The organism is Geodermatophilus sp. SYSU D00708 (assembly GCF_054050115.1).
The window spans coordinates 53,599-109,345 of sequence record NZ_JBJGYS010000016.1 but is presented as its reverse complement, the minus strand read 5'-3'; the positions used below and the strand labels follow the sequence as shown (position 1 = coordinate 109,345).

Sequence of the window (55,747 nt, the reverse complement as noted above, 5' to 3'; positions counted from 1 at the left end):
GACGGCGTCGCCGGGACCCACCTCCACCGGCACGGACTCGCCGGTGAGCATCGAGGCGTCGACCGCGGAGGCGCCCTCGGTCACCTCGCCGTCCGTGGCGATCTTCTCCCCGGGCCGGACGACGAACAGGTCGCCCACGGCCAGCTGGTCCACCGGCACCCGGCGCTCGACGCCCCCGCGCAGCACCGAGACCTCCTTGGCGCCCAGCTCGAGCAGCGCCCGCAGCGCGGCCCCGGCCCGCCGCTTGGACCGCGCCTCGGCGTAGCGCCCGGCGAGCAGGAAGGTGGTCACCCCGGCGGCGGCCTCCAGGTAGATGTTCGCGCCGCCGTCGCCGCGGGCCACGGTCAGCTCGAACGGGTGGGTCATCCCGGGCTCGCCGGCGCTGCCCAGGAACAGCGCGTAGAGCGACCAGAGGAACGCCGCGCCGGTGCCCAGCGAGACGAGGGTGTCCATGGTCGCGGCGCCGTGGCGCAGGTTGGTCCAGGCGGCGCGGTGGAACGGCAGCCCGCCCCAGACCACCACGGGGGCGGCCAGGGTGAGCGAGAGCCACTGCCAGTACTCGAACTGCAGCGCCGGGACCATCGCCATGGCCACCACCGGCACGGTGAGCAGCGTGGAGACCGCGAGACGTCGGCGGAGCGGGCCGACCCCGTCCTCCTCGGCGACCTGCACCGGAGCGGCCGGGGGCTGAGGGAGCGTCGCGGTGTAGCCGGTCTTCTCCACGGTGGCGACGAGGTCCTCGGGCGTGACGTCCCCGCCGTAGGTGACCCGCGCCTTCTCGGTGGCGTAGTTGACCGTCGCGGTCACGCCGTCGAGCTTGTTCAGCTTCTTCTCGATGCGGGCGGCGCACGAGGCGCAGGTCATGCCGCCGATCGCGAGCTCGATCTCGCCGGCCGGGGCGTGCGTGGTGCTCATCAGGGATCTCCTCAGTCGCCGTGCCCGTGGGGGCCGGGCTCGGCGGGGGCCGCGCCGCCGGGGCCGACCCGGACGGTGAAGGCGGCGGTGTGCACGGCGTCGCCGTGCCGGAAGTCGAGGAACAGCCGGTAGGTGCCCGCGGACGGCGCCGTCGTGGCGAACTCGACGTGCGGGCCGGGAGCCGGGGTGGTGCCGTCGTCGGGCTCGACCGGGTGCACGTGCAGGTAGGCCAGGTCGCCGTCGCGCAGCGCCACCAGGTGGCCGTAGGCGCCCAGGTAGGGCTGCAGGTCGGTGACCGGCCGGCCGTCCCGGCTGACGCTCAGGGTCAGCTCGGACTCCTGGCCGGCCCGCGGCTCCCCGGTCAGGACGACGGTGTAGCCGTCGACGTCGGTGACCGCGGCCGGCTCGGGCAGTGCGGTCGGGGCGTAGTCGCCGGCCACCTCGACGTCGGCGCCGAGGACCAGGTCCTCGCCCAGCGCCGCCGGGGTGGTGTCGGCGAACACCCGCCAGCTGCCGGGGGTCAGGGTCAGCGGCGCCCGCCACGTCCCGTCGGCGTCGCGCTCGGGGTGCACGTGCTGGTACCCGCTGAGGTCGCGTCGGACGGCGACCAGGTGCAGGTCCTCCTCGTGCTCCTCGGTGTAGTCGAGCACCGGGGCGCCGTCCGGTCCGAGGACGCGGAAGGCGAGGGTCGTCGTCCCCGCGGGCGGCTGGGCGTCCAGCACGTCGAGGGTGTACCCGGAGCCGGCCACGGCGAGCCCGCCGGCGGCTTCGTCGGCCGCGGGGGTGTCGGGGGTCGCCGGCGTCGCGGTGTGCGGCACCGGGGCGCCGATCGGGCCCACCGCGGCGCCGACGCCGACGGCCGCGGCGAAGACGGCACCGAGGCCGACGGCGACGGCGGCCAGCTTGGCGGGCGTGTCCACGGGCTCGTCAGCCGGCGATCTCGTAGCCGGCCTCCTCGACGGCGGCGCGGACCGCGCCCTCGTCGACCGGCTCGGTGCTGGTGACGGTCAGGCCGCCGCTGGCCAGGTCGACGTCGACCGTGGTGACGCCCGGGACGGCGGAGACCTCCTCGGTGACGGCGGTGACGCAGTGGCTGCAGGTCATGCCGACGACGGTGTAGGTGGCGGTGCTCATGGGGGTGTCCTCGCAGGGGGGGTGGGTTCAGGAGCGGACGAGGCGGGCGATCGCCTCGGAGGCCTCGCGGACCTTCTCGTCGGCCTCGCGGCCGCCGGCCTGGGCGGCCTGGACGACGCAGTGCGACATGTGCTCCTCGAGCAGGCCGAGAGCGACCGACTGCAGCGCCTTCGTCATGGCCGAGACCTGCGTGAGGATGTCGATGCAGTACTTCTCGTCCTCGACCATGCGCTGCAGCCCGCGGGCCTGGCCCTCGATGCGGCGCAGCCGCTTGAGGTAGTCGTCCTTGCGGTGGATGTAGCCGTGCGGCGCGCTGTCCACGCTGTTCCTCCAGGCGGCTCGGGAGCTCTCGCCGAGGAACTATACCCCCCTAGGGTTCCCTGTGCGGGTGGCGCCGCTCACGCCTCCGGGTCGGCACGGTCGCCGTCGCGGGCGCGCAACCGGTCGACGGTCTGCTGCAGCCGCTCGCTGTCGGCCCGGGCGTCGGCCAGCTCGTCCTGCAGGCCGAGGATGACCTCGGCGGAGGCGAGGGTGTGGCCCTCGTCGAGCAGGCCGCGCAGGCGGGCGGCCAGGCCGAGCTGGTGCCGGGAGTAGCGCCGGTGCCCGCCGGGGGAGCGGTGCGGCTGGACCACCCCGGAGGCGTCGAGGCTGCGCAGGAAGGCCGCCTGCACACCGAGCAGCGCGGCGGCCTGGCTCATGGTCAGCGCGGGGAAGTCCGGGTCGTCGAGGCGCCGCAGCGCGTCGTCCCCCGGCGTCCCGCCGGCTCGCCCGGCATCGGCCATGGCAGGTCCTCCTGGTCCGGGATGTGCGCAGGGGCCGGGTCCGTGCGGACCCGGCCCCTGCCGGCGCGAGCCGACGGTCAGCTCTCGACGGCCTTCTGCTCGGACGCCTCGTGCTCGATGGTGCGCCCCTCGACGGAGGTCGGCGTGTCGGCCCGGGTCACCGTGATCTTGCGGGCCCGTGCCTTCTCGGCGACCGGGATGCTGAGGGTCAGGACGCCGTCGTGGTAGCTGGCCTCGAGCCGGTCGGTGTCCAGACTCCGGCCCAGCACCAGCTGGCGGGTGTAGCTGCCGTAGGGCCGCTCGGCCACCGCCCACTCGGCGTTCTCCAGCTGCGGCACCGACCGCTCGGCGGTCACCGTGAGGGTGGTGCCCTCGACCGACAGGTCGATCGAGCCGGGGTCGACGCCGGGCAGGTCGAAGTGGGCGACGAAGTTGTCGCCGACCCGGTAGGCGTCCATCGGCATGCCCGACAGCGGGCGGGCGGTCGAGCCCGTCCGGCCGGTCAGCTGGTCCAGCGCGCGGAAGGCGGCGTTGGTGGCGGCGAACGGGTCGTAGGCGGTCAGCATCGCCATGGCTGTGCAACCTCCTGTGTCGTACTGGCGGGTTCGCTGCCTGAGGTGAACCTCAAGTGGCGACTAGAGATTACCTCTAGCGTGCATCCATGTAAACCTGTGGCGCGGGAAATCGTCCCGACCGCACAGCAGCGACCGGAGCCGCGCGTGAACACCTGCCCTGCGGGGCAGTGCCCCGGTGTGGACGACACGACCGACCCCCGAGCGCAGGGGGAACAGGAGCGCGGAGGCGACGAGGCGGGTGCGGAGGTGAGCACCGCCCTGGACGGCGACGTCGCCACGGTCACCGTGACCGGCGAGCTGACCGAGGGCGCGCGGCGACCGCTGGTCCGCACCATGACCGACCTGCTGCTGGCCGAGGCGGCGCTGCGCCGCGTGCGCCTGGACACCCGCGGGGTCACCTACCTCAACTCCGCCGGCATGGCGGTGCTCGTGCAGCTGCAGAAGCTCGGCCGGCCACGCGGGGTGGACCTGGTGCTCGTGGCGCCGCCGACGGCGGTGGCCCGTCCGCTGCAGCTGTCCGGGCTGTGGCTGCGCTTCCCCGTGGAGGACGACGGCACCGCCGAGGGCGCCGTCGCGGAGGGCGGCTCGGCCACCTGACGCCCGGGTGCCGTGGGCGGGCCTCCGGCGGCGACTCCTAGCCTGGCCGGGTGCCGCCCAGCCATGCCCATGACCACGGGGCCCACAGCCACGGTCCCGACCCGGACGCGCCACCGCCCACCCCGGAGGTCCTGACCCGCCGGCGGCGGGCCGTGTGGCTGATGCTGCTGCTCCTCGTGCCGGTCGGACTGGCCACCGTCATCGGCCTGGTCGCGCTGTGGCCCTCCGGCGAGCCGACCCGCGCCCAGCAGGCGGCCGAGCTGTACCTGCCGCCTGGGACCACCTATCCGCAGGCCCGCGTCTCCTCCGTCGAGCCGGTCGACTGCTCGCTGCCCGGCGGGGGGAACCAGCCGGCCCAGCAGCTGACCTGCGCCACCCTCGTCGTCGAGGTGCTCGACGGCGACGGGGCCGGGGAGTTCGTGCAGGTCGACGTCCCCGCCGAGGTGTACGCCGCGGGGATCGAGGAGGGCGACGGCATCGTCCTGACCCGGGACGCCGCGGCCGAGGGCGGTGCGCAGTACGCGTTCTTCGACTACGACCGCGACGTGCCCATCGTCGTCCTCACGCTGGCCTTCGCCGTCGTGGTCGTGGCCGTGGCCCGGCTGCGCGGGCTGGCCGCGCTGGTCGGGCTGGCGTTCGCCTTCTTCGTGCTGCTGGAGTTCGTCCTCCCGGGCCTGCTGTCCGACCAGTCCCCGACGCTGACCAGCCTGGTCGGCTCGGCGGCGATCATGTTCGTCGTCCTGTACCTCGCGCACGGCTTCTCCGCCCGGACGACGACCGCGCTGGTCGGCACCCTCTTCGGCCTCGCCCTGGTGGCGGTGCTGGGCTCGGTCGCGGTGGAGACGGCGAAGCTGACCGGGCTGACCAGCGAGGAGACCACCACGCTGCTGCAGTACGACCCCACGCTGGACTTCTCGGGGCTGGTCCTCGCCGGCGTGGTCGTCGCCGGGCTCGGCGTGCTCAACGACGTCACGATCACCCAGGCCTCGGCGCTCTGGCAGCTGCACGAGGTGGACCCGGAGATGAGCTGGCGGCAGCTCTACCGCCGGGGCATGGCGGTCGGCCGCGACCACATCGCCTCCACCGTCTACACGATCGTGTTCGCCTACGCCGGCGCCTCGCTGCCGCTGCTCATGCTCTTCGAGCTCTACGCCCAGCCGTGGGACGTCGTCCTGACCAGCTCCGCGCTGGCCGAGGAGGTGATCCGCACGCTGGTCGGCTCGATCGCGCTCGTGCTCGCCGTCCCGGTGACGACGGCGGCCGGCGCGTTCTTCGCCAAGGCGGCCGGCACCGAGGCGGGCGCGGCGACCGAGCGGCGGATCACCGCCCTGCGCGCCCGGTTCGCCCGGTGAGCGCGGTGCCGGAGCTCCTGACCGCCGCCCGCGCCGCGCCCGGGTTCATGCCCGACGACGAGGGGACGGCGCTGTACGAGGCCGCCCGCGCCGTCGCCGTCCCCGGCCCGCTGCTGGAGATCGGCAGCTGGATGGGGAAGTCGGCGCTCTACCTGGCCGCCGCCGCCCGGGAGACCGGCCGCCAGGTGGTCACCGTCGACCACCACCGCGGCTCGGAGGAGCACCAGCCGGGCTGGGAGTACCACGACCCGTCGCTGGTCGACCCGGCCGTCGGGCGCGTCGACACCCTGCCGCGGTTCCGGCGGACGATCGCCGACGCCGGCGCCGAGGACGTCGTGGTCGCCGTCGTCGCCCGCTCGGAGACCCTCGCCGCGCTGTGGTCGACCCCGCTGGCCCTGCTGTTCCTCGACGGCAGCCACACCGAGGAGTCCGCCCGCCGCGACCAGGACGCGTGGGTGGCCAAGCTCGCCGTCGGCGGCACCCTGGCCATCCACGACGTCTTCCCCGACCCGGCCGACGGCGGCCAGGCCCCCTACGGCGTCTACCGCCGGGTGCTGGCCTCCGGGGAGTTCACGGAGCTGCCGGGCACCGGCTCGCTTCGGCTGCTGCGGCGCGCGCGGTGAGCGATCCACTGGCCACCGAGCGGGCCGCCGTGCTGGCCCAGATCGCCGCGCTGACCGGGGAGTTCGACGCGGTCGTCGCGGCGTCGCAGGCGTCCAACGCCGACGACGAGCACGACCCGGAGGGCGCGACGATCGCGTTCGAGCGGCAGCAGGTGGCCGCGCTGCTGGCCGCGGCGCGGCGACGGCTGGCCGACGTCGACGCCGCCCTGGCCCGCCGGGACGCCGGGACCTACGGCGTCTGCGAGCGCTGCGGGCGGCCGATCGCCCGCGAGCGGCTGGCCGCCCGCCCGGCCGCGCGCACCTGCATCGACTGCGCCCGCTGAACCCTCCCGCGCCGGCGGTCCCGATGGGATCGTGGCGCCACGGGGCCGTGGGAGGAGGGGCGATGACCGACCAGGTCCTGGACCGCACCACGGAGGAGACGCTCGCCGTGGTGCAGCGCCTGCTCGACGGGTTCGGCCGGGGGGACGTCGACGCGATCATGGCCGAGATGTCCGACGACGTCCTCTTCGAGTCGACCGAGCCGCCCGACGGGGGCCGCTACCGCGGCCGGGCCGAGGTGCGCCGCGTGTGGGAGCAGCTGTTCGCCACCCCGGGGGCCCGCTTCGCGACCGAGGCGGTCCTGCCGCACGGGGACCGGGCCGTGGCGCTGTGGCGCTACGCGTGGGGCACCGACGAGGCCACCGCCGGGCACGTGCGCGGCGTGGACGTGATGACCGTCCGGGGCGGCAAGGTCGTGGAGAAGCTCTCCTACGTCAAGGGCTGAGCGCGGCGACCGTCGAGGGCAGACCCGGCGGCCGCCATCAGCGCGGCCCGGCCTCAGCTCACGTAGCGGCGGGCGGTGGAGGTCCGCTGCGCGTGCTCGAGCGCGGCGAAGCGGGCCTCGGCGTGCGCGGGCAGCACGCGGCGCTCGCGCAGCACCCAGGGCAGGCCGCGCACCGCGTCGAGGACCCCGAACAGGCTGAGCCGGTCCCGCGGGACGGTGCGCAGCAGGTGGGCGGTGCGGCGCAGCGCCGGGCGCAGCGGGCGGCGCAGCCACGTCGTCCAGAGGGTGTTGCGGATGCCGTCGCGGCGGCGCTTGTGCGGGTCCCGGGCGGTGCTGGCCTGGTGGTGCACGGTCAGCTCGGGCAGGTAGCACAGCTCCCAGCCGGCCGCGGCCAGGTCGCCGGCCATGAGCTCCTCCTCACCGCCCAGCCACAGCCGCTCGGAGAACCCGCCGACCTCGTCGAACGCCTCCCGCCGCAGCACCGAGGCCCCGGCCAGGAAGGAGCCCAGCGCCGGGCCGGGCAGCCAGCCGGCGCCGCGCACGGGGGAGTCGCGCAGCTCCGGCACGATCGGGTCCTCCCGGCCGCCGGGCTCGACGAGGATCCGCGCGGTCACCACGGCCAGCCGCGGGTGGGCGTCGAGCACGTCGGCGGCGGTACGCAGCGAGCCCGGCTCCCACCACGTGTCGTCGTCGCAGAAGGCCACGTAGGGGGTGTCGACCCGGGCCACGCCGACGTTGCGGCCGATCGCGCCGAGGTTCTCCGGGCTGGCGACCAGTTCCACCGCGGGGAACCGCTCGGCGACCGCCGCCGCCGTCCCGTCGGTGGAGCCGTTGTCGACCACCACGACGTGCGGCTGCTCGGGCAGGGCGGTCAGCCGCTCCAGGGCGAGCAGCACCTCGTCGCGGCGCTGGTGGGTGATGACGACGACGGCGACCCGCGGGTCCGGGCCGGAGTCGGTCCTCGACAGCGCGGCCTGGGTCGCCGTCACCGGGCGCCCGCCAGCACGCGGAGGTCGGCACGGACGGTCGCCGGGACCGGCCGGCGCTGACGCAGCGCGGCGGGGACGTCGGGCAGTGCGCGCACCAGCCCCCGCCGCTCGGGCCCGCCGGCGCGCACCGCGCGACCCACGACCCGGGCGAGCTCGGGTGCCGGCTGGCGCATCACGGCGGTCAGGACCCGGCTCCGCCAGATCGCCGCCCGCCGCTGCTCGGGGGCGTGCCGCCGCGTCGACGGGTGGTGGTGCACGACCACCGAGTCGACGTAGGCCATGCCCCAGCCGGCCGCCGCGAGGTCGAGGGCCAGGCGCTCCTCCTCGCCGGGGAACCGGACCACCGGGTCGAACCCGCCGACCGCCAGGAACGCCTCCGTGCGCACCATGGCCGCGCACGCGACGAAGCCCAGCAGCGCCGGGCCGGGGAGGTCCGCAGGTGTGCCCAGGGGGCTCTCGGCCATCTCGGTGCACACCGGGTCGAGCCGCTCCTCCGGGCCGACGAGGATGCGCGCGTTGAGCACCGCCAGCCTCGGGTGGGCGCGCATGACCGCCGCTGCGCGGGCCAGGTCGCCGGGCGCCCACCACGAGTCGTCGTCGGCGAAGGCCACGAACGGGGTGGTCGCGTGCTGCACGCCGACGGTCCGGGCGTAGGAGCCCACGTTGCGCTCCATCGGCAGCACGGTGACCTCGGGCAGGGCCGCGCGCACGGCCGCCACCGTGCCGTCGGTCGAGGCGTTGTCCACGAGGACGACGGGGGCCTCGTGGCGGGGGAGGGTGGCGAGGAGGTCCTCGCGCCGGTCGCGGCTCATGACGACGACGGTCACGTCGGGGTCGGGGGAGGTCACGCCCTCCCTCTGCCCGCACCGTCCGGCAGCCAATCGGCGGTCTCCTGTGATCCGCCCGTCCCGGCGGCCGGCAGCGCCGCCGGGTCGAGGAACAGGCCGGACGCGGGGCTGGCTCGGGAGAGCGCGTCCGCGGCGAGCACCACCGCGGCCGCCGTCCACGTGGTGCGCTCGACCGGCCAGCGGGCGTCGTCGGGGTAGACGAAGCCGGTCCAGTAGGAGCCGTCGTCGTGCCGCAGGTGCTGCATGGCCGCGACCTGTTCCAGGGCGGCGTCGGGCTGACCCGCGGCGGCGAGGGCCAGCGCCAGCTCGCAGGTCTCCGCGCCGGTCACCCACGGGCGGTCGGCGACGCACCGGGCGCCGAGCCCGGGGACGACGAACCGGTCCCAGCCGGCGGCCAGCCGCTCGGTGGCCGCCGTCCCGGTGACCGCGCCGGTCAGCACCGGGTAGTACCAGTCCATGGAGTAGCGCGAGCGGTCGGCGAAGGCCTCCGGCCGGGTGCGCAGGGCGGCGCCGAGGTCGTCGGCGGCCAGCTCCCAGTCCGGCTGGGGCTGCCCGGTCAGGGCGGCCAGCGCCACGCCGCAGCGCAGGGACTGGAACAGGCTGGCGCCGCCGGTGAGCAGGGCGATGTCGTCGGGCGTGCCGTCGGGACGCAGCGCCCAGCTGACCGCGCCGCCGGGCAGCTGCATGCGGGTGACCAGGTCCAGTCCCCGCCGCACGACCGGCCACAGCCCGGCGACCAGCTCCTCGTCGCCACTGCACAGCCAGCTGTGCCAGAGCCCGACGGCCAGGTAGCCGGCGTGGTTGCTCTCCGCCGCGGGCAGCGTCTCGACGCCGGCGCGGTACTCCGCCGCCCAGGACCCGTCCGGCCGCTGCCGCGCGGCCAGCCAGCGGTACGCGGCGCGGGCGCGGTCGTGGGCGCCGCCGACGTCGAGCGCCATCGCGGCCTCGACGGAGTCCCAGGGGTCCAGCTGCCCGCCGCGGAACCAGGGCAGCGCGCCGTCGCCGTCCTGCTCGGCGGCGATCGACGCCACCGTCGCGCGCACCTGATCCCCGCTGAGCACCCCCGGCAGCTCGGGCAGCAGCTCAGACAGCGGTCCGCTCCCGCTCCGGCTCGACCTCCGGCAGCGCGACCCCCGGCTTGTCGGCGTAGACGACCAGGCTCTTGCCGAGCACCGGGTCCAGCAGCCGCTCGGCGGTCCGGGTCAGCCACGGGCGGTGGGTGAGGTCCCAGACGAGCAGCCGGTGGTAGGCGCGGACGGCGGCCGGGTCGCGCTCCACGCCGACGGCGCACTTCAGCCACCAGAACGGCGCGTGCAGCGCGTGCGCGTGGTGCTGCTGCCCCGGCACCAGGCCCGCCGCGGCGAGCCGGGTGCGCAGGACGTCCCCGCGGTAGATGCGGACGTGCCCGCCCTCGTTGGCGTGGTAGGCGTCCGAGAGCGCCCAGCAGATGCGCTCGGGGCCGTACCGGGGCACCGTGACCGCCACCCGGCCGCCCGGTCGGAGCACGCGGGCTATCTCGGCCAGCGCGGTCGCGTCGTCGGGGATGTGCTCGAGCACCTCGGCGGCGATGACCCGGTCGACGCTCGCGTCGGGCACCGGCAGGGCGCGCAGGTCGCCGCGCACCACCTCGTAGCGGGCCCCCGCCGGTGCCTCGCCGGCCGCCGCGATCGCGCCCAGCCAGCGCTTCGTCGTCGTCACCTCGGGGACGCCCCAGTCGACCGCCACCACCCGCGCGCCCCGCCGGTAGGCCTCGAAGGCGTGCCGGCCCTCGCCGCAGCCCAGGTCGAGCACGGTCATCCCCGGCCGGACGTCGAGCCGGTCGTAGTCGACGGTCAGCACGGTGTTCCCCGTTCGACTCCGGGCTCGATCCGCTCCTCGGTCGCTGTCCCCCGCAAGCGGGAGGTGCCCCCAGCCTGGGGCGATGCTCCCTCGCCCGTCGTCTTCACGAGCGCCGGCCCTTCCGCTCGAGCACGCGCGCGTACCACTCCGCCGTCCGCTCGGCGGTGGACCGCCACGTGTACGAGGCCAGCACCCGGCGGCGGCCGGCCCGGCCCAGCTGCTCGCCGAGGGACGGCGAGTCGAGGACCAGCTGCAGGGCGGCGGTGAGCTCCTCGACGTCCCCCGCGGGCACCCGCAGCCCGGCCTTGCTGCCCACGACCTCCGGCAGCGCGCCGGCGTCGGTGGTCACCAGCGGCGTGCCGCAGGCCATGGCCTCGATCGCCGGCAGGGAGAAGCCCTCGTACAGCGACGGGATGGCGACCACGGCCGCGCGCTGCAGCAGCGCGACGAGGTCGGCCTCGGGCAGGGGGCCGGTGAACCGGACGGCGTCCCGCAGCGCGAGCCGGTCCAGCGCCGCCTCGGCCGGCCCGCCGGGCCGCGCCGAACCGACCACGGTCAGCCGCACCGCGCGCTCGGTGCGCAGCTTGGCCACCGCCTCCAGCAGGTGGACCAGGCCCTTCAGCGGGACGTCGGCGCTCGTGGTGACGACGATCGAGTCGCGGTCGCGCGGGCGGCCGGGCGGGGGAGGGGTGAAGACGGCGGGGTCGATGCCCACCGGGATGACCTCCACCCCGGTCGCGGGGACGCCGAGGTGGGTCTCGATGTCGCGGCGAGAGCTCTCCGACACCGTGGTGACCGCGTCCAGCCGCGGTGCCACGCGGGCCTGCATGCCGGTGAAGGCGTACCAGCGGCGCAGCGTCAGCCGGCGACGCGCGGTCGGCGCGGCGGCGAGCTCCAGGTCGCGGTCGATGGCCACCGGGTGGTGCACGGTGGCCACCGTCGGCACCCCGGCGCGGACCAGGCGCAGCAGGCCCAGGCCCAGGCTCTGGTTGTCGTGGACGACGTCGAACTCGGAGGCGCGGGGGAGGAGCAGCGTGGCCGCGCGCAGGCTGAAGGTCAGCGGCTCGGGGAAGCCCGCGGTGCACATCAGCGCCCACTCGGCGAGGTCGACCCAGTCGCGGAACTCGCCCGGCCGCGGGGTGCGGAACGGGTCCGGCTCGCGGTAGAGGTCGAGGCTGGGCACCCGGGTCAGCGGCACGCCGTCGTCGAGCTCGGGATAGGGCTGGCCGCTGAAGACGGTGACGTCGTGGCCGAGCTCGGTCAGCTCGCGGGACAGGGCGCGGACGTAGACGCCCTGGCCGCCGCTGTGCGGCTTGCTCCGGTAGGACAGCAGTGCGATGCGCAGCGACCGTCCCATGGTCGGCGACTCTATCCGGCGTCCGTCACCGCCCAGTTCCGCAAGCCCGGGCTGCGGACGGCGGCGCCGGGCTGACAGGGTGACCGTCATGCTGCGCCACGTCGTGCTCTTCACCTGGTCCGACGACGCCGACGAGGAGCGCCGGGCGGCCACGCTCGCCGCCCTCCGCCGGCTGCCCGAGGACGTCGGCGGGATGACCTCCTTCGCCGTCGGAGCGGACGCCGGGCTGCGCGAGGGCAACGCGCACACCGCGCTGGTCGCCGACTTCCCCGACGCCGAGGCCTGGCGGCGCTACGCCGAGCACCCGGTGCACCTGCAGGTGATCGCCGAGCACGTCGCGCCGTACCTGGCCGCGCGGACCGCCGCCCAGTACGAGGTCTGACCGCCGGCCCGGGCCGGCGCCCTGCCGCGGACGACCTCGAGCCGCCCGGCCGGTCCCACCGGCACGGCCTGCCGACGGTCGGGTGGCGGGTGTCCACAGGGGCCCGGCCCGTCCACAGACGGCCCGGACCGGCCCCGGCGGCCCCGCCACACGGCGAGGGTCGGGCGCATGGACGACCGCCTGCGCGCCGAGGTGCGCCTCTCCGACCCCGGCGACATCGCCGCCGCACTGCCCGCGCTCGTCGGGTTCCACCCGCACGAGTCGGTCCTGCTCGTTGCCCTGGGTGGTCCCAGCGGGGGCCGGCTCGGGCTGACCGTCCGCGCCGACCTGCCCGGGCGGCGGGCGTCGCCCGCCGTCGCCCGGGCCCTGGCGCGCAGCGTGGCCACCGACGAGCCGGCGGGGGTCGTCGTCGCGGTGGTCTCCGAGGCGCCCGACGACGAGGAACCGCTGCCGGGGCAGCCGGCCGACGAGGTCGTGGCCGGCCTGCCGCACCGGGACGTCGTGCACGAGCTCGTCCTCGCCCTGGCCGGCCTCGACATCCCGGTCCGGGACGCGCTCCTGGTGCGCCGCGGGCGGTGGTTCTCCTACGACTGCCCCGAGACGTGCTGCGCCCCCGACGGCGGCACGCCGCTGCCGGCGGGGGTGACCGAGCTCGAGGTGGCCTCGGTGGCCAGCGGCGTGGTCGTGGAGCGCGACCGGGCCGCGCTGGAGGCGCGGATCGCCCGCCTCGACGGGCCGGCCCTCGCGGCGATGGAGGAGCTCACCTGGCGGGTCGGCGACCGGTACGCCCGGGCGGCACGCACGGACGCCGAGGCGGCGGTCCGCCGCTCCTGGGACACCGTCGTCCGGGTGCTGGGCCGCTGCCGCCCCGGCGCCGGCGACCGTCTCGGCGACCGGGACGTCGCCGGGGTGCTGTGGGCGCTGGCCGACGTCCGGGTCCGCGACCGCGCCCTCACCTTCGCGCTGGGGGACGACGCCGCCGCAGCCGAGGCGCTGTGGACGGAGTGCACCCGGCGAGCACCCGCTCCGCTCGACGCCGCGCCGGCCACGCTGCTCGCGGTCAGCGCGTGGCTGCGCGGCGACGGGGCGCTGGCCAACGTCGCGCTCGACCGGGCGCTGACCAGCCGCCCCACCTACACGTTCGCGCAGCTGCTGGCCCAGGGGTTGGCCGCCTGCCTCCCGCCCGGCGACCTGCGCGCGCTGATCACCACCGCGGCCGCCGACCTCGACCAGGCCTGGGCGGCGTCGTGACCGGGCGCGCGAGGCCGCGGGCGGTCAGAGCAGCTCGGGCCGCTGCCACTCCTCGCCGAGCACGTGCTCCCCGAGGAAGCCGAGCACGGTCTGGTACCAGACCTGCGCGTTGCCCGGCGTCAGCACCCAGTGGTTCTCGTCCGGGAAGTACAGGAACTTCGACGGCACGCCCCGCTTCTGCAGGTCGTACCAGAGCCGCAGGGCCTCGCCGATCGGCACGCGGTAGTCGCGGTCGCCGTGGATGACCAGCATCGGGGTGCGGATCGCATCGGCGTAGCGGTGCGGCGAGTTCTGCTCGTACCGCTTGGGCCGCTGCAGCGGGTCGCCCCACTCCTTCTCCCAGTAGTACGCCACGTCGGTCGTGCCGGTGAACGTGTCGATGTCCCACAGGCTGGCGTGGGTGACGATCGCCCGGAAGCGGTCGGTCTGCGTGGCGATCCAGTTGGCCATGTAGCCACCGAAGGAGCCGCCCATGGCCGCGGTGCGGGTCTCGTCGACGTCGGGTCGCTGGACCGCGGCGTCGACGGCGGCCATGAGGTCGGTGTACGGGGCCTCACCCCACGCGCCCCAGCCGCGCCGGACGAAGTCCTGCCCGAAGCCCTGCGACAGCGCCGGGTTGGGCAGCAGGACGGCGTAGCCGCGGGCCGCCATGACCCACGGACACCACCGCCACGACCACGAGTTCCAGCTCATCAGCGGCCCGCCGTGGACCCACAGCAGCAGGGGAGCGGGGGCACTGGCCGAGGCGCCCTCGGGCAGCACCAGCCAGGACTGCACCCGGGTGCCGTCGGCCGCGGTGGCCTCGACCTCGTGCAGGGTGCCGGGCAGGGACTCGAGGGCGCCGGGAGCGGGCAGCGGGTCCGGGTGCTGGCCGGGCGCCTCCGGGTCCAGCCGCACCGGCGCGGGCGGCTCGTCGTAGGCCGAGCGCAGCGCGTACAGGGCGCTGCCGTCACGGGCCACCTGCAGGTCGCTGTACGCGCCGTCGGCGGTGAGCCGCACCGGCGTCCCGCCCTCGACGGGGACGCGGAACAGCGCGTGCCGGCCGTCGTCGTCGGCCAGGAAGTAGACCGCCCGGCCGTCGGCGCTGAACTGCGGGGCGCTGGGCCAGCGGTCGAAGTCCGGCGTGAGGTCCCGCGCCGCGCCGGTGGCGAGGTCGACGTGCAGCAGCGTGTAGTCCGGGGGCTCCTCGTAGGTCGGCATCGCCTCGCGCACGCACACCAGCGCCGAGCCGTCGGGGGAGAAGCGCGCCGAGTGCACCTCGGCCAGCGGGTCGTCGACCAGGACGCGGGAGGTGCCGGTCGCCGTCTCGAGCACCACCAGGCGGTCGCGTTCCCCGGCCGGTCCGTCGGGCACCGTCTCGACCCGGGCGAGCAGCCGGCTGTCGGGGGAGAGGGTGACCGCGTCCCCGGCACCCTTCGGCGGCACGGCGTCCGGCGTGAGGTCGCGCAGCTCGACCGGGTGGGCGGCCGTGCCGGCGGCGGCCTCGGCCGGCAGCCGGCCGGCCCAGAACACGTGCGGCGCGGCGGGCCCGAGGTCGCTGTCCCAGTACCGCACCGGGTAGACCTCGTGGAGGATCGCGGTGACCCCCGCCTCCTTGCGCTGCTTGCGGCGCTCGGCGTCGGCCTCGGCGTCCCCGGCGCCGGACATCGCCGAGGCCACCACGACGACCTCGCCGGTGTCCGCGGCGACGCGCACGCCCCCGATCCCGCCCGGGTGGGTCAGCACCGGCCGGGCCTCCCCGCCGTCGGCCGGCAGGCTCCACAGCGCCGGCTTGGGGTCCTCGCCGTTCGGCTTGGCCTCCGGGTCGGGGCGGGCCGAGGTGAACAGCAGCGAGCCGTCGGGCGCCCACACCGGCGCCGACTCGCCGGGCGCGCTCCGGGTCAGCCGGCGGGCCGGGCGCTGCCCGTCCGGGTCGACCTCCCACAGGGCCGTCTGCCACTTGGTGCGCTCCGGGTCGAGCGTCTGGACCGCGACCGCCAGCCGCCGGCCGTCGTGCGACAGCGCCAGGCCCGCGACCCGGGGGATCGCGACGAACGCGGCGAGGTCGGTGAAGGGGGACGCCGGCCCGGCGGAGCCGGCCTCCGGCGCGGGGTGGGACTCGGCGGACGCAGCGGGGGGCTGGCTCACGCGGGGCCTTCTCTCTTCTCCGGCGGGCAGCGGGCAGGACCCACGCTAGTGAGCCGGGCCGTCCTCCCGCCCGCGCCCCGGGCCGTCCTCCCGCCCGCGCCCCGGGCCGAGCGATCCGGCCCGGGCGGAGGCTCGGATGGCCTCCGGCCCTCAGACCAGCGGGACGACGCGGCGCACCTTCCCGGTCCGCGGATCCCGCGGCAGGTCCGCCACGGTGCACACGGTCACCTCCGCGTCCGGGAGGCCGGCGCGGGTGAGCGCCGCGGTCAGGTCGGCACGCAGCGCCGCTCGCAGTGCGGGGTGGTCCGCAGCGTTGCACGTCAGCGCCTCGACCACGATGCCGCGGCACGTCTGGCGGACCCGGTGGTCCACGACCTCCGGCCGGTGGACGAGCACCGAGCGCACCACCAGCGGGTGCAGCGGAACGCCGCCGAACGCCAGGACGTCGTCGGACCGCCCCTGGACCCGGGCGCGGAGGTGCCCCGGCCCCGGCACGGGTGGCAGCTCGGTGAAGGAGTCGGCGAGCCGGTACCGGATGAGCGGCTGCAGGCGGTTCTCCAGGGTGGTGACCAGCACCGCGGCCGAGGGCGTGCCCGGCGGCACGGGCCGGTCGCGCTCGTCGACCAGCTCGACGATGCAGCCGTCCTCGGCGAAGACGAGGACGTCGTCGTCGGGCGCGCTGGTCCCCACGAGACCCTCGGTGGAGCCGAAGGTGTCGGCCACGGGGACGCCGAACCCGGCCCGGATGGTGGCCCGCAGTTCCGGGGTGAGGGTCTCGCTGGTGCAGGTCACCACGGACGGCGCGATCCGCAGCCGGCCGCTGCGCTGCTCCTGCGCGAGGCGGGCCAGCACCGTCGGGTAGCCGTACAGGGCGTCGGGACGCAGTGCGGTGAGCTGGTCGACGACGTCGGCCAGGGGCTGGGTGACCGGGACCGACAGGAGGTGGAACGGCAGCTCGCCCCCTGCGGTCAGCCAGCACGCCGCCCCGGTGGCGTGCACCGGCGAGCGGGCCCCCACCATCGCGATGCGCAGGCCGCCCGGGGGAGCGCCGTCGGCGCGCAGCCGGGCGACCAGCCCGCGGGACAGCGCCCCGAAGAACTGCCGGGACGCCGGGAGGTCCTGGACGAACACGCCGCGCGGCCCCGAACTGCCGCCCGAGGTCATCGCGAGCACCGAGCCGGGCAGGGCCGCCACCGCGTCCTCCGCTCGCGCGAGAGCGGCCTCGACGCGCTCGCGGGTCACCGCGGGGTCGGTGACCGCGTCGTCGAAGTGCTCCATCAGGTCGCACTTGGACATCACCGGCAGGGCGGAGAGGTCGTCGGGGTCCAGGCGGTCGATGTCCACGCCGGCGAGCCGATCGGCGTGGAAGGGCGAGCGCCGGACGGTGTGGTGCAGCAGGGCCCGCAACCGGGTGCGCTGGTGATCGCGGATGCGGTCGCGCCCCCAGGACGTCCGTGGGATGAGCTCGTCGTAGCCGGTGAGGAGCTCCCGCTGCAGGTCCTCGCGCAGCCGGGTCGCGGGGGAGGTCGGTGTCGGCTGCATGGCTGTTCCTTCCCGATGGGATCCCCGGCCTCAGCGGGGTCTCACGAGCCGGGTGAGCAGGTCGACGGCGAGGTCGTCCGGCAGCGCCGCCGGGTCCGTGGCGCGTTCCAGCACGGCGCCGCTGTCGAGGGCGAAGTAGAGCTGGGCGAAGGTGCGCGGGGGGTAGACGGGGGCGAGCCCGTCCCGGGCCAGCGCATCGTCGACCGTCTCGGCGAGCAGCTCCACCGCCCGGGCGTGGAGCGCGGCGTAGCGCGCGTTGACCGCGGGGTCGCGGGCCGCCGCGGTGCGGAACTCGATCAGCAGCCGGGCCCAGTCCGCGCCCTCCCGGGAGCGCCGCGCGTTGACCCGCAGCAGCGCGCACAGGGCGTCGATGCCCGAGTGCTCCGCGGCCACCCGGGTGTTCTGCTCCGCACGCTCGGCGATGCGCCGTTCCAGCAGGGCCAGGAACAGGTCGGCCTTCCCCCGGAACTGGGAGTACACGACCCCCTTGGAGAAGCCGGCCTCCTCGGCGATCGCGTCCAGCGTCGCGCCGCCGTAGCCGCGGGCGAGGAAGACGCGGCGGGCGGCGTCCAGGACGAGCCCGCGGTTGCGCTCCACCTGCTCCACCCGGCTCAGTCGCGTCGCCACGAGCCCAGTAGATACCGACGGTATCTGGATTCCCAGGGTATTTGGGCCTGCCCGCAGCGGCCGTCAGCGGTCCCTCGCCGGCCGGCGGCGGGGCCGCACCGAGCGGGCGGCCGGTCCGGAACGGCAGGAGGCCGTGGACCCGTTCGGGTCCACGGCCTCCTGGAGCGGTCCGCCTCAGAGGCGGGGTGCCGCCTCGACGGGGCTCAGGTCCTCGTCGAACGCGCTCACGAACACGTGCTGGGCCACCCCGGCCGGCAGCACGTGCCCGTCGATGCTGACCGAGCCCGAGACGAGCTGCGCGACCACCGAGGCGCCCGGCCGGACGCCCTGGTCGGCGAGCGTGCGCAGCAGGTCGGAGTGCTCCTGAAGCTGCTCGCTGATCCGCTTGATCTCCACCCGGCGCCCCTCGGGCGTGGCGGTCGTCGACAGCAGCGTCAGCGAGTCCAGCACCGCGGAGGTCTCGCCGCCGAGCGCGTCGAGGCCGGGGATGGGATTGCCGAACGGCGACACGCTGGGGTTGCCGAGCAGGGTGAGCAGCTTGCGCTCCACCGCCTCGCTCATGACGTGCTCCCAGCGGCACGCCTCCTCGTGGACGTCGGCGTAGTCCAGCCCGATGACGTCGACGAGCAGGCACTCCGCGAGGCGGTGCTTGCGCATGACCGCCGTGGCCAGCTGCCGGCCCTCGTCGGACAGCTGCAGGTGGCGGTCGCCCTCGACGGTCAGCAGCCCGTCGCGCTCCATCCGGGCGACCGTCTGGCTGACCGTCGGGCCGCTCTGGTGCAGCCGCTCCGCGATGCGGGCGCGGAGGGGGACGATCCCCTCCTCCTCCAGCTCGAAGATCGTCCGGAGGTACATCTCGGTGGTGTCGATGAGGTCGTTCACAGGTCTCCTCCGTGTCTTCTCTCGATGGTACGGGGAGCGACGCCGTGCGCCGGGTCACGCGGCGCGGCCGTACGGGCACGTCGGGCCGGGTCCGGCGGTAGCGTCGGGCTGGACGCGTCCCGGGGCCGTCCACCCTCGGCCGGTCCCGCGCACGCAGCGAGGAGAGCTGTGAGTGACTCGGTCACGGTCGTCTGGGACGACGCGCTGCTCGGCTACACGATGGGCGGGGACCACCCCCTCCACCCGGTCCGGCTGGACCTCACCATGCGGCTGGCCGACTCGCTGGGCGTCCTGTCCACCGACCGGCTGCAGATCCTGCGCCCGACACCGGCCGAGGTCGACCAGCTCACCCTCGTGCACGACCCCGCCTACCTCGAGGCGGTCAAGCGCGCCCCGGCCGACCCCGACATCGGCTTCGGCCTCGGGACGCCGGACAACCCGATCTTCGAGGGGATGTACGACGCCGCGGCACTGATCACCGGCGGCAGCGTGCTCGCCGCCGAGCAGCTGCACACCGGCCGGGCGCAGCACGCGGTGAACATCTCCGGGGGGCTGCACCACGCGATGCGGGACCGAGCCTCGGGGTTCTGCGTGTTCAACGACGCGGCGGTGGCCATCGCCTGGCTCCTGGCCCAGGGCCACCAGCGGATCGCCTATGTCGACATCGACGTCCACCACGGCGACGGTGTCCAGGCCGCCTTCTACGACGACCCGCGGGTGCTCACCGTCAGCGTCCACCAGACGCCGCTGACCCTGTTCCCGGGCACCGGGTACCCGGAGGAGACCGGCGACGCCGACAAGGCCCTCGGCAGCGCGGTCAACCTCGCCCTGCCCAACGGCACCGACGACTCCGGCTGGCTGCGGGCCTTCCACGCGGTCGTGCCCAGCGTGGTCCGGGCGTTCCAGCCGGAGATCCTGGTGACCCAGTGCGGCTGCGACGCCCACCACGAGGACCCGCTCGCCGATCTCGCGCTCACCGTCGACGGGCAGCGGGCCAGCTACCGCGCGCTGCACGACCTGGCCCACGAGGTCTGCGACGGCCGCTGGCTGGCGCTCGGCGGCGGCGGGTACGGCCTGGTGCGCTGCGTGCCGCGCGCCTGGACCCACCTCATCGCCGAGGCCAGCGGGCACCGGCTGGACCCGATGACCGAGATCCCGGAGTCCTGGCGGGAGGACGTCGTCCGGCGCGGCCTGCGGGCCCGGCCGCCCACGCACATGACCGAGGGCGGCTACACCGGCTTCGCGCACTGGGACCCGTTCACCGAGTCCCGCGTCGACCGGGCCATCTCCCGCACCCGCCACGCCTCCTTCCCCTACGTCGGTCTGGACCCGGACGACCCCCGTGACTGAGCAGCACCCCCCGACCCAGCAGCTCGCCGTCGAGGACCTCCCGCCCGAGCCGGCGGCGGCCGAGAGCGCGCCCCCCGCCGCGCCGGCGCACTGGGAGGCCGACGTCATCGCCGCCGACGGCGGCACCGTGCACCTGCGGCCGATCCGGCCCAGCGACGCCGACGGGCTGGTCGGCCTCATGGAGCGCAGCTCGGACCAGACGCGCTACTACCGGTTCTTCGGCCCGATGAAGCGGCTGTCGGACAAGGACCTGCACCGGTTCACCCACGTCGACCACGACTCGCGGGTGGCGTTCGTGCTCGTCCTCGGCGACCAGGTGATCGGCGTCGGCCGCTACGACCGCTACCCCGGCACCGACGACGCCGAGGTCGCCTTCCTCATCGAGGACGCCCACCAGGGCCGCGGCCTGGGCTCGGTGCTCCTCGAGCACCTGGGCGCCGCGGCGCGGGAGCGCGGCATCCAGCGGTTCGTCGCCGAGGTGCTGGCCCAGAACAACCGGATGGTCCGGGTCTTCCTCGACGCCGGCTACACGCCGGAGCGCACCTACGAGGAGGGCGTCGTCCACCTCACCTTCCCGATCGCGCCGACCGAGACGGCGTTGCAGGTGCTCTACGAGCGGGAGCAGCGCAGCGAGTCCCGCTCGATCGCCCGGCTGCTCACGCCCTCGTCGGTGGCGGTGGTCGGTGCCAGCAACGACGAGAGCAAGATCGGGCACGCCGTCCTGCGGCACCTGCTCGACTACGGCTTCCGCGGCCCCGTCTACCCGGTCAACCCGGGCACGCGGCACGTGCGCGGGGTGCCTGCCTACGCCGGCATCGAGGCGATCCCCGACGTCGTCGACCTCGCCGTGCTCGCCGTGCCGGCCGACGAGGTGGCCGGGGTCGTGGAGGCGTGCCGGCGCAAGGGCGTCCGGGGGCTGGTCGTGATCTCCGGCGGGTTCGGCGAGTCCGGCCCCGAGGGGCGACTCGCCGAGCGGCAGCTGGTGGCCGCGGCCCGCGCCTCGGGCATGCGCGTCGTCGGCCCCAACTGCCTGGGGATCGTCAACACCGACCCGGCGGTGCGGCTCAACGCCAGCCTGGCCCCGCGGGTCCCCGGGCGGGGGCGGGTGGGCTTCTTCGCGCAGTCCGGCGCGCTGGGCTCGGCGCTGCTCGAGCAGGCGCGCAGCCGCAACATCGGGTTGTCCAGCTTCGTGTCGGCCGGCAACCGCGCCGACGTCAGCGGCAACGACCTGCTGCAGTACTGGTCCACCGACCCCGGCACCGAGGTGGTGCTGCTGCACCTGGAGAGCTTCGGCAACCCGCGGAAGTTCGCCCGCCTGGCCCGCCAGGTCGGCCGCGACAAGCCGGTCGTGGCGGTCAAGAGCGGCCGGCACGTGCGGATGACCGAGGGCCTGGCCGGCACGTCGGTCTCGGTGCCCGAGGAGTCGGTGGCCGCGCTGTTCGCCTCGGCCGGGGTGATCCGGGTGCAGACGCTGGCCCAGCTGTTCGACGTCGGCACGCTGCTGGCCCACCAGCCGCTGCCGGCCGGCGACCGCGTCGCCGTCGTCGGCAACTCCACCGCGATGGGGGTACTGGTCACCGACGCCGTCCTGGAGGAGGGGCTGCGACTGGCCCGCGAGGCGCCCATCGACATCGGCGCCGGCGGCTCGGCCGAGGAGTTCCGGGCGGCGCTGCAGGAGGCGGTGGACGACGAGGGCGTGGACGCCGTCATCGCGGTGTTCCTGCCGCCGGTCAGCCGGGGCTCGGCCGAGTTCGGCCGCGCGCTGCGGGAGGTGGCCGAGGGCGCCGACAAGCCGATCGCGGCGACCTTCCTGTCGACCGAGGGGATCCCACCGGAGCTCGCCGTCCCCGGCGAGGACGGGACGCCGGCCCGCTGTTCGGTGCCGTCGTACTCCACCCCGGAGCGGGCGGTGATCTCGCTGGCCAAGGTGGTCGAGTACGCGCGCTGGCGCAGCCGTCCGGTGGGGGAGGTGCCGGAGCTGCCCGGCGTCGACGAGGCGGTCGCCCGCGCCCTCGTGCAGGGGGTGCTCGGCGACACCGCCGGAGGCCGCGCGCTCGCCGACGAGGAGATCATCGCGCTGCTGGCGGCCTACGGCGTCCCGCTGCTGGCGACCCACACGGTCACCGACGCCGAGGCCGCCGTCGCCGCGGCCGAGCAGATCGGCTACCCGGTCGTGCTCAAGTCGACGGCGCCGTGGCTGCGACACCGCTCCGACCTCGGGGGTGTCCGGCTGGACCTGGGCAGCGCCGAGGCGGTGCGCACCGCGTTCGCCGCCATCCCCTCCGGGGATCCGGTGATCGTGCAGGAGATGGCCGCGCCCGGGGTGGCCACGGTCGTGGAGATCGTCGACGACCCGTCCTTCGGCGCGCTGGTCAGCTTCGGCCTGGGCGGGGTCGCCACGGACCTGCTCGGCGACCGCGCCTACCGCACCCTGCCGCTGACCGACCTGGACGCCGCCGAGCTGGTCCGGGCGCCGCGGGCCTGGCCGCTGCTCAACGGGTACCGCGGCTCGGAGCCGGTCGACGTCGCCGCACTGGAGGACCTGCTGCTCCGGGTGGCGCGGCTGGCCGACGACCTGCCCGAGGTGCTGGGCCTGCGCCTGGAGCCGGTGATCGTCGGCCCGGCCAACCCCTGGCACGGCGGCCGGTCGCTGGTGGTCGCCGGCGCGAGCGTGCGGGTCGGCCCGCCGACGGCCCGGGTCGAGCCCGGCCCCCGGCGGATGCGGGTCCCCGGCGTCTGAGACGCCGAGAGCCGGCCACCCGTGGGTGACCGGCTCTCGTGAGTCCGCCGCTACCGGCCCCGTCCAGAGGCTCGCCCCGAGCGTGCGAGGGGTGAGGAGGACGGGGTCCTTCGTCAGGCGAGGTAGTCGCGCAGCGCGTCGGCGCGCTCCGGGTCGCGGAGCTTGGCCATCGTCTCGCGCTCGATCTGGCGCACCCGCTCGCGGGAGAGGCCGAACTGCTTGCCGATCTGCTCCAGCGTCCGGGGCTGGCCGCCGTCCAGGCCGAAGCGCAGGACGACGACGTCGCGCTCCCGGTCCTCGAGGGTCGACAGCACGTTGCGGACGTCGCCCTTCATCATCTGGAAGGCGACCGCGTCCTCGGCGACCGCGGCGTCGGCGTCCTCGATGAAGTCACCGAGGCGCGACTCCTCGTCGGCGCCGACCGTCTGGTCGAGGCTGACCAGGTCGCGGGAGTACTCGAGCAGCTCCGTGATCCGCTCCGGGGTCATGTCCAGCTCGAGACCGAGCTCCTCGGCGGTGGGCTCGCGCTCCAGCTCCTGGTGGATCCGGCGGCGGGTGCGCACCACCTTGTTGACCTGCTCGGCCAGGTGCACGGGCAGCCGGATGGTGCGGCCGGAGTCGGCCATCGCGCGGGTGATGGCCTGGCGGATCCACCACGTGGCGTACGTGGAGAACTTGAAGCCCTTGGTGTAGTCGAACTTCTCCACCGCGCGGATCAGGCCGACGTTGCCCTCCTGGATGAGGTCCAGGAACGTCATGCCGTGGCCGGTGTAGCGCTTGGCCACGGACACGACCAGCCGCAGGTTGGCCTCGAGCAGGTGCCGCTTGGCGGCCTTGCCGTCGATGGCCAGCGCCTTGTAGTCGCGCTGGAGGGCGGGGGTCAGCTGCCGCTCGGCCAGCAGCCGCTCGGCGTAGAGGCCGGCCTCGATCCGCTTGGCCAGCTCGACCTCCTGCTCGGCGGTGAGCAGCGCGGTCTTGCCGATGGTGTTGAGGTACACCCGGACCAGGTCGGTGGAGACCAGGCCGCTGGTGTCGGGTTCGCGGCGCGCGGTCCGGGAGCGCACCTCGAGGGTGTCGGTGGGGGAAGACTGCAGCAGCGTCACGATCTGTCTTCGTCCTTGCCTTCGGTTCGGATGCGTCCGTCGGTCGGCGGTGGCGACGGTGCGTCCGGCGTCGTGGGTGGGGCTCCGGTCGGCCGGCTCGGTCGGCCGAGGAGCCTCGCTCGTGTGTCCGTTGTGGTACGCCCTGTCCAACGGCCCCGACCCACTCGGGTGTTCCACGCATGCCCACTTCACAGCAAACGCACAGGGCGTGTGTTCCGTCACCCCGCACTACCCACGGTCGTCGGGGCTCAGACCTCCAGCAGCAAGGTCATCGGTCCCTCGTTCACCGAGGAGACGAGCATGCGGGCACCGAACACGCCGGTCGCCACCTCGCTCCCGCGCCGGCGCAGTTCGGCGACGACCTCGTCCACCAGCGGCTCGGCGACCTCACCGGGGGCGGCCGCGTCCCAGGAGGGACGGCGGCCCTTGCGGGTGTCGGCGTAGAGCGTGAACTGGCTGACGACCAGCACCGGCAGGCTCAGGTCGCCGACCGAGCGGGCACCGGCCTCGGTCGGGAAGACGCGCAGCTCGTGCACCTTGCGGGCCAGCGTGCGGGCGCGGTCGGCGTCGTCGTCCCGACCGACGCCGACCAGGGCCAGCAGCCCGCGCCCGATCTCGCCGACGACCTCGCCGTCGACGGTCACCGCCGCCGTGCCGACCCTGCTCACCACCGCGCGCACCGGGCCATCCTCTGCCACACCGGGAGCGGCGACCGCGCGCGGTGGGCAGAGGACGGCCGGCGGTCAGCGGCCGTTCGAGCGGTCGCTGCGGGTGGTGCGAGCCGCCTCGGTGTCGGTGTCGGTGTCGGCGTCGGCCTCGGCGTCGGTCCCGGCGTCGGCGTCGGTGCCCGTGTCCGCGTCGGCGTCGGCGTCGGTCGCGGCGTCGGCGTCCTCGGTGCCCTCCGCGGTCTCGCCGCGCTCGCGGGCCTCGGTGGACTCCTGCGAGCGGGTGGCCGGGCGCTCGTCGGTGTCCGCCGGGGCCTCGGTCTCCTCGGCGGCGTCGGCGTCCTCCGCCGCCGCGTCGTCGGCCGGAGCGGCCGCCGCGTCGCCCTCCTCGACCCGGATGCGGACGGAGTCGACCGCCGGCATCTGGTTGGCGAACACCATCATCGGGATGCGGTGCGACCCGTCGCCGGCCCACGACATGCACTGGGCCTCACCGGCGGCGGGCAGCCCCGGGATCTCGACGGAGACGCTGTCGGGCGCGGCGCCGCCCTCGCCGTCCTCGGTCGCGACGAAGACGTCCTGACGCACCGGCTCGGGCGCCACGTCGGCGTCGCCGACCACGCGGCAGGCGGTGTGGAAGTGGCCGCGGACGATGCCGTTGTCGTCGAGGGTCGAGGACTCGAGGTAGTAGCCACCCTGCGCGGCGGGCAGGAAGCGGTCCCGGACGAGGTTGCGCGTCGACACGGTGAGCGTGAACGGCTGGCCGACCGTCACCGAGTCGGGGGCGTCGGTGATCAGCAGCTGCGGGTTGTCCTCGGCCGCGCCGACCTCGCCGAACGGGGTCGAGACGCACGCGGGCCCGATCTGGTTGCCGTCGTGCGGCGGCAGGTCGGAGTCCTCGCAGCCCACCGCCAGCGGCACCAGCGGCGCCGCGTCGGCGGACGCCGGGGCGTCGTGGTCGTGGCCCGCGGCGGCGGCGGACTCCTCGCTCGCTGCCGCGGAGGACCCAGCGGCCGGCGTGCTGGTGTTGGCGGACGCCGTCGCGAGGCCGCCCGTGCCGGCCACCGCGACCCCGCCGAGCACCGCCCCCACGGCCATCGCCGCGGCGATGGGGAACGCTCGGTTGGTGGTGGACCTGCTCATGCTCTGCTCCTTGCGTGGTGACCACGGGCTCGTGCCCGCGTGGTGGTGGCTCGGGTCTCCCTCGGTCCGCTGAGGGCCTTCACGGTCCGGCCCAGCGTTCGGCCGAAGAGGACGAGGAGGACGGCGAAGAGGGCGGTGACCAGGGCGAACAGCACGAAGTTCAGCGTGTTGGACGCCCAGGCCGGGTTGTCGACGTCGGACGTGCCGGGCAGCTGGTCGTAGTCCACGAGCCCGGTCGACTCGAGGTACTCGATGTGCCGCTGGACGAACGCCATCGCCTCGGCGGTGAACTCACGGATCACCGCGTTGCGCGTCGCGCCGCGCACCTCGGCGAGGACCGGCAGGACCTTCCCGTGCGCCTGGCGGAGCAGGAAGACGGCGCGCTCGTCGAACGCGGCGCCCTGCAGCCCGTCGATCTCGGCCATCCAGCCCTGCTGCTCGGGCGAGGGCTCCGGGGGGAGCGCCACGCCCAGCCGGCCGGCGGCGTCCTCGACGATCCCGTCGAGCTCGCTGTGCTCGGCGGAGATCTTGCTGCCGACCTCACGGACCGCCGGGTCCTCGGCCCGCTCGCTCATCCAGGTCCCGACCGGCATCTCCCACAGGCCGGCCTGCTTGACCTTGTGCAGCACCTCGCGGTCGGTGACCGAGAGGGGACCGCTGTCGGTGTCGGCCGGTTCGGCGGCCTCGGGAACGGCCTGCCCGTCGGACTGCAGGGCGGAGCCGATGCCCGCGCCCGCGTCGTCGCCCTCGTGGGCGAGCGGGCTGGTGACGGACGCCTCGTGCAGGGGGACGCTCTCGGCGGCCTCCTGCCCGGAGGGCGTGATCAGCGTGATGGCGACGGCCACGAGGGCGACGACCGCGAGGACCGGCAGGCCTGCGCGACGGGTTCCCGAGTGGGACCAGCGCAGCAGGAGCGGAACGAGTCGCTGCCCGGGGGGACGGTGGTGCATGGGGAAGAGAAGCCCTCGATCGGGTGAGCGGGTGTGACCGAAAGAGGTTAGGCATGAGCAGAGCGTGATCGGAAGCCCGTGACGGAACGGTTCTCACGGGGTGCGGGATCCACCCTTCCGGGACGCGCCGGTGCGCCTCTCCGACGCCGCGCCAGTCCCCTGCGAGAGGGCCGGGAGGAAGGGGCAGGTGAGCCGCCCGCCACGCCGATGGCCCGCGTACGCCCCGGGCGCGTCACCGGACGACGCCCAGAGGTCCCCGCCACCGTCAAGGTGAGAGATCCCACGCGCGTCGCGGCGGCACGCCGGGCGGGACTCGCGGGCACCGCAGGGCCGGGAGGACGGCGGGAGCGCTGCGGCGGGGGACCGGCGATGTCCTCAGCCGGTGGCGTCCTCGGCCGGCGACGTCCTCAGCCTGTGGCGGTCGGCTCCCCGGGGGCGGGTGGGTCGGCCTGCCGGCCGCGGCCGTGGCCACCGGAGGCCGCGCCGGTGAGGACCACCCAGCGCGCCCGCTCGGCCTCCAGGCGGGCACGCGCCGCCCGGTTCCGGTACCGGCCCGCAGCCTGGCTCCGTCCGGCCTGGTCCGCGTCGTCTGCCAGTTCGTCCAGGGTCGCGGCCACCTGGAGCGCCGACGCGACCATGCGGGTGGCCAGGGCGAGGACGTCGCCGGTGACCTCCTGGAGTCGGCCGGCCGGGAGCGGTTCGCGGTACGGCACCCGGGCCCAGACGACCTTGCGGCCGTCCTCGACCACCCAGCCCCGTGCGCCGCAGATCCGTGCGACCAGGGACAGGCCCATGCCGCCACGGCCGGGGTCGCGGTCCAGCGCCGGGGTCGGCGGGCGGCTGGGTGCGGCGTCACTGACGGCGACAAGCCAGCCGAGCGCGGCCGCGGTGACGGTGACGTGGACCGGTGGCCGACCGTGTCGCAGCGCGTTCGAGACCAGTTCCTCGACGACGAGCAGGAGTCGCTCGCCGTCGTCGGTGCCGGTCGGTAACGACCCGTCGTGCAGCGCCGCGCGCACTCGGCGGCGCAGAACCGCCAGGTCCGCGGTGCTGCCCGGCTGTCCCTCGCACGTCGCCGTCCGGTGGGCGTCGCGTACCGGCAGGGGGTGGTGCGCCCACACGCTCACGCTCACGCGTCCACCCCCGGCCCCGAGGCGGCGCGACCCGCGGGGTCCACGCCCTGGGGCGGACGTGTGCACACCCTCGGACCGGCCGGGCTCGCTCTGTTCGACCTCTGTCGGTGGTGCCGGTCTACCCACCCCCGGGGAGTCCATGCGGCGGCAGGCGTCTCGCAGCCGGGCCGGTCAGGCGGCGACGTGCAGGACCAGGTCGAGGGTGTGGCGACGTCCGGTGTGGAGGGTGCTGACGCCGAGGCGGACCGGCGCGGCCGACCAGCCGCGGGCGGAGCGGACCGGGCGGTCGCGCGTGGTGAGGACCAGCGCGTGCCCACGGGGAGCGCGGTGACGTGGCCGCGGGACCGGGCTCGCGGCCGCCGCTCCACCAGGAGGAACTCCCCGCCGGTGTGGTCGGGGTCAGGGGCCGGGCCGATGACGGCCTGCAGCGGGAACACCGGGTCGCCGTAGGGGTGGCGGTGCAGCGTCGAGGTACGGCTACTCGCGGCTGGCCGTGACCGCGGCCCTGACGAGCTCGGCGACCCCGGGCCGCGCGCAGTAGGCGCCGGCGGCCAGGAACGACTGCTGGATCACCTCGTCCAGGCGGTGTCGCGACATCATGTCGTCGCCCATGACCGCCTGCTCGGCCGGGCCCGGAGCGAAGACCACGGTCCGGACGCCGGCCGCCTCGAGCGCCCGCACCTCGCGTCGCAGCAGCCGGGCGGAGTGCCGGCGCGAGGCCGCGTAGACGTTGAGCTGCGCCCCCGCAGGCCCGCTCATCGGCGAGACGATCACGGCCAGGTCCAGGCGGCAGCTGCGCAGCAGCGCGGCGTTGGTCGGCGAGTGCACGCCGCCGTCGACGTAGGTGTGCGCCCCGATCCGGACCGGCGCGAAGTACCCGGGCACCGCGCAGGACGCCGCGACCGCCAGGTGGATCGGCGCCGGTGGCGTGCCGGGGCGGCCGAACACGACCCGGCGACCGTCGTGCCGGTGTACGGCGCAGATCCACAGCGCGCGGTCGGGCCACTGCGGCCGCTCCAGCTCTCGCAGGGCGGCGAGCTGCTCGACGATGTCGTGCCGACCGGGCGCCACCAGGGCCATCGCGGCGGCCAGCGGCCGGAAGCGCCACGGCCGGGTCAGCGCCCGGTGCACCATCCGCGGTGCCGGCAGCCGCATCGGGCGGAGCACCAGCTCCAGCGGTCGGAACGGGGCCAGCTCGGGCACCGGCGTGGCGGCGATCTGGCGCAGCACGTCGTCGTCGCCGGAGAGCGGAGCCTTGACCGTCCACGCGGCGAGGTCCTCGGCCTTGACGCCGAGCCGCAGCAGCGTGCCCGTGATCGAGCCGGCCGAGGTGCCGACGATCACGTCGACCGTCCGCGGGTCGAAGCCGAAGTCGTGCTCGAGCACCGCGAGGACACCGGCGTGGTAGGCCTGCCCGACCACGCCGCCGGCGCCCAGGACCAGGCCGACGCGTGCCACTCGAACAGTCTCCTCCCCCCAGGCGCGCGGAGCAGGGCACAGCTCGGCGGGAGTCGAGGTTCCCGACAGTCGGGACCCTCTGGCGGGGGCGCGCTCGGTCGAAGCGCCGCAGGCCCGGCTGTCGATGGCGCCCGGCCGTGAGGGCTCTGGTCGAGCCGGCACCCCGCGGGCCCGCCTGCGGTCCTGAGCGGCCGGGAGTACGTGCACTTCGCGCTCGCCGAGCCGGGGCTGTTCGCCACGGCTTTCGCCTGCGCCCGACCGGAGGACGGCGCACCGGGGCAGGGCCCCTACGGAGTGCTCTCCACCGTGCTCGACGAACTGGTCACGACCGGCGTGCTACCCGCCGAGCGGCGTCCCGGCGCCGACGTCACCTGCTGGGCGGCGGTGCACGGGTTCGCCGTGCTCTGCCTGCAGGGCCCCTTGCGCGATCTGTCGGAGCGGGAGCGCGAGGCGCAGTTGGACGGACTGCTCGAGCGGGTGGCGCGGGGGCTCTAGGCGGCCGAGCCGCGGCCGGGAACCCATTCCGGTGCGAGAGGTTGCACCCAGTGGCGACCGCCGTCGTTCCCCGCTGACGTCTGCCGAGCGCCGTCCATCGACGGACCGCGCTGCAGCAGGTCCTCGCACCCGGACCGGGGTACGGCACCATCTCTGGCGTGCCGACGATCCGGATCACCCAGGACGCCGCCGCCGACGACCTGCTCGGCCGCGACCCGCTCGCCCTGCTGCTGGGCATGCTGTTCGACCAGCAGTTCCCCATGGAGCGGGCGTTCGCCGGTCCCCGCCTGCTGGCCGACCGCATGGGGGTCGACTCGCTGTCGGCGGCCGACATCGCCGACACCGACCCCGAGCAGCTGACCGCGTGGTTCCAGGGCCCGCCGGCGGTCCACCGCTACCCGGGCTCCATGGCCGGGCGCGCCCAAGCGGTCTGCCGGCTGCTGGTCGAGCGATACGACGGCCGCGCCGAGGCGCTGTGGACCGACGTCCCGGACGGCCGCACCCTGCTGAAGCGGATCGGTGAGCTGCCCGGGTTCGGTGCGCAGAAGGCCAAGATCCTCGTCGCCCTCCTCGGCAAGCAGTACGGCGTCACCCCGCCGGGCTGGCGGGAGGCCGCGGGGGAGTACGGCGAGGAGGACTCCCGCCGCTCGGTCGCCGACGTCACCGGCCCGGAGTCGCTGGCCGAGGTCCGCCGGTTCAAGCAGGAGAAGAAGCAGGCCGCGAAGGCCGCTGCCGGCTCCTGACGACGGCGCGCCGGGGGCGCCTGCACCGGCCCGGATCGGGTGGCACGATGGGCGGCGACCCGGGGCCGTGCCGGGCCGGGCGCCGTCGGGACGCCGGGCGGCACGACCCGCGGAGGGGATCCGCCGAGCGCCGGTCACCCGGTCGGCGGAGGAGAGGAAGCCCGTGGCCTCGAGCCAGCAGCCCGCGCGTTCCCGCCGGCCGCAGCCGGTCCTCATCACCGAGGCCGCGCCGAGCCGGGCCGAGCTGCACGCGGCACGCAAGAAGCGCTACGTGCTCACCATGGCCGTCCGCGCCGTCAGCCTGATCCTGGCAGCGGTCTTCTACCAGACGCTGTGGCTGGCGTTGATCTTCGCGCTCCTCGGCACGGTCCTGCCGTGGATCGCGGTGATGATGGCCAACGACGAGCCGCCGAAGAAGAAGCTCGACGTCAACCGGTACGCCGCGCCGCGACCCGACCGGATCCTCGAGAACCCGGCCCGCCCGGGCCGGGTCATCGAGCACTAGCGGGTCAGCGGGCCCCCGGCCGCGCCACGACGGCCGCCGCCCGCACCAGGCCGGCGTCCAGCGCCCGCACCGGGTTGCCGTCGGGGTCGGCCAGCCACACCGACAGCAGGCCGGCGGCGAACGCGTCGCCGGCGCCGGTGGTGTCGACGACGGCCGCCGCGTGCGCCGGCCGGTGCAGCATCACGTCGCCGGAGGCCCACAGCGCGCCGTCCGCACCGAGGGTCACCACGACCACCGGGTGGCGGACGGCGAGCGCGCGGGCCGCGGTCGCCGCGTCGGCGCACCCGGTGAGCAGCCGGGCCTCGGCCTCGTTGGGCAGCACCAGCGTGGCCGCGGCCGTGTCGGCCAGCCAGCGGTCGACGCCGTAGCGGCCCAGCGGACCGGTCGAGGCCGGGTCCACCGACACCGTGCACCCGGCCGCCGCCGCCGCGGTCAGCGCCGCCAGACCCGCCGCGCGCGGCCGCGGGTCGAGCAGCGTGTACCCGGACAGGTGCAGGTGGCCGCCGGGGACCGGCGCCGGGACGTCCTCGGGCCGCAGCGCCAGGTTGGCCCCGCGGTCGGCGAGCATGCTGCGCTGCCCGTCGGGCTCCACCAGGCAGACGACGGTGCCGCTGGCCGCGCCGGGGACGGTGCGGACCGCCGGGGTCACCCCGGCCGCGGCGAGGTCGGCGACCAGCCCTCGCCCGGCCGGGTCGTCGCCCACGCAGCCGGCGAACACCACCGGCGTGCCCAGCTCGGCCAGGTGGACGGCGACGTTGGCCCCGGCGCCGCCACCACGGCTGCGGATGGCCGCCGGCCGGTCCGACCCCGGCGCGGGCTCGCCGTCGAGCACCACGACGACGTCGGTGGCCAGGTCACCGACGACCACGACGGGCACGCGGCGGCCGCTCAGCGGGCGTGCGCGGCCAGGGCCGCGGCGATCTCGCCGGCCAGCTCGGCGTTGCGGAGCACCAGCCGCACGTTGACCACCAGGGTGGCGCCCTCGCTGGCCCGGTGCAGGTGGTCGAGGACGAACGGGGTCACGGCCTTGCCGCGCACCCCCGCCGTCTCGGCCGCGGCCAGCGCCCCGGCGATGACCCGGTCGTGCAGCTCCGGGTCCAGCTGCTCGTCGGCCGGCAGCGGGTTGGCGACGACGACCGCGCCCGGCGCCAGGTCGCGGCGGGCGGCGAAGACCGCGGCGGCCTGCTTGGCGTCGTCCACGGACCAGTCGACGGTCGCGCCGGAGTCGGCGACGTAGAAGCCGGGGAAGGTCGTGGTGCGGTAGCCGACGACGGTCACCGACAGCGACTCCAGCCGCTCCAGCGTGGCCGGGACGTCGAGGATCGACTTCACCCCGGCGCAGACCACGACCAGCGGGGTGCGGGCGAGGGCGACCAGGTCGGCGGACTCGTCGAACGTCTCCGCCGACTGCCGGTGCACCCCGCCGAGCCCGCCCGTGGCGAACACCCCGATGCCCGCGCGGGCGGCCAGCAGCGCGGTGCTCGACACCGTCGTCGCGCCGCTGAGTCCCAGCGCGGTCGCCACCGGGAGGTCGCGCACCCCGAGCTTGGCCAGGTCCGGGTCGCCGCAGACCCGGTCCACCTGCTCGGCGGTGAGCCCCACGTGCGGCACGCCGTCGAGGACGGCGATCGTGGCGGGCACCGCCCCGCCGGCCCGGACGGCGGCCTCCACCCGGTCGGCGGCGGCGCGGTTGTCCGGCCGCGGCAGTCCGTGGGCGAGCAGGGTGCTCTCGAGTGCGACCACCGGGCGGCCGGCGGCGAGCGCGTCGGCGACCTCGGGGGAGAGCTGGGCGGGATGCGGCGGGGTCTCGGCGTGCACCCTGCCATCATGGGGGCGGGGGAGCCGTGTCCGGCCGCTGTCGGCGGGCGCGCCCCGACCGCCGTCCCCGATCTCCAGGGAGCAGCCCGTGAGCAGCACCGACATCCTCGAGAAGCCCGACGTCCGCGAGGGCGACACCGGCAACGCCAACGAGGTCTTCCACTACGTCCGGAAGAACAAGATCGCCGAGAGCGCGGTCATGGGCACCCTCGTCGAGGCGCTCTGCGGCGAGGTGTTCCCGGTGACCAAGTCGCCCAAGCCCGGCAGCCCGGTGTGCCCGGCCTGCAAGGAGGTCTACGAGCAGCTCAAGAAGTAGGAGGCACCCGCCGCTCGCAGGCTCGCGGCGGTGCCCTGGACGGGGCCGAGGGACGCTCTCAGAGCAGGTCGAGGCGCCGGGCGCGCTCCAGCTTGGCCGCCCGGCGCTCCTGCCGGCGCTTCTGGTGCCGGCGCAGCGGTGCCGGCCAGCGCGCCTGGATCGTGGCGTTCAGTTCCGCGCCGAGCAGCACCGCCATCCCGAAGAAGAAGCAGAACAGCAGCGCGGCGATCGGGGTGGCCAGCGCCCCGTAGGGCAGCGTCGCGGTGAGGATGTCGGCCACGTAGGCGCGGGTCAGCAGCGCGGTGACGATGAAGAACGCCACGGCGAGCAGGGTGCCCGGCAGGTGCCGCCGCCAGGGCAGCCGCCGCGGCAGGACCACGTGGTAGAAGCTGGTCAGCGCCAGGACCAGGCCGACGAGCACGACCGGCCAGTAGACGGCGTTGACCAGCACCGTGGCGGTGTCGCGCCAGTCGGCCGGGAGCAGCGAGACCAGGACCTCGCGGCCGAGCACGAGCAGCGGCAGGGTGAGCACCGCGAGCACCATGCCGACGACGAACAGCCACAGCGCCATGAGCCGGGTGCGGATCGGTCCCCGGACGTCGCGCTGGTCGTAGGCGATGACGATCGTGTTCATGAACGTCGCCGTGCCCGACGACCCGGCCCACAGGGCGAGCAGGAACCCGACGCTGACCACGTCCAGCCGCCCGGAACCGAGGATGTCGTTGAGCGTCGGCTGCACCAGCGAGTTGACGACGTCGGGCGTGAGCGCCCGGGCCGAGGCGGTGACCAACTGGTCCTCGATCCGGGCGACGGTGGCCTCGCCGATGAACGTGCCGAGGTAGCCCAGCGAGCCCAGCAGCCCGATGAGCAGCGGAGGCACCGACAGGATCTGCCAGAACGCAGCCTCGGCGGAGAGGCCGAGGATGCGGTCGCCCCAGGCCTTGGCCACCGTGCGGCCGAGGACCTGCAGCGGTACGCGGACCGGCGCGGGCCAGCGGCTCAGGCGTCCCCGCGGCGGGGCGCCGGTCGCCGCGGTGGCGGCGGTCGCGCCGGAGGGGGCCGGTGCGGCACCGTCGGGGGCGCTGCCTGCGGGGGCCGGCGACCCACCGGGCAGGACGGTGCTCATCACCCCAGTGTGCACGTCGCCCCGCCGGGCGACCTGCGGCCGGCCGGGAGCCGCTGCGCAGGTCGCCCGATCGGAGGAGCGTCAGTCGCCCGAGTCGGAGGACTCCGGCTCCGCCTCGTCCGGTGCCGGCTCGGAGTCGGCCTCGGGCTCCGGCTCGGGAGCCACGCAGCGGATGACCGCCTCGGCGGCGTAGGTGGTCTCGAAGGTCTCGCGCCGGACCTCCGCGCCCTGCAGGTCGCGGATGATGCGGGTGACGGTCACATCGAAGCCCTGGACGCCGGACTGGGCGATGCAGTCGCCGTCGTCGACCTTCTCCTGCACCGCCGGCTGGCGGTAGTTGGTCCGCGCGCCCTCGATCGCCTCGACCTCGTAGCGCTTGGTCCCGTAGAAGGTCACCGTGATCGAGCCGCCGCCCCCGGCGCGGGGCTCCCACCGGGTGTCGACGAAGACGCCGGTGTCGGTGTCGTTGCGCCACTGCAGGTCGATGACGCCCTCGTACACCGTGGCCTCGCGGCCGGCCGGGTAGCGGCTGATGTAGAAGCTGTGCGGCTTGTGGTAGACGTCCTCGAGGCCGGCGAAGAACACCGCGTTGAACATCGTCGTGGCGAATTGGCTGATCCCGCCGCCGACCGCCGTCGACAGCTCGCCGCCGCTGATGACGTTGGCCGGCACGTAGCCCTGCGCGGTGCCCCGCGGGCCGGTGAAGGTGTTGAGGCTGAAGGTCTCGCCGGGCATGACCAGCGCGCCGTCCACCTCCTCGGCGACCACGCGGATGTTGGTGCCGCTGGCGCTGTTGGTCGTGGTGGTCGTGAAGGAGCTGATCTCCTCGCGGATCCCGAGCGCCTGCGCCTCCTCGGTGGTGAGGTCGGCCGGGACCGGGCCCAGCTGAGCGGTCACGGTGCGCGGCGCCGGCTGGGGCAGCACCTCGAGCAGCTGGCCGGCCAGCTCCGCCGGGTCGACCCCCTGGCCGTCGACCGAGGGGACGACGGTGACCGCGCCGCCGGAGATCTCGAAGCGGGCGTCCTCGGCGGGGGTGCCGAACTCGGCGAGGTCGTCACCGGTCGCCTCCTGCAGGGCCGCCGGGTCGACGGCGACGGCGAGCACGCCGTCCTCCTGTGGGGTGAAGGTCAGTGAGGCGGCGATCGCCTCCACCGGGATCTCCGCCGACGTGGCGCCGTCCTGGCTGGTGACCGTGACCGGCGCGGCCAGCGCGGGGGTGACGGTCTCGGCCAGCACCCGCTCGGCCTCCGCGGCGTCCACCGAGACCTCGGCGACGTCGACGGGCAGCTCGATCGGCGTGGCGGGGTCCCCGCCGGAGGCCAGCGTGGAGGTGATCGCCGCCGCGGACGCCTCCTGGTCGAGGCTGCGCCCCTCCTCGGGGGTCACCACGGTGGGCGTCGTCCCGTCGAGGGTGATCGTGGCGTCGACCGGGGCGCGGTCGACCTGGGCGGCGATCGCCTCGACCTGGGTGGTCAGCGCGTCGTCCTGCACGGTGAGCACCGGGTCGACGGCCCGGTCGCTGAACAGCGAGACCAGGCGGGTCCAGGGGTTGAGCGGCTGGTCGTCCGCGGCGTCGACGGTGCCGTCGACGTCCAGCGTGATGCCCGCGGCGGCGGGGGAGAGGGGTAGTTCCACGTCCTCGGCGACCACGACGTGGTCGGCGCCGATCCGGGGCTCCAGGTCGGCCCGCAGCCGCTCGGCGGCGGCGGCGGGGGACAGGCCACCGAGGTCGACACCGGCGACGACGGTGTTGCGGGGCACGTCCCCGCCGGCGACGAGCAGGTCGAGGCCGTAGGCCGCGCCGAGGACGGCGACCGCGGCGACCGGGGCCAGGACGGCCGGACGCCGCCACCACGGCCGGCCGGGGCCCACGCCGTCGGGGGTGGGGCCGTCGGGGGTCGGGCTGTCGCCGGGACCGCCGGAGCCCGGGCCACCGGAGCCGGGGCCACCGGGGACGGCGGTGTCGGTGGTGTCGTCGCCGGACCCCGGCGCGTGCTCGGCGTCCGCTGCGGCGGCCGCCGCTGCGGCGGCCGCCGCGGCGGGGGACTCCGCCGGCGGGACCACGGAGGTGGGCGACTGCTCCCCGGGAGCGGGCAGGTCACGGGGGGCCTCGCCGGGAGCGAAGCGGATGTCCTGGGTCGCGCGGTCGTCGTCGTCCGACGCAACGGTCGGCGCGTCCCCGGACGGCTCCGGCTCGTCCGGCACCCCGGCGGCCCCGGCGGCCCCGTCGGCCCCGTCGGCGACCGGCGTCGGCTCGGCGTCGGCGTCGGCGTCAGCGGCGGGAGGCGCGGCCGGTGGGACGGGCGGGCCCGCGGGGGCGCTGCCCTCGGCGGTCAGCGGGCCGCGGTCGCGCGGCACCGGGCGCGTGTCGTCGGACAGCACCGGCTGCCCGAGCCGGACGGTCTGGTCCGGCAGTGCGGCGTCGCCCTCCGGAGCCGAGGGCTGCGGCGCGGACGGCGTGGTCTGTGGGGGCATCGAGGGGTCTCCGGGTCGCCGTCGACCGGGGGACCCCGGGAACGACGGAGCCGCCGGCGTCCCGTCCGCACCAGGCGGGGAAGGGACGCCGGCGGCGGCGTCGGGTGAGGGCTTCATCGCAGTCTGCGACGATAGCTCCTCGGTCAGTGACTGAGGCGCTGCTCGCCGTCTGTCTCGATGATGTCGACGGCGATGTCGCGCAGCTTGCCCTCGTACTCACGGGCGTGGTGCCCGCAGAAGACGAGGTCGCTGCCGCTGGCGAGGACGACACGCACCTTGGCCAGCGCACCGCAGCGGTCACAGTGGAAGGGGACGACCAGGTCGTCGGCGGGCGGGGTCGTCGTCAGCGTCTGGGTCATCTGGGTCATCACTCGCTCTCTACCGCACGGACCCGCGGCTGCGGATCGGCCTCCTGCACAGCGCCAGGATGGAGCCCTCTGTTCCCGATCCTGCCGATCGGACGGGGGACTCGCCGGGTGCCGGTGAGCCGGGTGCCGCCTGATGCGGGTGGGGCGGGTCAGCAGGGACGTCACTGGGTGGTGCTGGTCTGTCGTCGTGCCTGTGGTTCTCGTCGGTCTCGTGCGCCGGGTCAGTGTCCGGCTCGTGGGTCCGCTGCTGTCTTGACGTCCTCCACGCTACGCCGCTTACCCGGACGGTGACGGCGTACACCGCCCCTCCGGCTCATCCGGGTGAGATCGTGACCTCCCCGACACCCGCCTGTGACCTGGGGCACTGCGGTGTCACGCGCCCGGAACGTCGACGCACCGTGGCGATCGGCCGCTCCCGACGGCGGCCCGAGCTGGGACTCCGGGACACCCGCGCCGCGGAGCCGCCCGGGCCGGCCGGTGCCGGGACGAGACGTTGGGCCCTTCTCGCGTGGAGCGCGGACGCACGACTGTGACAAGCGACACAGCCTCGTCCGCAACCCGGCTCGAGGGCGTGTTCCCGGCCGCCGTCGTGGTCGGCCGGCACTTCGGTCTCCCGAGGAGAGGGTCGCCATGTCCATCGACTTCGCGCCGTCCAGCGGCATCAACTTCGCGCTCAGTGGGGATCAGAAGAAGGTCCAGCTCGCCGCTCGCGACTTCGCGGAGAACGTGCTGGCGCCGATCGTCCGGGACGCGGACCGGGAGCCGGACCCCCTGAAGGCGTTCCAGATGACCAAGCCCGCCTACGTCGAGGCGTACAAGCGCGGGATCGCCTTCGGGATGCTGCCGAAGGAGTACGGCGGGGGAGGGCTGACCACCGTCGAACTGATCCTGGCCGCCGAGGAGCTGTGTGCCGTCGACCCGGGGTTCGCCTGCACGGTCCTGGTGAACGGACTGGCGCTGATGCCGGTCTGGTACTGGGGGACCGAGGAGCAGAAGCGGCGGGTCATCGGAGCGGCCACGTCGGACCCGTCCGGTGAGTTCATCGCCGGGTACGCCGCCAGCGAGCCCCCGGGGACGCCCGGCGGCACGGCCAACTTCGACACCCCGCTGGCCCACCCCGTAGGCATCGGCGTGACCGCGCGGCGGGACGGCGACCACTACGTGCTCAACGGTCGCAAGTACTGGCCGTGCAACGTCGCGGGGTGGGACGGCGAGGGCGCGAACGTCAACCTCGTCGTCGTCCGCACGGACCCGGAGAAGGGCGGCACCGAGGGGCTCTCCGCCATCCTGGTGGAGCGCGGGACCCCCGGCGTGACGTACTCCCTGATCGACACCTTCGGGCACCGCCTCACGCCGAACGCGGAGATCGTCTTCGAGGACGCCCGGGTGCCCGCCGACAACCTCGTGCAGGGGACGCTGGGGAACGGCGACCTGCTCATCAACCGCAACTTCGCCTGGTCCGGTCCGGTCGCTGGTATCGCCGCGGTGGGTGTCGCACGTGCCGCGTACGAGGCCGCGCTGCAGTGGGCGAGGACCTACACCGCGGGCAGCCCGCACCCGATGATCCAGTTCCAGAACGTCGGATACGTGCTGGGCGACGTAGCCGCGCGCATCGAGGCCTGTCGGTACTTCTGCTGGAAGGCGGCGCACTACATCGACGAGCACGACTTCCACGGCGAACTGATCGGCGCGCTGAACAAGACCTTCTGCACCGAGACCCTCCTGGACAGCGTCTACAAGTGCATGCAGGTCGTCGGGGTCAACAGTGCGGACAAGAAGCACGCGTTCGAGAAGTACCTCAGGGAGGCGGCGATCTTCCCCATCTACGACGGCGGCAACTTCGGGATGCAGCGACGCCGGGTCCACGGCGTCCTGGCGAGTCCCGACTTCAACCCCCGGGCGCTGATGGACAACGAGAACGTCGAGTTCACCAAGGCCATGGAGACCATCGACACCGTCCAGCAGGTCGAGGCGCGACCCCAGCCGATGGCGCCCACCCCGCGCACCGCGCAGGGCGAGGACCTGCCCGCGGCGCCTCGGCCCACGGTGCAGCAACGCTGACCGGGACGACGAGGGCCCCTGGGCGTCTCCGCCCAGGGGCCCTCGTCGGGGTCCTTGCTCAGTCGAGGTAGTCGCGCAGCACCTGGGAACGGCTCGGGTGGCGCAGCTTCGACATCGTCTTCGACTCGATCTGCCGGATCCGCTCACGGGTCACGCCGTAGACCTGGCCGATCTCGTCCAGCGTGCGCGGCTGACCGTCGGTGAGGCCGAAGCGCAGGCGGACGACGCCGGCCTCCCGCTCGGACAGGGTCTGCAGCACGCTGGTCAGCTGATCCTGCATGAGCGTGAAGCTCACCGCGTCGACGGCGACGACGGCCTCGGAGTCCTCGATGAAGTCACCGAGCTGGCTGTCGCCCTCGTCGCCGATGGTCTGGTCGAGGCTGATCGGCTCCCGGGCGTACTGCTGGATCTCCAGCACCTTGTCCGGGGTGATGTCCATCTCCTTGGCCAGCTCCTCCGGGGTGGGCTCGCGGCCCAGGTCCTGGAGCAGCTCGCGCTGGATGCGACCGAGCTTGTTGATGACCTCGACCATGTGCACCGGGATGCGGATGGTGCGGGCCTGGTCGGCCATCGCGCGGGTGATGGCCTGGCGGATCCACCAGGTGGCGTACGTGGAGAACTTGTAGCCCTTGGTGTAGTCGAACTTCTCCACCGCGCGGATCAGGCCGAGGTTGCCCTCCTGGATGAGGTCCAGGAACGCCATGCCGCGGCCGGTGTAGCGCTTGGCGAGGGAGACCACCAGGCGGAGGTTGGCCTCGAGCAGGTGGTTCTTGGCGCGCTCGCCGTCGCGGACGATCCAGTTGAGGTCGCGGCGCATCTGCGGGGAGAGCTTCTGGCCCTCCTCCTCGGCCTGGCGCAGCCGCTCGGCGGCGTAGAGCCCGGCCTCGATCCGCTTGGCGAGGTCGACCTCCTCCTCCGCGTTGAGCAGCGCGACCTTGCCGATCTGCTTGAGGTAGGCGCGGACCGAGTCGGCCGAGGCAGTGAGCTCGGCGTCCTTGCGGGCCTGGCGGAGGGCCTCGGACTCCTCCTCGTCGTCCCACTCGAAGTCGCCACCCTCGGCGGCGGCCTCCTCGGGGGTGGGCTCGGCGTCGGCGACGCCGTCGGGTCCGGCGACGACGGTCTCGTCGATCTTGAGCCCCTCGCCGTCGACGACCGCGACCGTGGCGTCGTCGGTGGCCACGGCGGTCAGCACGGCGCCGCCCTCACCGGTACCCGGCGACGGCGTGATGCTCGGCTTGCGGGAGCCCTTGGCGGCGCTGGTCTTCGCCGGTGCCTTCTTGCGGGCCGGGGCCTTGGCCGGTGCGGCCGTGGCGTCGCCTGCGGATACCGGTGCGCTGGTCCTGGTCGCCCGGGGGGCGGCGGCGACCGTCCTGGAGCGACTCGAGGTGCTCGCTGCGGCTGCTTCCGGTGCTGGCTGGTCGGCGGGCACTCAGGTTCCTTCCCGTTCTGGGTGCGTTCCCCGGGGGCCCTGTGGACCCCGGGCAGCGGCCTCGGCCGGCGTCCGGAGCGGGAGAGGTCCCGACGAAACGACCGGCGTTTGGCCGGTGCGGGTGCGGGGGATGCCTCTCGGCTGAGGAGCGACGGGGCGGGGCTCTCCCATTGTAACGACGGACCGCGCCGAAACCACCGTTGCGGACCCGTCGTGCTCGCTCGCACGGGGTGAACGTCCCGGTCCAGGCACGTTCTCACCCTGTGTGGTGGCCCGGCAGCCGATGGACACGCGGCGCGCCGGGGTCACTGCCCGATGCGCTCCTCCGCCGCGAGGGCCGCCCCGACGATGCCGGCGTCGTTGAGCAGCTGCGCCGGGACGACCGGCGTGCGCGTGGTCAGCAGCGGCACCCACTTGTGCGCCTTCTTGCTCACGCCGCCGCCCACGATGACCAGGTCCGGCCACAGGCCGGCCTCCAGGACGTCGAGGTAGCGGTCGACCCGCTTGGCCCACTGGGGGTAGCTGAGGTCCTCCCGCTCGCGGGCGGCCGCGGACGCCCGCCGCTCGCCGTCCTCGCCGTCGACCTGGATGTGCCCGAACTCGGTGTTGGGCACGAGGACGCCGTCGGTGAACAGCGCGCTGCCGATGCCGGTGCCGAAGGTCAGCATCAGCACCACGCCCTTCTTGTCGCGGCCGGCTCCGTAGCGCATCTCGGCCAGCCCGGCGGCGTCGGCGTCGTTGAGCGTCTGGACCCCGTCGGGCAGGACGGCCTCCAACCCCTCGGCGACGTGCGTGCCCAGCCAGCTCTTGTCCACGTTCGCGGCGGTGTGGGCGACCCCGTGCTTGAGGACGCCGGGGAAGGTGACCCCGACGCGCCCCTCCCACTCGAAGTGCCGCACCACCCGCGACACGACGTCGTAGACCGGCTGCGGCAGGGCCGGCTGCGGCGTCTCGATGCGCAGCCGCTCACCCTGCAACTCGCCCGTGTCGAGGTCTACCACGCACCCCTTGATCCCGCTGCCACCGATGTCCACCCCGAAGCCCAGCACGCGGTCAATCTAGTGACCGGCGCCGCGGGTGGCAGTCCCCCTCGTGGAGGATCGGACCGTGACCACCGCCGTGGACCCCGCCGCCCTGCTCGACCTCGCCGTCGCCACCGCGCGCGAGGCCGCCGACCTGGTGGCCCGCGGGCGCGCCTCGGCGGCCGAGCAGGTCGACGTCAAGTCCAGCCCGACCGACGTCGTGACCGCGGTCGACAAGCAGTGCGAGGAGCTCATCACGGCGCGGCTGCTGGGGGCGCGGCCCGACGACGGCGTCCTCGGCGAGGAGGGCGCGTCGCGGGAGGGTCGCAGCGGGGTGCGGTGGGTGGTCGACCCCATCGACGGCACCGTCAACTTCCTCTACGGGCTGCCCGCGTACGCGGTCTCCATCGGGGCCGAGGTGGACGGCGCCGGGGTGGTCGCGGGCGTGGTGCTCAACGCCGCCACCGGGGAGACGTTCACCGCCACCGCCGGGGGAGGGGCGTTCGTCAGCTCCCCGGCGCACCCGGAGCCGGTCCGGCTGCACGGCAGCCGGCCGGCGTCGCTCGGCCAGGCGCTGGTCGCCACCGGCTTCGGGTACCGGGAGGAGCAGCGGCGCACGCAGGGCGCGGTCGTCGCCCGGCTGCTGCCCGAGATCCGCGACATCCGCCGCTTCGGCTGCGCCGCGCTGGACCTGTGCGCGGCCGCGGCCGGCCGGCTCGACGCCTACTACGAGGAGGGACTCAACCCCTGGGACTACGCCGCCGGAGCGCTCGTCGCCGCCGAGGCGGGGCTGGTGGTCACCGGGCTGCCCGGCCGCCCGTTCGCCGACCCGCTCGGGATCGCGGCCGCGCCGTCGGTCGCCGAGGAGTTCGTCGCGCTCCTGGACCGCTTGCACCCCCGCTGAGGGAGGACGCCGTCCGCTCTCAGCAGGCGGCGGCCGCGCTCTCGACGGTGCTGAGCGCGGCGGCGACCTCCTCGGGGCCGGAGAGGCTGTCGGGGAAGGCGAACTCCGGGCCGATGACCAGGTCGACCTGGGCGGTGGCCCGGGTGTCGAGGTAGTCGCCGGCGCCCTGGAGGAACAGCCCCAGGTAGGCGGCCGCGTCGTTGCCCCGCGGGCCGTGCCGGATCTCGCCCACCCCGGTCACCTCGCGGTCGCTGGGGTCGTTGGCGACCTCGTCGACGACGAAGCCGCGGCCCTGCAGCTCGGCGGCGACCTGCTGGGCCAGCCCCGCGGTGTCGGTGGCGTTGAAGACCCGCACCGACAGGGTGCCCGGGTCCAGCGACGGCGGGGCGGCCGACGCGGTGGTGCACGCCGCCGCCTGGGCGGCGTCGCGGTCCTGCTCGTCCTGCAGGACGTTCCACCACACGGCCAGCGCGGCCAGGGCCAGCACGAGCAGGAAGATCAGCGGGGGGATCGGGCGCCGGCCGCTGCGGGGGCGCACCGCGGGACGGTCGGTCGGCGGCGCGCTCACGGGCTGTCTCCCCCTCGATGCCTGGTGGTCGGCGGGAGTCTAGGGCCGGTCGGCGGGTCTAGATCGCACCGTCGTCCAGCGCGGCGCGTCCCCGCTCCACGCAGGGGTCGATGCGCTCCTCGTAGCCGGAGGTGTCCTTGCCGGCCATGGCGCCCGCCTTCGAGCGGGCCACGATGCCGGCGACGATCGCGGCGAACTTGAAGTAGGCGAAACCCACGTACCAGCGGAGGTCGGCGAGGTCGAGGGAGGTGTGGGACGCGTAGCGCTCCGCGACCTCCTTGCGGCTGGGGAAGCCCGGCAGCGCCGTCACGCTGCTCTGGCCGGTGATGCTCTCCTCTCCGGCCTGGGGCCAGTAGACGAACAGCATCCCCAGGTCGGCGAGCGGGTCCCCGAGGGTCGACATCTCCCAGTCCAGGACCGCCCGGATGCGGCCGGGGGTGTCGGGGTCGAGCAGGCAGTTGTCCAGCCGGTAGTCACCGTGGACGACGGCGTGCCGCTGGGTGGCCGGCACCGTCTCGGCCAGCCGGGCGGCCAGCGCGTCGAGGCCGGGGCGGTCGCGGTCGCGGGTGGCGTCCCACTGCTTGGTCCAGCGGCGCACCTGCCGGGTCATGAAGCCCTCCGGCCGCCCGAAGCCGCCGAGGCCCACCGCCTCGTAGTCGACCGAGTGCAGGTCGGCGAGGGCGTCGACCAGCCCCTCGCCGATACGCCGGCGCTGGGCGGGCTCGTCGGCGTAGCCGGGCGGGATGGTGTCGACGACGTGCAACCCCACCACGCGCTCCATCACGTAGAAGGGGGCGCCGAGGACGGCGGGGTCGGTGCACAGGTGCAGGGTGCGGGGGACGGGCACCGGCGTCGGCCCCAGCGCGCTGACGACCCGGTGCTCCCGCTCCATGTCGTGCGCGGTCGCCAGTACCGCTCCGGTCGGGGGCCGGCGCAGGATGACCTCGTCGCCGGGCGCCCCGCCGTCCGGGGTCACGATGTACGTGAGGTTGGACATGCCGGCGGCGATGAGGTCGACGCGCACGTCGCGCCAGCGCTCGTCGCCGAAGACGGAGGCCAGGTAGGGCCCCACGACGGACGGATCGGCACCCACCGGAGTCGCCACGGGCGCAGGGTAACCTCTGGCGCTCCGCATCCCGTCCGACCGGATCCGGTGCCGATGTGTTCGACCCGTCGGACCGGGCACAAACGGGGACCGCGCGACGTTGGGGGGTCCGCCGGTCACTCCGGAGCCGGAGCCCCCCGTCGCCGGAGGGTCGGCCGGCGCGGACTGCAGCACCCGGTCGGTGCCCGCTCAGGCGGGTGCCGGCCTCCCGACCACCGGTCGCCCCCGGCGACCGGCCAGGACGGCAGCGCCCCGGCGCAGCCGTCAGACGATGCGGGCGCCGACGCCCGAAGAATCCCCGGAGGAGGGGCACACCCCATGGCCACCGACTACGACGCCCCACGCCGCAACGAGGCCGACGAGCTCGGCGAGGACTCGCTCGAGGAGCTCAAGGCGCGGCGAGCCGAGGCGCAGTCCTCGTCGGTCGACGTCGACGAGACCGACTTCAACGAGAACCTCGAGCTCCCCGGCGCGGACCTGTCCAACGAGGAGCTCACCGTCCGCGTCCTCCCCAAGCAGGAGGACGAGTTCACCTGCTCCCGGTGCTTCCTCGTGCAGCACCGCAGCCGGCTCGCCGCCACCAAGGGCGACCAGCTGTACTGCCGCGACTGCGCCGCCTGAAGAAGGACCCCCCTGCCCCCCGCCACTCGCAGGCTCGCGGCGGGACCCTGCAGGGGGGCCGCCCGGGAGGGCTCGACGGAGGAGGAGCCGATGACCGACGACCGTGAGCGGACGGCCGCGGTGCGTGACGTACCGCCCCCGCGCCCGGTTCCGGCCGCGGCCACCGCCGGCCCACCGGCCGAGGAGGGCCCGCTCGCCCGGGCCGGCCGGAAGGTCGCCGACGCCGTCTCCGGGCTGCTCGGCGGCCCGGCCGGCGGCGCCGACGAGGGACGCCGGTCGCCTGCCGCCGCCACGCTGCGCGACGTGGCGTCCGCGGTCGCGGCGGCCGCCGGGTCCCTCCTCGGGGGCAGCGGCGACCGCGACCGCCCGCGCGGTGGGGACACCCCGCCGGCGGAGGGCGGCACCGGCTGGGCGCCCGGCGCGGTCCTGAGCGACCTGCTGGCCGCGGCCGTCCCGGCGCTGCCCATCCGCGACGGCCGCCGGCTGCGCGAGGCGTACCCGGACGCCACCGACGAGGAGATCGCCGACGCCCTCGTCGACCGCGCCGTCCGGCTGACCGGGGCGATCGGCGCGGCCACCGGCGGGATCACCGCCGCGTCGTGGTTCGCGCCGGCGTCGCTGGTGGCACTGCCCCTGGAGCTGGGCGCGGAGACGGTGCTCAGCGCCGCGGTGGAGGTCGTGCTCATCGGCGAGCTGCACGAGCTCTACGGCCGGCCGGCGCCCGGTGACGCCCGGGCCCGCGCGGCCGCCTACCTGTCGAGCTGGTCGTCGCGGCGGGCCGTCGCCGACTCGCCCGTCCCCGGCCTCGGCGTCCTGCTGACCGGAGCCACGGTGCGGGGCCTGCGCCGCAGCGTCGGCCGCCGGCTGGCCCGGACCGTGCCGGCGGCTGCGCCGTTCCTGGTCGGGGCCGCACTGGGCGGGCGCGGCAACCGCCGGGCCACGGAGGCCCTGGCCCGCCGCGTGCGCGCCGACCTGCAGTCGCCCCGACCCCGCTGAAGGACCCCTGGCCCCCGTGCAGGGCCACGCTGCGAGCTCGCGAGGAGTGGGGGGCACGGGGGTCCTCATAGGATCGCCGACGTGCCCGACCCTGCCGTGCCCGAGACCGCACTCCCGGAGGTCGCCGTCCACGAGATCGAGGTCCCGGTCCGGCTGACCTCCCCCGAGCACGTCGTCCCCACCTACGCGCTGCCGGGCGATGCCGGCGCCGACCTGTCCGTCGCCGAGGACGTCGAACTGGCGCCGTTCCAGCGGGCGCTCGTGGGCACCGGGGTGGCCGTCGCCATCCCCGAGGGCTACGCCGGGTTCGTGCACCCGCGGTCGGGCCTGGCGCACCGGCTCGGGCTGAGCCTGGTCAACGCGCCGGGCACCATCGACGCCGGGTACCGCGGGGAGATCAAGGTCAACCTGGTCAACCTGGACCCCACCACGCCACTCACGCTCCGCCGGGGCGACCGGGTCGCCCAGCTCGTGGTGCAGCCGGTGGTGCGGGCCCGGTTCGTCCCGGTCGAGCAGCTGCCGGACAGCTCCCGGGGGACCGGCGGGCACGGCTCGACCGGCGGGCACGCGAGCGCACAGTCGAAGGGGCTGAGCTGACATGCCGTTCGGACGCCGACGCAACCGGATCGACCGCAGCCTCCGCGAGCGCGGGGTGCCCCCGGAGCCGCAGCACCGCGAGCGCGAGGTCGAGGAGACCGCCGGCCCGTGGGACGAGGCCGACGCGCCCGACGACGGCGTGGCCCGCATCGACCTGGGCTCGCTGCGGCTGCCCGCCGTCCCGGGGATGGAGCTGCGGGTCGACGTCAACGCCCAGCAGAAGGTGATCGGCGCGACCCTGCGGGCGGGGGAGTCGCTGCTGCAGGTGTCGGCGTTCGCCGCGCCCCGGGCGGGTGGCATCTGGGACGACGTCCGCGCCGACCTGGCGCGCAGCGCCTCCGGGCAGGGCGGCCGGCTCCGGGAGGTCGAGGGGCCGTTCGGCCCCGAGCTGGCCGGCTCGGTGCTGGCGACGCCGCCCGCGCAGCCCGGCCAGCCGGCTCCCAAGCCGGTGCGTCGCGCCGCTCGCTTCCTCGGGGTCGACGGGCCGCGGTGGTTCCTGCGCGGCATGGTGAGCGGCCCGGCCGCCGAGAGCCCGGAGGCGGCGGCCGCGCTGGAGGAGGCGTTCCGGCAGATCGTCGTCGTCCGCGGGCACGACCCGATGCCGGTCCGTGAGCAGCTGCCGCTCACCCTGCCGCCCCAGGCGGCGGCGCAGGTCGCCGCCCAGGCGGCCCGGCGCCAGGGCCAGGCCGGGCCGCAGGCCGGGCCGCAGCCCGCGCCGCCGCAGGCCCCGACCCCGCCGACGCCCGGCCCGTGAGCACCACCACCGCCGCGTACGGACCGCACCCGGCCCAGTTCCTCGAGCTGACCCTCCCGGACCGGCCCGGGCCTGCACCGGTGGCCGTGGTCCTGCACGGCGGCTTCTGGCGGGCCGCGTACGGGGTCGAGCTGGCCCGTCCGCTGGCCGCCGACCTGGCCGGCGCCGGCTTCGCCGCGGTCGCCGTCGAGTACCGGCGGGTCGGCGCCGACGGGGGCTGGCCGGCGACCCTGGACGACGTCGCCGCGGCGCTGGACGCCCTGCCCGGCCTCGACGGCGCGGACCGGCTCGACCTCACCGACGTCTCCGTGGTGGGCCACTCCGCCGGCGGCCACCTGGCCGCGTGGGCCGCCGGCCGCGCCCGGCTGCCGGAGGGGGCGCCCGGCGCGGACCCGCGGGTGCGGGTGGCCGCCGCCGTCCTGCAGGCCGGGGTGCTCGACCTGGAGCGGGCCGCCGCCCAGGGGCTCGGCGACCGCGCCGTGCAGGCGCTGCTCGGCGGGGAGCCGTCGGACGTCCCGGAGCGGTACGCCGCCGCCGACCCGGTGCGGCTGGTGCCGACCGGCGTCGACCTGCTGTGCGTGCACGGCACCGCGGACGACGTCGTCCCGCCGGAGCAGAGCGAGCGCTACGCGCGGGCCGCGGAGACGGCGGGGGAGCGGGTCGAGGTGCGGCTCGTCGACGGCGACCACATGGTGCTCATCGACCCCTCCGGAGCGCCGTGGGCGCTGGTCCGCGACTGGCTGCGGGAGCGCACCGCCGGGCGGCGCGCCCGATCTACGCTCTAGGGGTGACAGAGACTCGTTCGGGCGGTTGGCTCGCGCGGACCCTCCAGCGGCTGACCGCCGACGACCACACCATCGACGCCGAGCAGCTGCGCGCCGGGTCGGCCAGGTCCGGGTGCGAGCCGGTCAGCGCGTGCCGCAAGGGGGAGGTCGTCACGGTCACCGGCCGGCTGAAGTCGGTCGTCTACACCCCCCGCGAGACCGTCCCGACCCTCGAGGCCGAGCTGTTCGACGGCTCGGGGTCGGTCACGCTCGTCTGGTTGGGCCGCCGTCGGATCCCCGGCATCGAGCCGGGCCGCACGCTCAGCGCCCACGGCCGGTTCGCCTCCTTCGACGGCCGGCAGGTCATCTACAACCCCCGGTACGAGCTGAGCGCCGGGTGACGGCTGCGCCCGAGGGGGACGGGCGCCCCGGTCCCGGGGGCGGACCCGAGCCGGCCGAGAGCGGGGCCACGCCCGGCCCCGTGGCCTTCGACCGGCACCTGGTCCTGGAGCAGCTCGGTGGCTGGCGGGGCATGATCGACGCCTCGCTGCCGACGATCGCGTTCATCGTCGGCAACTCGCTCGGCGGGCTGCGGACGGGCATCGTGTCGGCGCTCGGCGCCGCCGTCCTCGTCTTCGGGCTCCGGCTGGTGCGCCGGGAGAGCGTGCAGCAGGCGGTCAGCGGCCTGTTCGGCGTCGCGATCGCCGTCGGCATCGCCGCCTTCTCCGGCCGGGCGCGGGACTTCTTCGTGCCGGGGCTGATCCGCAACGCCGCGCTGGGCGTGGTGCTGCTCGGCTCGATCCCGGTGCGCTGGCCCCTGGTCGGGGTGATCGCCGAGTTCCTGGCGCCGAGTCACCTGGGCGCGATGGCCTCGCACTCGATGCCCGGGCTGCGGCGGCGGATCGACCGGGTGAACGCGCACCTGCACCACCGTCCCGCGCCGGACCCGCAGACCGGCGAACGACCGAAGGACCCCGAGCCGGAGCGGCACTGGCGCGAGGACCCGCGGATGCTGCGCGCCTACTCGTGGCTGACGGTGATGTGGGGCCTGGTCTTCCTCGCGCGCGTCCTCGTCCAGTGGGTGCTCTACCGCGCCGACGAGGTGGAGCTGCTCGGCACCGCGTCGCTGCTGCTCGGCCTGCCGGTCACCGCCGTGGAGGTCGTGGTGACCCTGTGGGTGGTGTCCCGGCTGCACCGGCACCGCGCCGAGCCGGCCGACTCCGGCCCCGAGGAGCAGCGCCCCGCCGCCTGAGAAAGGACCCCCTGCCCCCCGCCACACGCACGCTCCCGGCGGAACCCTGCAGGGGGCCGAGTGGTGAGGCGGACGGGGTCCAGTCTCAGGCGACCGTCGCGGGGGAGAGCACCTGCTGCAGTTGCTCCTCGACGTCGGCGTGCGTGACGAACAGCAGCTCGTCCCCGGCTTCGAGGGGCTCGTCGGGCCCGGGGGTGATGACCCGCTCGCCGCGCAGGATCGCGGTGAGCACCGTCTCCCGCGGCAGCGGCACCTCGCCCAGCGGCTTGCCCACCCACGGGGTGTCCTCGGCGAGGGTGATCTCGACGAGGTTGGCCGCGCCCTTGCGGAAGCTCATCAGCCGGACGACGTCGCCGACGGTCACCGCCTCCTCGACCAGCGCGGCGAGCACCCGCGGCGTGGAGACGGCGACGTCGACGCCCCAGGCCTCGGTGTAGAGCCACTCGTTGCGGGGGTCCTTGACCCGGGCGACGACGCGGCCGACGGCGAACTCGGTCTTGGCCAGCAGCGAGACGACCAGGTTGGCCTTGTCGTCGCCGGTCGCGGCCACCACGACGTCGCACGTGGCCAGCTGCGCCTCCTCCAGGGAGGACACCTCGCAGGCGTCGGCCTGCACCCACTCGGCACCGGGCACCGAGCGGGTGCGGACCTTGCGGCCGTCCTTCTCGATGAGCATCACGGTGTGCCCGTTGGAGAGGAGCTCGCCGGCGATGGAGCGGCCGACGGCGCCGGCGCCCACGATGGCAACGCGCATCAGTGTTCCCCTCCCTGGGGACCCCGTTCGACCACCTCGTGCACCCGCGGGGTGATCGCGTCGGTCGAGGCGACCACCAGCTGGTCGCCGTCCTGCAGGACCGTGGCCGGGGTCGGCAGCTCGGCCTCGCCGTAGCGGACCAGCCAGGCGGCGCGGGCGCCGGAGGCGGCCTCCAGGTCGGCGAGCTTGCGGCCCACCCAGGCCTCGGTCACCGTCACGCGCATCAGCAGCACCTGGCCGGTGGGTTCCCGCCACAGCTCGCTGACCTTGACGGAGAGCAGCTCGCGGAGCAGCCGGTTCACCGTCCACGGGACGGTGGCCACGCTCGGGATGCCCATCCGCTCGTAGACCTCGGCGCGCTTGGAGTCGTAGATCCGCGCGACGACGTGCTGGACGCCGAAGGTCTCGCGCGCGACGCGGGCGCTGATGATGTTGGAGTTGTCGCCGCTGCTGACGGCGGCGAAGGCCCCGGCGGAGTCGATGCCCGCGTCCAGCAGCGTCTGCCGGTCGAAGCCGAGCCCGGTCACCTGGCGGCCGGTGAAGTCGGGGCCGAGCCTGCGGAAGGCCTCCGGGTCCTGGTCGATGACCGCCACGCTGTGGCCGATCTCCTCCAGGCGACGGGCGATCGCCGATCCGACGCGGCCGCAGCCCATCACGACCACGTGCACTGGGTTCTCCCCGCTCGTGCGCCGGCGCCTGCCGCCCGCGCTGTCCGGGCGCGAAGCTACACCCGGGCCGGGCCGACGCCGTCGTCCGCAGCGCCGCATCTCACCCTCCGGGCGGGGGCGGCAGGTCACCCGGCGTCCGTACCATCGCGCCGTGCCACACCTGTCCGACCTCGGACACATCCCGAAACGGCTGCTCCTCGGCCGCGCCGTCCGCAGTGACCGCGCCGGGGAGTCGCTGCTGCCCAAGCGGCTGGCCCTGCCCATCTTCGCCAGCGACCCGCTCTCCTCCGTGGCCTACGCCACCCAGGAGATCCTCATCGTGCTGACGCTGGCCGGCACGGCGTTCCTCTTCCTGGCGCCGTGGCTGGCGATCGCCGTCGTCGCGCTGCTGGCGACCGTGGTGCTCTCCTACCGCCAGGTGGTCCGGGCCTACCCCTCCGGCGGCGGGGACTACGAGGTCGCGTTCAAGAACCACGGGCAGTTCGCCGGCCTCACCGTGGCCAGTGCGCTGCTGGTCGACTACGTGCTGACCGTCGCGGTGTCCGTGGCCTCCGGCACCGACAACATCATCTCCGCGTTCCCGGCGCTCAACCAGCACCGCGTGGTCATCGCCGTGGGGCTGGTGGCACTGCTCGCGGCGGCCAACCTGCGCGGGCTGCGGGAGTCGGGCCGCACCTTCGCCGTCCCGACGTACCTGTTCATCACCGGCATCCTGGTGATGGTCGCCACCGGGCTGGTGCGGGACCTGTTCACCGACTCCCCGGTGGTCGCCGAGACGGCCGGCTACACCGTCACGCCCGAGCCCGGCTACGAGAACCTAGCCGGGTTGGCGCTGCTGTTCTTCGCGCTGCGCGCGTTCGCCTCCGGCTGCACGGCGCTGACCGGGGTGGAGGCGATCGCCAACGGCGTCCCGGCCTTCAAGCCGCCGAAGAGCAGGAACGCCGCCACCACGCTGGCGCTCATGGGCGGGATCGCCGCGACCATGTTCGCCGGCGTCACCGCGCTCGCCCTGGCCGCCGACGTCAAGTACGTCGAGTACCCCTGCGACCTCGAGGGGTTCGCCAACTGCGAGACCGAGCCGCAGCGCACGGTCATCGCCCAGCTCGCCGCGGCCACCTTCGGCGGGGACACCTCGCCGCTGTTCTTCTACATCCAGGCGGCCACCGCGCTGGTCCTCATCCTGGCCGCCAACACCGCCTTCAACGGCTTCCCCCTGCTGGGGTCGGTGCTCGCCCAGGACCGGTTCATGCCGCGCCAGCTGCACACCCGCGGGGACAAGCTGGTCTACAGCAACGGCATCCTGCTGCTGGCCGGGTTCGCCGCGCTGCTGATCGTCGCGTTCGACGCCGACGTCAACCGGCTCATCCAGATGTACATCGTGGGCGTCTTCACGAGCTTCTCGATCGGCCAGTGGGGGATGGTCCGCCACTGGAACCGGGAGCTGCGCACCGAGACCGACGCGCTGGCCCGCCGACGGATCCGGCGCTCGCAGACCATCAACGCCCTCGGCGGCTCGCTGACCAGCGTGGTCCTGGTGATCATCGTGATCACCAAGTTCACCCGCGGCGCGTGGCTGGTCATCCTGGTGATGCCGCTGCTGTTCCTGCTGATGAAGGCGATCAACCGGCACTACTCGCACGTGGCCGAGCAGCTGGTGCCCGACACCGACTCCCGGATGCTGCCCAGCAAGGTGCACGCCATCGTGCTGGTCTCCAAGGTGCACAAGCCGACGCTGCGCGCCCTGGCCTTCGCGCGGGCCACCCGCCCGGACGCGCTGACCGCCCTCACGGTCAACGTCGACGACGCCGAGACCCGCGGGTTGCAGGCGCAGTGGGAGAAGTACGACATCCCGGTCCCGCTGACCGTGCTCGAGTCGCCGTACCGGGAGATCACCCGGCCGGTCCTCGACTTCGTCAAGGGCATCCGGCGGGACAGCCCGCGCGAGCTGGTCGTCGTCTTCGTGCCCCAGTACGTCGTCGGGCACTGGTGGGAGAACGTGCTGCACAACCAGAGCGCGCTGCGGCTGCGGGCGCGGCTGCAGTTCATGCCCGGCGTCATGATCACCACGGTGCCGTGGCAGCTGGAGAGCTCGGTCGGCCGGGACGACGACGGCCGCAACGGACCCGCGCCCGGCGACCTGCGCCGCGGGCTGACCGAGGAGACCGGGGCCACCCCCTATGGCTGAGCGCCGTCCGTCGACGAGGCCGACCGGGGACCGCTGTGGCTGAGCGCCGCCGGCGCCCCGGACGTCGTCCGCCCCGGGTCGACCGTGGCGGCGGCTGGACCGGCTCGGAGTTCGAGGTCACCGTCGGTCCGGTCGCCCACGGCGGGCACTGCGTGGCCCGGCACGAGGGCCGGGTCGTCTTCGTGCGGCACACCCTGCCCGGCGAGCGGGTCGTCGTCCGGGTGACCGAGGACCGCCACCCCGGCTTCTGCCGGGCCGACGCGGTGCGGGTGCTTGCCGCCTCGCCCGAGCGGGTCGAGCGACCCTGCCCCTACAGCGGACCCGGCCGGTGCGGCGGCTGCGACTGGCAGCACGTCACGCCGGCCGAGCAGCGCCGGCTCAAGGCGGCCGTGGTCCGCGAGCAGCTGGCCCGCCTGGCCGGACTGCCCGACGTCGAGGTGGTCGTCGAGGAGCTGCCCGGCGGCCCGCTGCGCTGGCGGTCGCGCGCCCGGTTCGCCGTCGACCGGTCCGGCGCGCCCGGCCTGCGCCGGCACCGCTCGCACGACCTGGTGCTGCTCGATGATTGTCCGATCACCGTCGAGGCGGCCGCGCACGCGGTGCTCGACCGGCGCTGGCCGGGCGCCGGGGCGGTGGACGTCGCGGTCGACGGGACCGGGGCGGTCACCACGACCCGGCTCGACCGGCAGGGCCGGGCCCAGTCCACGCGGGTGTCCCGGCCTGGCGAGGACGCGGGCGAGTGGGACGACGGCACCGAACCGGCCGGCCGCGCAGCGCGCACGGCGGCAGGGCGGGACTGGGAGGTCGAGGGCACCGGCTTCTGGCAGGTGCACCCGGCCGCGGCCGACGCGCTGGTCGGCGCGGTGGAGCAGTTCGCCGCGGTGCGGCCGGGGGAGACGGTGCTGGACCTCTACGCCGGCGCGGGGCTCTTCGGTGGAGCGCTCGCGCCCGCCGTGGGGACCGGCGGCCGGGTGGTGTGCGTGGAGGCCGACGCGGGCGCCTGCGCCGCGGCCGAGGCCAACCTGGCCGACCTGCCGCAGGCGGAGGTGTGGCAGGGCGAGGTGGACGCCGAGGGGCTGGCCGACCTGCTCGACGAGCTCGGCACCCCGCCGGACGTCGTCGTCCTCGACCCGCCCCGGGCCGGCGCGGGTCAGGCGGTGAGCCGGGTGCTGGCCGGCGCGGGCCCCCGAGCGGTGGTCTACGTCGCGTGCGACCCGGCGTCCCTGGCCCGGGACGTGGCGGCGTTCAGCGCGGCGGGGTACCGGCTCGCGGCGATCCGCGGCTTCGACGCCTTCCCGATGACCCACCACGTGGAGTGCGTCGCGCTGCTGGTCAGAGCCGCGTCCTGACGTCTGACCTGCGGATTCGTCCCATTCTTTGGTGCCAGGTGTTGACACCGGTTGGCTGTCGTGAGGTGCTCGTGGCGCATGAGCGGCGCACGGAAGGCGCACGGAAGGCGCACGCCGCACGATCACCCGCGCGGCCCGGGCCGCCGCGCCCGGGCGCCGTGTAGCTTCCCGGCGTCCCCACCAGCTCCCGCGAAGTCCACGAATGCGCCGCACCCTGCCCGCCGGCCTGGCCGCCACTGGCCTGGCCCTCGCCCTGGCCGGCTGCGGTGGCAGCAGTGGCGATGCCGACGGCGCCATCGCCTACTGCCACCAGTTCGTCGAGGACCGGCTGCGCGCACCGGCCACCGCCGACTTCCCCGGCTTCCCTGATCACCAGGTTTACGAGCTCACCCCGACCGGCTGGCGCGTCGCCGGCTACGTCGACGCCGAGAACGGGTTCGGCGCCAACGTCCGCACCGACTGGACGTGCGAGATCTCCTACGAGGAGAGCTCCGGCACCTGGACGCTGGAGTCGATGACTGGCGTCTAAGACGACGAAGAGCCCCGGACCAAGACCACTGCTAGCGTCGCGGCGTCCGGTTCGTCGACCACGGAGGGCGGCCTACTGTGCCCGCATGGCAGACGGAGAACGTGCGAAGAACCAGCTAAACCTGCGCCTGCAGCTCGACATCGACAACCAGCTGACGTGGGGAGAACTCTTCGACTTCGTCACTGCGGCACGCAATGGACAGAGCGTGAATCGCGAGGACTTCGTCAATCTGGTGCACAGCCAGAACGGAGACCTCGAGGGGTTCGAGGTCTACCTGGCGTCCGAGGACATCGTCGTCCGTGAGCCAGGGGCTGCGGCACCTGAGAACTGAACGATGAAGAGCCCTCGCGTCACCCTGATGGGCGGCGCGGGGGCTCTGTCGGTTGGGCAGGATGCCGTGGTGACCACGGTGTCGGCGACGACGGCTGCCGTACGAGCACCTGGAGCGGGCCACCGCCGGGCTGCGGGCGATGCTCCGCTACCAGCTGTTCGGCGTCGCGGCCGGGGAGATGCCGGACTGGTCCACTCTGCAGGTCGCCGGCCCCGTCATCACGACCGATGGCCGCGGCAGGACCTGGTGGGAATACGCGGCCACTGTGGAGAGCCGGCCAGTGCGGTGAGATCGCGAACCTAGTGCCAGAGCCAAGTTGCCAGAGCAGCGATCACGGCACCGGTCACCGCGCCCCCCACGCCGGACCACACCGCTAGGTGTACTGCGGCACGGTCTCGCCGAACCTGTTCGATCAGTCTGAAGTGGATGCTGAGCCCGGAGCGGCTCCGACGATGCTCCCCGACGGCTCTTTGAAGCAGGGGTGCGCCGACTGCAAAGGCCATGAGCAGCACGACGATCACCAGGGGGATGAGCCACAGAGATAGCTGATGGTGCACCCAGAGGACGATCAGGGGCGCCGTGGCGGCCAGCAGCCCTAGTAGAAAGCCGGCGGGGTAGAGCCAAGCCCAGCTTCGACGGCGCCCCCCGAGCTGATTCCATCGTTCCTCGAGCTGGGGGCGGCGAGTCTCGGCCCCGTACGCGCCTGCAAGAGTCGCCGGGCGGTCAGGTGAGCCCAGGGCCAGGTGAAAATGGGGAGTGGTCGGCGCCAGACCGCTCGGTGCAGGTTCCCCCTCGGCCGCCACGATGTAGAGCGTCGCCAACTGGTCGGGCAGCAGGGTGACGAGGGATTCCCAGGCCACGTCCTTGTGATTCAGCCCTTCACGT

General features: G+C 75.1%; 59 protein-coding genes and 1 pseudogene (2 of these 60 running past the window's edge). 26 read left to right on the top strand and 34 right to left on the bottom strand.

Annotated features, from left to right (window positions below; translation table 11 throughout):
- The 6 genes from ACI79D_RS15125 to ACI79D_RS15100 all read right to left on the bottom strand — a co-directional run.
- Nucleotides 1-915: the 5' portion of a heavy metal translocating P-type ATPase gene (locus ACI79D_RS15125; RefSeq protein WP_456919241.1), read on the bottom strand. Its footprint begins 1,383 nt before the window's first position; 915 of the gene's 2,298 nt are visible here — the first part of the coding sequence; its start codon is at nt 913-915; its stop codon lies off the left edge, out of view.
- Between the two features lie 11 nt (nt 916-926).
- Complete coding sequence (locus ACI79D_RS15120; RefSeq protein WP_456919240.1) at nt 927-1,835, bottom strand: hypothetical protein; 909 nt, start codon at nt 1,833-1,835, stop codon at nt 927-929.
- 7 nt (nt 1,836-1,842) lie between these two features.
- Nucleotides 1,843-2,049 carry a heavy-metal-associated domain-containing protein gene (locus ACI79D_RS15115; protein WP_456919239.1) on the bottom strand — a complete coding sequence of 69 codons (207 nt, stop codon included), beginning with the start codon at nt 2,047-2,049 and terminating at the stop codon, nt 1,843-1,845.
- A gap of 27 nt (nt 2,050-2,076) precedes the next feature.
- A complete protein-coding gene (locus ACI79D_RS15110) occupies nt 2,077-2,370 on the bottom strand; it encodes a metal-sensitive transcriptional regulator (protein WP_456919238.1) in 294 nt (97 codons plus the stop codon).
- 77 nt (nt 2,371-2,447) lie between these two features.
- Complete coding sequence (locus ACI79D_RS15105) at nt 2,448-2,831, bottom strand: helix-turn-helix domain-containing protein (RefSeq protein WP_456919237.1); 384 nt, start codon at nt 2,829-2,831, stop codon at nt 2,448-2,450.
- 77 nt (nt 2,832-2,908) lie between these two features.
- Complete coding sequence (locus ACI79D_RS15100) at nt 2,909-3,403, bottom strand: Hsp20/alpha crystallin family protein (RefSeq protein ID WP_456919236.1); 495 nt, start codon at nt 3,401-3,403, stop codon at nt 2,909-2,911.
- A 249-nt stretch (nt 3,404-3,652) separates the two neighbouring features.
- Between ACI79D_RS15100 and ACI79D_RS15095 the strand changes: the two genes are divergently transcribed.
- From ACI79D_RS15095 to ACI79D_RS15075, 5 genes are all read left to right on the top strand, one after another.
- Entirely contained in the window at nt 3,653-4,003 is a 351-nt protein-coding gene (locus ACI79D_RS15095; protein WP_456919235.1) for an STAS domain-containing protein, read from the top strand.
- 50 nt (nt 4,004-4,053) lie between these two features.
- Complete coding sequence (locus ACI79D_RS15090; RefSeq protein WP_456919234.1) at nt 4,054-5,355, top strand: YibE/F family protein; 1,302 nt, start codon at nt 4,054-4,056, stop codon at nt 5,353-5,355.
- Complete coding sequence (locus tag ACI79D_RS15085; RefSeq protein WP_456919233.1) at nt 5,352-5,978, top strand: class I SAM-dependent methyltransferase; 627 nt, start codon at nt 5,352-5,354, stop codon at nt 5,976-5,978. Before ACI79D_RS15090 ends, ACI79D_RS15085 begins: the two co-directional genes overlap by 4 nt.
- Nucleotides 5,975-6,301, top strand: a complete 327-nt coding sequence (locus ACI79D_RS15080) for a TraR/DksA family transcriptional regulator (protein ID WP_456919232.1) — start codon at nt 5,975-5,977, stop codon at nt 6,299-6,301. Before ACI79D_RS15085 ends, ACI79D_RS15080 begins: the two co-directional genes overlap by 4 nt.
- 62 nt (nt 6,302-6,363) lie before the next feature.
- Nucleotides 6,364-6,744, top strand: coding sequence for a nuclear transport factor 2 family protein (locus tag ACI79D_RS15075; RefSeq protein ID WP_456919231.1), 381 nt, complete (start codon nt 6,364-6,366; stop codon nt 6,742-6,744).
- A gap of 53 nt (nt 6,745-6,797) precedes the next feature.
- On the opposite strand, the gene ACI79D_RS15070 is transcribed toward ACI79D_RS15075, so the two are convergent.
- The 5 genes from ACI79D_RS15070 to ACI79D_RS15050 form a co-directional block, all read right to left on the bottom strand.
- Nucleotides 6,798-7,733 (bottom strand): glycosyltransferase family 2 protein, encoded by a 936-nt coding sequence (locus tag ACI79D_RS15070; RefSeq protein ID WP_456919230.1) that lies wholly within the window; start codon nt 7,731-7,733, stop codon nt 6,798-6,800.
- On the bottom strand, nt 7,730-8,581 hold the full coding sequence (locus ACI79D_RS15065; RefSeq protein WP_456919229.1) for a glycosyltransferase family 2 protein: 852 nt from the start codon (nt 8,579-8,581) through the stop codon (nt 7,730-7,732). The genes ACI79D_RS15070 and ACI79D_RS15065 overlap by 4 nt, the downstream gene beginning before the upstream one ends.
- Nucleotides 8,578-9,612: a prenyltransferase gene (locus ACI79D_RS15060; RefSeq protein ID WP_456919228.1), complete on the bottom strand. Its 1,035-nt coding sequence runs from the start codon at nt 9,610-9,612 to the stop codon at nt 8,578-8,580. Before ACI79D_RS15060 ends, ACI79D_RS15065 begins: the two co-directional genes overlap by 4 nt.
- Nucleotides 9,613-9,664: 52 nt before the next feature.
- Nucleotides 9,665-10,420 carry a class I SAM-dependent methyltransferase gene (locus ACI79D_RS15055; RefSeq protein ID WP_456919227.1) on the bottom strand — a complete coding sequence of 252 codons (756 nt, stop codon included), beginning with the start codon at nt 10,418-10,420 and terminating at the stop codon, nt 9,665-9,667.
- Between the two features lie 103 nt (nt 10,421-10,523).
- Nucleotides 10,524-11,777, bottom strand: a complete 1,254-nt coding sequence (locus ACI79D_RS15050; RefSeq protein WP_456919226.1) for a glycosyltransferase family 4 protein — start codon at nt 11,775-11,777, stop codon at nt 10,524-10,526.
- Nucleotides 11,778-11,865: 88 nt separating this feature from the next.
- On the opposite strand from ACI79D_RS15050, the gene ACI79D_RS15045 reads away from it, so the two are divergent.
- Together ACI79D_RS15045 and ACI79D_RS15040 are read left to right on the top strand one after the other, a co-directional pair.
- Nucleotides 11,866-12,159, top strand: a complete 294-nt coding sequence (locus tag ACI79D_RS15045) for a Dabb family protein (RefSeq protein ID WP_456919225.1) — start codon at nt 11,866-11,868, stop codon at nt 12,157-12,159.
- Nucleotides 12,160-12,327: 168 nt separating this feature from the next.
- The gene (locus ACI79D_RS15040; protein ID WP_456919224.1) at nt 12,328-13,410 is read left to right on the top strand and encodes a DUF4192 domain-containing protein; all 1,083 of its coding nucleotides are present in this window, start codon (nt 12,328-12,330) and stop codon (nt 13,408-13,410) included.
- 24 nt (nt 13,411-13,434) lie between these two features.
- Here the strand turns inward: ACI79D_RS15040 and ACI79D_RS15035 are convergent, their stop codons facing one another.
- The 4 genes from ACI79D_RS15035 to ACI79D_RS15020 form a co-directional block, all read right to left on the bottom strand.
- Entirely contained in the window at nt 13,435-15,537 is a 2,103-nt protein-coding gene (locus tag ACI79D_RS15035) for a S9 family peptidase (protein WP_456919223.1), read from the bottom strand.
- A 150-nt stretch (nt 15,538-15,687) separates the two neighbouring features.
- Entirely contained in the window at nt 15,688-17,079 is a 1,392-nt protein-coding gene (locus ACI79D_RS15030) for a phenylacetate--CoA ligase family protein (protein ID WP_456919222.1), read from the bottom strand.
- Nucleotides 17,080-17,109: 30 nt separating this feature from the next.
- A complete protein-coding gene (locus ACI79D_RS15025) occupies nt 17,110-17,706 on the bottom strand; it encodes a TetR/AcrR family transcriptional regulator (protein ID WP_456919221.1) in 597 nt (198 codons plus the stop codon).
- 174 nt (nt 17,707-17,880) lie between these two features.
- The gene (locus ACI79D_RS15020) at nt 17,881-18,588 is read right to left on the bottom strand and encodes a metal-dependent transcriptional regulator (RefSeq protein ID WP_456919220.1); all 708 of its coding nucleotides are present in this window, start codon (nt 18,586-18,588) and stop codon (nt 17,881-17,883) included.
- 168 nt (nt 18,589-18,756) lie between these two features.
- Between ACI79D_RS15020 and ACI79D_RS15015 the strand changes: the two genes are divergently transcribed.
- A complete protein-coding gene (locus ACI79D_RS15015) occupies nt 18,757-19,938 on the top strand; it encodes an acetoin utilization protein AcuC (RefSeq protein WP_456919219.1) in 1,182 nt (393 codons plus the stop codon).
- A complete protein-coding gene (locus tag ACI79D_RS15010; RefSeq protein ID WP_456919218.1) occupies nt 19,931-22,678 on the top strand; it encodes a bifunctional acetate--CoA ligase family protein/GNAT family N-acetyltransferase in 2,748 nt (915 codons plus the stop codon). The genes ACI79D_RS15015 and ACI79D_RS15010 overlap by 8 nt, the downstream gene beginning before the upstream one ends.
- A 113-nt stretch (nt 22,679-22,791) precedes the next feature.
- Here ACI79D_RS15010 and sigB read toward each other — a convergent pair whose 3' ends face one another.
- The 7 genes and pseudogenes from sigB to ACI79D_RS14975 all read right to left on the bottom strand — a co-directional run bounded on the left by sigB (nt 22,792) and on the right by ACI79D_RS14975 (nt 29,130).
- Entirely contained in the window at nt 22,792-23,781 is a 990-nt protein-coding gene (gene sigB / locus ACI79D_RS15005) for an RNA polymerase sigma factor SigB (protein ID WP_456919217.1), read from the bottom strand.
- A 248-nt stretch (nt 23,782-24,029) separates the two neighbouring features.
- Entirely contained in the window at nt 24,030-24,461 is a 432-nt protein-coding gene (gene dtd, locus ACI79D_RS15000; protein ID WP_456919216.1) for a D-aminoacyl-tRNA deacylase, read from the bottom strand.
- A 63-nt stretch (nt 24,462-24,524) separates the two neighbouring features.
- Complete coding sequence (locus tag ACI79D_RS14995; protein WP_456919215.1) at nt 24,525-25,589, bottom strand: hypothetical protein; 1,065 nt, start codon at nt 25,587-25,589, stop codon at nt 24,525-24,527.
- Entirely contained in the window at nt 25,586-26,434 is an 849-nt protein-coding gene (locus ACI79D_RS14990; protein ID WP_456919214.1) for a DUF4142 domain-containing protein, read from the bottom strand. Before ACI79D_RS14990 ends, ACI79D_RS14995 begins: the two co-directional genes overlap by 4 nt.
- Before the next feature lie 512 nt (nt 26,435-26,946).
- Entirely contained in the window at nt 26,947-27,672 is a 726-nt protein-coding gene (locus ACI79D_RS14985; protein WP_456919213.1) for an ATP-binding protein, read from the bottom strand.
- A 171-nt stretch (nt 27,673-27,843) separates the two neighbouring features.
- A pseudogene (locus tag ACI79D_RS14980) lies at nt 27,844-28,136 on the bottom strand (2OG-Fe(II) oxygenase).
- A 13-nt stretch (nt 28,137-28,149) separates the two neighbouring features.
- A complete protein-coding gene (locus ACI79D_RS14975) occupies nt 28,150-29,130 on the bottom strand; it encodes a patatin-like phospholipase family protein (protein WP_456919212.1) in 981 nt (326 codons plus the stop codon).
- Between the two features lie 201 nt (nt 29,131-29,331).
- Here ACI79D_RS14975 and ACI79D_RS14970 point away from each other — a divergent pair, with 201 nt between their 5' ends.
- The 3 genes from ACI79D_RS14970 to ACI79D_RS14960 all read left to right on the top strand — a co-directional run bounded on the left by ACI79D_RS14970 (nt 29,332) and on the right by ACI79D_RS14960 (nt 30,873).
- Nucleotides 29,332-29,625 (top strand): TetR-like C-terminal domain-containing protein, encoded by a 294-nt coding sequence (locus ACI79D_RS14970; RefSeq protein ID WP_456919211.1) that lies wholly within the window; start codon nt 29,332-29,334, stop codon nt 29,623-29,625.
- Nucleotides 29,626-29,783: 158 nt separating this feature from the next.
- Nucleotides 29,784-30,368: an HhH-GPD-type base excision DNA repair protein gene (locus ACI79D_RS14965; RefSeq protein ID WP_456919210.1), complete on the top strand. Its 585-nt coding sequence runs from the start codon at nt 29,784-29,786 to the stop codon at nt 30,366-30,368.
- A gap of 163 nt (nt 30,369-30,531) precedes the next feature.
- A complete protein-coding gene (locus ACI79D_RS14960) occupies nt 30,532-30,873 on the top strand; it encodes a DUF3099 domain-containing protein (protein WP_456919209.1) in 342 nt (113 codons plus the stop codon).
- Nucleotides 30,874-30,877: 4 nt separating this feature from the next.
- Here ACI79D_RS14960 and ACI79D_RS14955 read toward each other — a convergent pair whose 3' ends face one another.
- Together ACI79D_RS14955 and ACI79D_RS14950 are read right to left on the bottom strand one after the other, a co-directional pair.
- On the bottom strand, nt 30,878-31,750 hold the full coding sequence (locus tag ACI79D_RS14955) for a carbohydrate kinase family protein (RefSeq protein ID WP_456919208.1): 873 nt from the start codon (nt 31,748-31,750) through the stop codon (nt 30,878-30,880).
- Between the two features lie 11 nt (nt 31,751-31,761).
- Nucleotides 31,762-32,691: a pseudouridine-5'-phosphate glycosidase gene (locus ACI79D_RS14950; RefSeq protein ID WP_456919207.1), complete on the bottom strand. Its 930-nt coding sequence runs from the start codon at nt 32,689-32,691 to the stop codon at nt 31,762-31,764.
- Nucleotides 32,692-32,779: 88 nt separating this feature from the next.
- Between ACI79D_RS14950 and ACI79D_RS14945 the strand changes: the two genes are divergently transcribed.
- Nucleotides 32,780-33,007 (top strand): DUF3039 domain-containing protein, encoded by a 228-nt coding sequence (locus tag ACI79D_RS14945; protein ID WP_456919206.1) that lies wholly within the window; start codon nt 32,780-32,782, stop codon nt 33,005-33,007.
- 58 nt (nt 33,008-33,065) lie between these two features.
- On the opposite strand, the gene ACI79D_RS14940 is transcribed toward ACI79D_RS14945, so the two are convergent.
- The 3 genes from ACI79D_RS14940 to ACI79D_RS14930 all read right to left on the bottom strand — a co-directional run bounded on the left by ACI79D_RS14940 (nt 33,066) and on the right by ACI79D_RS14930 (nt 36,976).
- Nucleotides 33,066-34,133, bottom strand: coding sequence for a YihY/virulence factor BrkB family protein (locus ACI79D_RS14940; protein WP_456919205.1), 1,068 nt, complete (start codon nt 34,131-34,133; stop codon nt 33,066-33,068).
- 81 nt (nt 34,134-34,214) lie between these two features.
- The gene (locus ACI79D_RS14935; RefSeq protein WP_456919254.1) at nt 34,215-35,768 is read right to left on the bottom strand and encodes a VanW family protein; all 1,554 of its coding nucleotides are present in this window, start codon (nt 35,766-35,768) and stop codon (nt 34,215-34,217) included.
- Nucleotides 35,769-36,751: 983 nt separating this feature from the next.
- Nucleotides 36,752-36,976, bottom strand: a complete 225-nt coding sequence (locus ACI79D_RS14930) for a DUF7455 domain-containing protein (RefSeq protein ID WP_012949566.1) — start codon at nt 36,974-36,976, stop codon at nt 36,752-36,754.
- Between the two features lie 630 nt (nt 36,977-37,606).
- Here ACI79D_RS14930 and ACI79D_RS14925 point away from each other — a divergent pair.
- The gene (locus tag ACI79D_RS14925; protein WP_456919204.1) at nt 37,607-39,037 is read left to right on the top strand and encodes an acyl-CoA dehydrogenase family protein; all 1,431 of its coding nucleotides are present in this window, start codon (nt 37,607-37,609) and stop codon (nt 39,035-39,037) included.
- 58 nt (nt 39,038-39,095) lie between these two features.
- Here the strand turns inward: ACI79D_RS14925 and ACI79D_RS14920 are convergent, their stop codons facing one another.
- Nucleotides 39,096-40,466 (bottom strand): RNA polymerase sigma factor, encoded by a 1,371-nt coding sequence (locus ACI79D_RS14920; RefSeq protein WP_456919203.1) that lies wholly within the window; start codon nt 40,464-40,466, stop codon nt 39,096-39,098.
- A 305-nt stretch (nt 40,467-40,771) separates the two neighbouring features.
- The gene (gene ppgK / locus ACI79D_RS14915) at nt 40,772-41,515 is read right to left on the bottom strand and encodes a polyphosphate--glucose phosphotransferase (RefSeq protein WP_456919202.1); all 744 of its coding nucleotides are present in this window, start codon (nt 41,513-41,515) and stop codon (nt 40,772-40,774) included.
- Nucleotides 41,516-41,573: 58 nt separating this feature from the next.
- Here ppgK and ACI79D_RS14910 point away from each other — a divergent pair, with 58 nt between their 5' ends.
- Nucleotides 41,574-42,392 (top strand): inositol monophosphatase family protein, encoded by an 819-nt coding sequence (locus tag ACI79D_RS14910; RefSeq protein WP_456919201.1) that lies wholly within the window; start codon nt 41,574-41,576, stop codon nt 42,390-42,392.
- Nucleotides 42,393-42,411: 19 nt separating this feature from the next.
- Here ACI79D_RS14910 and ACI79D_RS14905 read toward each other — a convergent pair whose 3' ends face one another.
- The gene (locus ACI79D_RS14905; RefSeq protein WP_456919200.1) at nt 42,412-42,960 is read right to left on the bottom strand and encodes a LytR C-terminal domain-containing protein; all 549 of its coding nucleotides are present in this window, start codon (nt 42,958-42,960) and stop codon (nt 42,412-42,414) included.
- 58 nt (nt 42,961-43,018) lie between these two features.
- Nucleotides 43,019-44,065 (bottom strand): phosphotransferase family protein, encoded by a 1,047-nt coding sequence (locus ACI79D_RS14900; RefSeq protein ID WP_456919199.1) that lies wholly within the window; start codon nt 44,063-44,065, stop codon nt 43,019-43,021.
- A gap of 318 nt (nt 44,066-44,383) precedes the next feature.
- On the opposite strand from ACI79D_RS14900, the gene ACI79D_RS14895 reads away from it, so the two are divergent.
- From ACI79D_RS14895 to ACI79D_RS14865, 7 genes are all read left to right on the top strand, one after another.
- On the top strand, nt 44,384-44,686 hold the full coding sequence (locus ACI79D_RS14895) for a DUF4193 domain-containing protein (protein WP_089306675.1): 303 nt from the start codon (nt 44,384-44,386) through the stop codon (nt 44,684-44,686).
- A gap of 90 nt (nt 44,687-44,776) precedes the next feature.
- The gene (locus tag ACI79D_RS14890) at nt 44,777-45,682 is read left to right on the top strand and encodes a hypothetical protein (protein WP_456919198.1); all 906 of its coding nucleotides are present in this window, start codon (nt 44,777-44,779) and stop codon (nt 45,680-45,682) included.
- An 81-nt stretch (nt 45,683-45,763) separates the two neighbouring features.
- Nucleotides 45,764-46,279 carry a dUTP diphosphatase gene (gene dut, locus ACI79D_RS14885; protein ID WP_456919197.1) on the top strand — a complete coding sequence of 172 codons (516 nt, stop codon included), beginning with the start codon at nt 45,764-45,766 and terminating at the stop codon, nt 46,277-46,279.
- A 1-nt stretch (nt 46,280) separates the two neighbouring features.
- Nucleotides 46,281-47,033 carry a DUF3710 domain-containing protein gene (locus ACI79D_RS14880; protein WP_456919196.1) on the top strand — a complete coding sequence of 251 codons (753 nt, stop codon included), beginning with the start codon at nt 46,281-46,283 and terminating at the stop codon, nt 47,031-47,033.
- Entirely contained in the window at nt 47,030-47,818 is a 789-nt protein-coding gene (locus ACI79D_RS14875) for an alpha/beta hydrolase family protein (RefSeq protein WP_456919195.1), read from the top strand. The genes ACI79D_RS14880 and ACI79D_RS14875 overlap by 4 nt, the downstream gene beginning before the upstream one ends.
- Before the next feature lie 2 nt (nt 47,819-47,820).
- Entirely contained in the window at nt 47,821-48,198 is a 378-nt protein-coding gene (locus ACI79D_RS14870) for an OB-fold nucleic acid binding domain-containing protein (RefSeq protein WP_456919194.1), read from the top strand.
- 80 nt (nt 48,199-48,278) lie between these two features.
- Nucleotides 48,279-49,049: a DUF3159 domain-containing protein gene (locus ACI79D_RS14865; RefSeq protein ID WP_456919193.1), complete on the top strand. Its 771-nt coding sequence runs from the start codon at nt 48,279-48,281 to the stop codon at nt 49,047-49,049.
- 85 nt (nt 49,050-49,134) lie between these two features.
- Here the strand turns inward: ACI79D_RS14865 and ACI79D_RS14860 are convergent, their stop codons facing one another.
- Together ACI79D_RS14860 and ACI79D_RS14855 are read right to left on the bottom strand one after the other, a co-directional pair.
- Nucleotides 49,135-49,803, bottom strand: a complete 669-nt coding sequence (locus ACI79D_RS14860; protein WP_456919192.1) for a potassium channel family protein — start codon at nt 49,801-49,803, stop codon at nt 49,135-49,137.
- Nucleotides 49,803-50,471, bottom strand: coding sequence for a potassium channel family protein (locus tag ACI79D_RS14855; protein ID WP_456919191.1), 669 nt, complete (start codon nt 50,469-50,471; stop codon nt 49,803-49,805). Before ACI79D_RS14855 ends, ACI79D_RS14860 begins: the two co-directional genes overlap by 1 nt.
- 151 nt (nt 50,472-50,622) lie before the next feature.
- Here ACI79D_RS14855 and ACI79D_RS14850 point away from each other — a divergent pair, with 151 nt between their 5' ends.
- The 4 genes from ACI79D_RS14850 to ACI79D_RS14835 all read left to right on the top strand — a co-directional run bounded on the left by ACI79D_RS14850 (nt 50,623) and on the right by ACI79D_RS14835 (nt 54,862).
- Nucleotides 50,623-52,656: an APC family permease gene (locus ACI79D_RS14850; protein WP_456919190.1), complete on the top strand. Its 2,034-nt coding sequence runs from the start codon at nt 50,623-50,625 to the stop codon at nt 52,654-52,656.
- Between the two features lie 35 nt (nt 52,657-52,691).
- Nucleotides 52,692-54,002, top strand: coding sequence for a class I SAM-dependent RNA methyltransferase (locus ACI79D_RS14845; protein WP_456919189.1), 1,311 nt, complete (start codon nt 52,692-52,694; stop codon nt 54,000-54,002).
- Between the two features lie 202 nt (nt 54,003-54,204).
- Complete coding sequence (locus ACI79D_RS14840; RefSeq protein ID WP_456919188.1) at nt 54,205-54,531, top strand: hypothetical protein; 327 nt, start codon at nt 54,205-54,207, stop codon at nt 54,529-54,531.
- A gap of 85 nt (nt 54,532-54,616) precedes the next feature.
- Nucleotides 54,617-54,862, top strand: coding sequence for a hypothetical protein (locus tag ACI79D_RS14835; protein ID WP_456919187.1), 246 nt, complete (start codon nt 54,617-54,619; stop codon nt 54,860-54,862).
- A gap of 299 nt (nt 54,863-55,161) precedes the next feature.
- On the opposite strand, the gene ACI79D_RS14830 is transcribed toward ACI79D_RS14835, so the two are convergent.
- Nucleotides 55,162-55,747: the 3' portion of a hypothetical protein gene (locus ACI79D_RS14830; RefSeq protein ID WP_456919186.1), read on the bottom strand. 143 nt of this gene lie beyond the right edge of the window; only the last 586 of its 729 coding nucleotides appear in the window; its start codon lies off the right edge, out of view — the gene reads right to left on this strand; the stop codon is at nt 55,162-55,164.

Coding starts and splice junctions, on each gene's coding strand:
- ACI79D_RS15115 (WP_456919239.1), bottom strand. CDS start 2,049: ATGAGCACCGCCACCTACACCGTCGTCGGCATGACCTGCAGCCACTGC.
- ACI79D_RS15105 (WP_456919237.1), bottom strand. CDS start 2,831: ATGGCCGATGCCGGGCGAGCCGGCGGGACGCCGGGGGACGACGCGCTG.
- ACI79D_RS15100 (WP_456919236.1), bottom strand. CDS start 3,403: ATGGCGATGCTGACCGCCTACGACCCGTTCGCCGCCACCAACGCCGCC.
- ACI79D_RS15075 (WP_456919231.1), top strand. CDS start 6,364: ATGACCGACCAGGTCCTGGACCGCACCACGGAGGAGACGCTCGCCGTG.
- ACI79D_RS15050 (WP_456919226.1), bottom strand. CDS start 11,777: ATGGGACGGTCGCTGCGCATCGCACTGCTGTCCTACCGGAGCAAGCCG.
- ACI79D_RS15045 (WP_456919225.1), top strand. CDS start 11,866: ATGCTGCGCCACGTCGTGCTCTTCACCTGGTCCGACGACGCCGACGAG.
- ACI79D_RS15040 (WP_456919224.1), top strand. CDS start 12,328: ATGGACGACCGCCTGCGCGCCGAGGTGCGCCTCTCCGACCCCGGCGAC.
- ACI79D_RS15030 (WP_456919222.1), bottom strand. CDS start 17,079: ATGCAGCCGACACCGACCTCCCCCGCGACCCGGCTGCGCGAGGACCTG.
- ACI79D_RS14995 (WP_456919215.1), bottom strand. CDS start 25,589: ATGAGCAGGTCCACCACCAACCGAGCGTTCCCCATCGCCGCGGCGATG.
- ACI79D_RS14940 (WP_456919205.1), bottom strand. CDS start 34,133: ATGAGCACCGTCCTGCCCGGTGGGTCGCCGGCCCCCGCAGGCAGCGCC.
- ACI79D_RS14930 (WP_012949566.1), bottom strand. CDS start 36,976: ATGACCCAGATGACCCAGACGCTGACGACGACCCCGCCCGCCGACGAC.
- ACI79D_RS14925 (WP_456919204.1), top strand. CDS start 37,607: ATGTCCATCGACTTCGCGCCGTCCAGCGGCATCAACTTCGCGCTCAGT.
- ACI79D_RS14895 (WP_089306675.1), top strand. CDS start 44,384: ATGGCCACCGACTACGACGCCCCACGCCGCAACGAGGCCGACGAGCTC.
- ACI79D_RS14890 (WP_456919198.1), top strand. CDS start 44,777: ATGACCGACGACCGTGAGCGGACGGCCGCGGTGCGTGACGTACCGCCC.
- ACI79D_RS14880 (WP_456919196.1), top strand. CDS start 46,281: ATGCCGTTCGGACGCCGACGCAACCGGATCGACCGCAGCCTCCGCGAG.
- ACI79D_RS14860 (WP_456919192.1), bottom strand. CDS start 49,803: ATGCGCGTTGCCATCGTGGGCGCCGGCGCCGTCGGCCGCTCCATCGCC.
- ACI79D_RS14840 (WP_456919188.1), top strand. CDS start 54,205: ATGCGCCGCACCCTGCCCGCCGGCCTGGCCGCCACTGGCCTGGCCCTC.
- ACI79D_RS14835 (WP_456919187.1), top strand. CDS start 54,617: ATGGCAGACGGAGAACGTGCGAAGAACCAGCTAAACCTGCGCCTGCAG.